58 protein-coding genes, 3 pseudogenes and 1 riboswitch (1 of these 62 cut by a window edge) are annotated in these 54382 nt (G+C 62.0%); of the genes and pseudogenes, 34 read left to right on the forward strand and 27 right to left on the reverse strand.

What is annotated here, in order from left to right:
• Positions 1–210: pseudogene (locus AC0L2R_RS14415) on the forward strand (chemotaxis protein CheB); the annotation flags it as partial.
• 456 nt (positions 211–666) lie between these two features.
• The gene (locus tag AC0L2R_RS14420) at positions 667–1191 is read left to right on the forward strand and encodes a YciE/YciF ferroxidase family protein (RefSeq protein WP_473509750.1); all 525 of its coding nucleotides are present in this window, start codon (positions 667–669) and stop codon (positions 1189–1191) included.
• Positions 1192–2163: 972 nt separating this feature from the next.
• Here the strand turns inward: AC0L2R_RS14420 and AC0L2R_RS14425 are convergent.
• Together AC0L2R_RS14425 and AC0L2R_RS14430 are read right to left on the reverse strand one after the other, a co-directional pair.
• Positions 2164–2578 (reverse strand): annotated as a pseudogene (locus AC0L2R_RS14425) (DUF983 domain-containing protein).
• A gap of 129 nt (positions 2579–2707) precedes the next feature.
• The gene (locus AC0L2R_RS14430) at positions 2708–2860 is read right to left on the reverse strand and encodes a hypothetical protein (protein WP_473509751.1); all 153 of its coding nucleotides are present in this window, start codon (positions 2858–2860) and stop codon (positions 2708–2710) included.
• Positions 2861–2972: 112 nt separating this feature from the next.
• Here AC0L2R_RS14430 and AC0L2R_RS14435 point away from each other — a divergent pair, with 112 nt between their 5' ends.
• From AC0L2R_RS14435 to AC0L2R_RS14455, 5 genes are all read left to right on the forward strand, one after another.
• Positions 2973–3152 (forward strand): DUF3606 domain-containing protein, encoded by a 180-nt coding sequence (locus tag AC0L2R_RS14435; protein ID WP_128247528.1) that lies wholly within the window; start codon positions 2973–2975, stop codon positions 3150–3152.
• A gap of 275 nt (positions 3153–3427) precedes the next feature.
• A complete protein-coding gene (locus AC0L2R_RS14440) occupies positions 3428–3931 on the forward strand; it encodes a DUF2243 domain-containing protein (protein ID WP_473509753.1) in 504 nt (167 codons plus the stop codon).
• 97 nt (positions 3932–4028) lie between these two features.
• Entirely contained in the window at positions 4029–5426 is a 1398-nt protein-coding gene (locus AC0L2R_RS14445; protein ID WP_473509755.1) for a cytochrome B6, read from the forward strand.
• 46 nt (positions 5427–5472) lie between these two features.
• On the forward strand, positions 5473–6078 hold the full coding sequence (locus AC0L2R_RS14450) for a DUF4142 domain-containing protein (protein ID WP_287216971.1): 606 nt from the start codon (positions 5473–5475) through the stop codon (positions 6076–6078).
• A gap of 158 nt (positions 6079–6236) precedes the next feature.
• Positions 6237–6731, forward strand: a complete 495-nt coding sequence (locus AC0L2R_RS14455; RefSeq protein ID WP_473509756.1) for a hypothetical protein — start codon at positions 6237–6239, stop codon at positions 6729–6731.
• A 69-nt stretch (positions 6732–6800) separates the two neighbouring features.
• Here the strand turns inward: AC0L2R_RS14455 and AC0L2R_RS14460 are convergent, their stop codons facing one another.
• Both AC0L2R_RS14460 and AC0L2R_RS14465 read right to left on the reverse strand, forming a co-directional pair.
• Entirely contained in the window at positions 6801–7493 is a 693-nt protein-coding gene (locus AC0L2R_RS14460; RefSeq protein ID WP_473509758.1) for a DUF899 domain-containing protein, read from the reverse strand.
• Positions 7494–7495: 2 nt separating this feature from the next.
• Positions 7496–7786 carry a hypothetical protein gene (locus AC0L2R_RS14465; protein WP_473509760.1) on the reverse strand — a complete coding sequence of 97 codons (291 nt, stop codon included), beginning with the start codon at positions 7784–7786 and terminating at the stop codon, positions 7496–7498.
• An 859-nt stretch (positions 7787–8645) separates the two neighbouring features.
• Here AC0L2R_RS14465 and AC0L2R_RS14470 point away from each other — a divergent pair.
• The 4 genes from AC0L2R_RS14470 to AC0L2R_RS14485 all read left to right on the forward strand — a co-directional run bounded on the left by AC0L2R_RS14470 (position 8646) and on the right by AC0L2R_RS14485 (position 11937).
• Positions 8646–8882, forward strand: a complete 237-nt coding sequence (locus AC0L2R_RS14470) for a hypothetical protein (RefSeq protein ID WP_473509761.1) — start codon at positions 8646–8648, stop codon at positions 8880–8882.
• A gap of 159 nt (positions 8883–9041) precedes the next feature.
• Positions 9042–10328: an SDR family oxidoreductase gene (locus AC0L2R_RS14475; RefSeq protein WP_473509763.1), complete on the forward strand. Its 1287-nt coding sequence runs from the start codon at positions 9042–9044 to the stop codon at positions 10326–10328.
• A complete protein-coding gene (locus tag AC0L2R_RS14480) occupies positions 10328–10801 on the forward strand; it encodes a DUF2269 family protein (protein ID WP_287216964.1) in 474 nt (157 codons plus the stop codon). Before AC0L2R_RS14475 ends, AC0L2R_RS14480 begins: the two co-directional genes overlap by 1 nt.
• A gap of 185 nt (positions 10802–10986) precedes the next feature.
• Complete coding sequence (locus AC0L2R_RS14485) at positions 10987–11937, forward strand: NAD(P)/FAD-dependent oxidoreductase (protein WP_287216961.1); 951 nt, start codon at positions 10987–10989, stop codon at positions 11935–11937.
• 73 nt (positions 11938–12010) lie between these two features.
• Here the strand turns inward: AC0L2R_RS14485 and AC0L2R_RS14490 are convergent, their stop codons facing one another.
• Complete coding sequence (locus tag AC0L2R_RS14490) at positions 12011–12622, reverse strand: TetR/AcrR family transcriptional regulator (RefSeq protein ID WP_473509766.1); 612 nt, start codon at positions 12620–12622, stop codon at positions 12011–12013.
• Positions 12623–12879: 257 nt separating this feature from the next.
• Between AC0L2R_RS14490 and AC0L2R_RS14495 the strand changes: the two genes are divergently transcribed.
• Together AC0L2R_RS14495 and AC0L2R_RS14500 are read left to right on the forward strand one after the other, a co-directional pair.
• Positions 12880–13341: a GFA family protein gene (locus AC0L2R_RS14495; RefSeq protein WP_473509767.1), complete on the forward strand. Its 462-nt coding sequence runs from the start codon at positions 12880–12882 to the stop codon at positions 13339–13341.
• 32 nt (positions 13342–13373) lie between these two features.
• The gene (locus tag AC0L2R_RS14500) at positions 13374–13496 is read left to right on the forward strand and encodes a hypothetical protein (RefSeq protein ID WP_473509769.1); all 123 of its coding nucleotides are present in this window, start codon (positions 13374–13376) and stop codon (positions 13494–13496) included.
• A gap of 103 nt (positions 13497–13599) precedes the next feature.
• On the opposite strand, the gene AC0L2R_RS14505 is transcribed toward AC0L2R_RS14500, so the two are convergent.
• Entirely contained in the window at positions 13600–13917 is a 318-nt protein-coding gene (locus AC0L2R_RS14505; protein WP_473509770.1) for a hypothetical protein, read from the reverse strand.
• Between the two features lie 167 nt (positions 13918–14084).
• On the opposite strand from AC0L2R_RS14505, the gene AC0L2R_RS14510 reads away from it, so the two are divergent.
• The 3 genes from AC0L2R_RS14510 (at position 14085) to AC0L2R_RS14520 (ending at position 15700) form a co-directional block, all read left to right on the forward strand.
• Positions 14085–14906: an SIR2 family NAD-dependent protein deacylase gene (locus tag AC0L2R_RS14510; RefSeq protein ID WP_473509772.1), complete on the forward strand. Its 822-nt coding sequence runs from the start codon at positions 14085–14087 to the stop codon at positions 14904–14906.
• Between the two features lie 85 nt (positions 14907–14991).
• Positions 14992–15240, forward strand: a complete 249-nt coding sequence (locus AC0L2R_RS14515) for a hypothetical protein (RefSeq protein WP_023801331.1) — start codon at positions 14992–14994, stop codon at positions 15238–15240.
• Between the two features lie 145 nt (positions 15241–15385).
• Positions 15386–15700, forward strand: coding sequence for a hypothetical protein (locus AC0L2R_RS14520; RefSeq protein ID WP_091590276.1), 315 nt, complete (start codon positions 15386–15388; stop codon positions 15698–15700).
• Between the two features lie 13 nt (positions 15701–15713).
• Here the strand turns inward: AC0L2R_RS14520 and AC0L2R_RS14525 are convergent.
• A pseudogene (locus tag AC0L2R_RS14525) lies at positions 15714–15996 on the reverse strand (thiamine pyrophosphate-dependent enzyme); the annotation flags it as partial.
• A 626-nt stretch (positions 15997–16622) separates the two neighbouring features.
• Positions 16623–17945 carry an NAD(P)/FAD-dependent oxidoreductase gene (locus AC0L2R_RS14530; RefSeq protein WP_473509773.1) on the reverse strand — a complete coding sequence of 441 codons (1323 nt, stop codon included), beginning with the start codon at positions 17943–17945 and terminating at the stop codon, positions 16623–16625.
• A 702-nt stretch (positions 17946–18647) separates the two neighbouring features.
• On the opposite strand from AC0L2R_RS14530, the gene AC0L2R_RS14535 reads away from it, so the two are divergent.
• Positions 18648–18893: a hypothetical protein gene (locus AC0L2R_RS14535; protein ID WP_473509775.1), complete on the forward strand. Its 246-nt coding sequence runs from the start codon at positions 18648–18650 to the stop codon at positions 18891–18893.
• Positions 18894–18909: 16 nt separating this feature from the next.
• The gene (locus AC0L2R_RS14540; RefSeq protein ID WP_027154083.1) at positions 18910–19125 is read left to right on the forward strand and encodes a hypothetical protein; all 216 of its coding nucleotides are present in this window, start codon (positions 18910–18912) and stop codon (positions 19123–19125) included.
• Positions 19126–19329: 204 nt separating this feature from the next.
• On the opposite strand, the gene AC0L2R_RS14545 is transcribed toward AC0L2R_RS14540, so the two are convergent.
• Positions 19330–20034 carry a phosphoribosyltransferase gene (locus AC0L2R_RS14545; protein WP_473509776.1) on the reverse strand — a complete coding sequence of 235 codons (705 nt, stop codon included), beginning with the start codon at positions 20032–20034 and terminating at the stop codon, positions 19330–19332.
• A 217-nt stretch (positions 20035–20251) separates the two neighbouring features.
• Between AC0L2R_RS14545 and ku (AC0L2R_RS14550) the strand changes: the two genes are divergently transcribed.
• Complete coding sequence (gene ku, locus AC0L2R_RS14550) at positions 20252–21055, forward strand: non-homologous end joining protein Ku (RefSeq protein ID WP_473509777.1); 804 nt, start codon at positions 20252–20254, stop codon at positions 21053–21055.
• 41 nt (positions 21056–21096) lie between these two features.
• Positions 21097–22137 (forward strand): ATP-dependent DNA ligase, encoded by a 1041-nt coding sequence (locus tag AC0L2R_RS14555; protein ID WP_473509779.1) that lies wholly within the window; start codon positions 21097–21099, stop codon positions 22135–22137.
• 32 nt (positions 22138–22169) lie between these two features.
• On the opposite strand, the gene ligD is transcribed toward AC0L2R_RS14555, so the two are convergent.
• Together ligD and ku (AC0L2R_RS14565) are read right to left on the reverse strand one after the other, a co-directional pair.
• The gene (gene ligD, locus AC0L2R_RS14560) at positions 22170–24719 is read right to left on the reverse strand and encodes a DNA ligase D (RefSeq protein WP_473509781.1); all 2550 of its coding nucleotides are present in this window, start codon (positions 24717–24719) and stop codon (positions 22170–22172) included.
• A 3-nt stretch (positions 24720–24722) separates the two neighbouring features.
• Positions 24723–25592 (reverse strand): non-homologous end joining protein Ku, encoded by an 870-nt coding sequence (gene ku / locus AC0L2R_RS14565; protein ID WP_473509783.1) that lies wholly within the window; start codon positions 25590–25592, stop codon positions 24723–24725.
• A 177-nt stretch (positions 25593–25769) separates the two neighbouring features.
• Here ku (AC0L2R_RS14565) and AC0L2R_RS14570 point away from each other — a divergent pair, with 177 nt between their 5' ends.
• Positions 25770–25997, forward strand: coding sequence for a lipoprotein (locus AC0L2R_RS14570; RefSeq protein ID WP_245268702.1), 228 nt, complete (start codon positions 25770–25772; stop codon positions 25995–25997).
• Positions 25998–26057: 60 nt separating this feature from the next.
• On the opposite strand, the gene AC0L2R_RS14575 is transcribed toward AC0L2R_RS14570, so the two are convergent.
• A complete protein-coding gene (locus tag AC0L2R_RS14575) occupies positions 26058–26411 on the reverse strand; it encodes a KTSC domain-containing protein (protein WP_306454976.1) in 354 nt (117 codons plus the stop codon).
• Between AC0L2R_RS14575 and AC0L2R_RS14580 the strand changes: the two genes are divergently transcribed.
• From AC0L2R_RS14580 to AC0L2R_RS14590, 3 genes are all read left to right on the forward strand, one after another.
• A complete protein-coding gene (locus AC0L2R_RS14580; RefSeq protein WP_473509785.1) occupies positions 26405–27052 on the forward strand; it encodes an alpha-ketoglutarate-dependent dioxygenase AlkB in 648 nt (215 codons plus the stop codon). The two genes, AC0L2R_RS14575 and AC0L2R_RS14580, sit on opposite strands and share 7 nt — an antisense overlap.
• The gene (locus tag AC0L2R_RS14585; RefSeq protein WP_473509787.1) at positions 27049–27486 is read left to right on the forward strand and encodes a GFA family protein; all 438 of its coding nucleotides are present in this window, start codon (positions 27049–27051) and stop codon (positions 27484–27486) included. The genes AC0L2R_RS14580 and AC0L2R_RS14585 overlap by 4 nt, the downstream gene beginning before the upstream one ends.
• A 149-nt stretch (positions 27487–27635) precedes the next feature.
• Positions 27636–28910 (forward strand): DUF763 domain-containing protein, encoded by a 1275-nt coding sequence (locus tag AC0L2R_RS14590; protein WP_473509789.1) that lies wholly within the window; start codon positions 27636–27638, stop codon positions 28908–28910.
• Between the two features lie 42 nt (positions 28911–28952).
• On the opposite strand, the gene AC0L2R_RS14595 is transcribed toward AC0L2R_RS14590, so the two are convergent.
• Positions 28953–29396, reverse strand: a complete 444-nt coding sequence (locus AC0L2R_RS14595; protein ID WP_473509791.1) for a PPC domain-containing DNA-binding protein — start codon at positions 29394–29396, stop codon at positions 28953–28955.
• 226 nt (positions 29397–29622) lie between these two features.
• On the opposite strand from AC0L2R_RS14595, the gene AC0L2R_RS14600 reads away from it, so the two are divergent.
• Together AC0L2R_RS14600 and AC0L2R_RS14605 are read left to right on the forward strand one after the other, a co-directional pair.
• On the forward strand, positions 29623–30411 hold the full coding sequence (locus AC0L2R_RS14600; protein ID WP_473510082.1) for a TIGR02587 family membrane protein: 789 nt from the start codon (positions 29623–29625) through the stop codon (positions 30409–30411).
• On the forward strand, positions 30408–30851 hold the full coding sequence (locus AC0L2R_RS14605) for a TIGR02588 family protein (protein ID WP_473509792.1): 444 nt from the start codon (positions 30408–30410) through the stop codon (positions 30849–30851). The genes AC0L2R_RS14600 and AC0L2R_RS14605 overlap by 4 nt, the downstream gene beginning before the upstream one ends.
• 162 nt (positions 30852–31013) lie before the next feature.
• Here the strand turns inward: AC0L2R_RS14605 and AC0L2R_RS14610 are convergent, their stop codons facing one another.
• Together AC0L2R_RS14610 and AC0L2R_RS14615 are read right to left on the reverse strand one after the other, a co-directional pair.
• Positions 31014–32726 carry an HAD family hydrolase gene (locus AC0L2R_RS14610; RefSeq protein WP_473509794.1) on the reverse strand — a complete coding sequence of 571 codons (1713 nt, stop codon included), beginning with the start codon at positions 32724–32726 and terminating at the stop codon, positions 31014–31016.
• 88 nt (positions 32727–32814) lie between these two features.
• The gene (locus AC0L2R_RS14615) at positions 32815–33786 is read right to left on the reverse strand and encodes an SDR family oxidoreductase (RefSeq protein ID WP_023801357.1); all 972 of its coding nucleotides are present in this window, start codon (positions 33784–33786) and stop codon (positions 32815–32817) included.
• Between the two features lie 279 nt (positions 33787–34065).
• Here AC0L2R_RS14615 and AC0L2R_RS14620 point away from each other — a divergent pair, with 279 nt between their 5' ends.
• Positions 34066–35598, forward strand: a complete 1533-nt coding sequence (locus tag AC0L2R_RS14620) for an FAD-dependent oxidoreductase (RefSeq protein ID WP_473509796.1) — start codon at positions 34066–34068, stop codon at positions 35596–35598.
• A 39-nt stretch (positions 35599–35637) separates the two neighbouring features.
• Here AC0L2R_RS14620 and AC0L2R_RS14625 read toward each other — a convergent pair whose 3' ends face one another.
• The 4 genes from AC0L2R_RS14625 to AC0L2R_RS14640 all read right to left on the reverse strand — a co-directional run bounded on the left by AC0L2R_RS14625 (position 35638) and on the right by AC0L2R_RS14640 (position 39404).
• A complete protein-coding gene (locus tag AC0L2R_RS14625; protein ID WP_473509798.1) occupies positions 35638–36408 on the reverse strand; it encodes a TIGR01458 family HAD-type hydrolase in 771 nt (256 codons plus the stop codon).
• 98 nt (positions 36409–36506) lie between these two features.
• A complete protein-coding gene (locus tag AC0L2R_RS14630) occupies positions 36507–37460 on the reverse strand; it encodes a dihydrodipicolinate synthase family protein (RefSeq protein WP_473509800.1) in 954 nt (317 codons plus the stop codon).
• Complete coding sequence (locus AC0L2R_RS14635) at positions 37450–38445, reverse strand: Gfo/Idh/MocA family protein (protein WP_473509802.1); 996 nt, start codon at positions 38443–38445, stop codon at positions 37450–37452. Before AC0L2R_RS14635 ends, AC0L2R_RS14630 begins: the two co-directional genes overlap by 11 nt.
• Complete coding sequence (locus AC0L2R_RS14640) at positions 38442–39404, reverse strand: Gfo/Idh/MocA family protein (protein WP_473509804.1); 963 nt, start codon at positions 39402–39404, stop codon at positions 38442–38444. The genes AC0L2R_RS14635 and AC0L2R_RS14640 overlap by 4 nt, the downstream gene beginning before the upstream one ends.
• A gap of 110 nt (positions 39405–39514) precedes the next feature.
• Here AC0L2R_RS14640 and AC0L2R_RS14645 point away from each other — a divergent pair, with 110 nt between their 5' ends.
• From AC0L2R_RS14645 to AC0L2R_RS14675, 7 genes are all read left to right on the forward strand, one after another.
• Positions 39515–40264 carry a FadR/GntR family transcriptional regulator gene (locus AC0L2R_RS14645; RefSeq protein WP_023801363.1) on the forward strand — a complete coding sequence of 250 codons (750 nt, stop codon included), beginning with the start codon at positions 39515–39517 and terminating at the stop codon, positions 40262–40264.
• 40 nt (positions 40265–40304) lie between these two features.
• Entirely contained in the window at positions 40305–41891 is a 1587-nt protein-coding gene (locus AC0L2R_RS14650; protein ID WP_473509806.1) for an ABC transporter substrate-binding protein, read from the forward strand.
• Positions 41892–41973: 82 nt separating this feature from the next.
• Complete coding sequence (locus tag AC0L2R_RS14655; protein ID WP_027154064.1) at positions 41974–42933, forward strand: ABC transporter permease; 960 nt, start codon at positions 41974–41976, stop codon at positions 42931–42933.
• Positions 42933–43835 (forward strand): ABC transporter permease, encoded by a 903-nt coding sequence (locus AC0L2R_RS14660; RefSeq protein ID WP_128247498.1) that lies wholly within the window; start codon positions 42933–42935, stop codon positions 43833–43835. Before AC0L2R_RS14655 ends, AC0L2R_RS14660 begins: the two co-directional genes overlap by 1 nt.
• 19 nt (positions 43836–43854) lie before the next feature.
• A complete protein-coding gene (locus AC0L2R_RS14665; protein WP_473509807.1) occupies positions 43855–44772 on the forward strand; it encodes a dihydrodipicolinate synthase family protein in 918 nt (305 codons plus the stop codon).
• A 2-nt stretch (positions 44773–44774) separates the two neighbouring features.
• Complete coding sequence (locus AC0L2R_RS14670; protein WP_473509809.1) at positions 44775–45782, forward strand: ABC transporter ATP-binding protein; 1008 nt, start codon at positions 44775–44777, stop codon at positions 45780–45782.
• 2 nt (positions 45783–45784) lie between these two features.
• Positions 45785–46753 carry an ABC transporter ATP-binding protein gene (locus tag AC0L2R_RS14675; RefSeq protein ID WP_473509810.1) on the forward strand — a complete coding sequence of 323 codons (969 nt, stop codon included), beginning with the start codon at positions 45785–45787 and terminating at the stop codon, positions 46751–46753.
• A 116-nt stretch (positions 46754–46869) separates the two neighbouring features.
• Here the strand turns inward: AC0L2R_RS14675 and AC0L2R_RS14680 are convergent, their stop codons facing one another.
• From AC0L2R_RS14680 to AC0L2R_RS14715, 8 genes are all read right to left on the reverse strand, one after another.
• Positions 46870–47634, reverse strand: a complete 765-nt coding sequence (locus AC0L2R_RS14680; RefSeq protein ID WP_473509812.1) for a hydroxymethylpyrimidine/phosphomethylpyrimidine kinase — start codon at positions 47632–47634, stop codon at positions 46870–46872.
• Positions 47625–48230, reverse strand: coding sequence for a thiamine phosphate synthase (locus tag AC0L2R_RS14685; RefSeq protein ID WP_473509814.1), 606 nt, complete (start codon positions 48228–48230; stop codon positions 47625–47627). The genes AC0L2R_RS14680 and AC0L2R_RS14685 overlap by 10 nt, the downstream gene beginning before the upstream one ends.
• A complete protein-coding gene (locus tag AC0L2R_RS14690; protein WP_473509816.1) occupies positions 48227–49000 on the reverse strand; it encodes a thiazole synthase in 774 nt (257 codons plus the stop codon). Before AC0L2R_RS14690 ends, AC0L2R_RS14685 begins: the two co-directional genes overlap by 4 nt.
• Positions 49001–49004: 4 nt before the next feature.
• Positions 49005–49202, reverse strand: coding sequence for a sulfur carrier protein ThiS (gene thiS / locus AC0L2R_RS14695; RefSeq protein ID WP_023801373.1), 198 nt, complete (start codon positions 49200–49202; stop codon positions 49005–49007).
• The gene (gene thiO, locus AC0L2R_RS14700; RefSeq protein ID WP_473509818.1) at positions 49171–50172 is read right to left on the reverse strand and encodes a glycine oxidase ThiO; all 1002 of its coding nucleotides are present in this window, start codon (positions 50170–50172) and stop codon (positions 49171–49173) included. The genes thiS and thiO overlap by 32 nt, the downstream gene beginning before the upstream one ends.
• A complete protein-coding gene (gene thiC / locus AC0L2R_RS14705; protein WP_473509820.1) occupies positions 50169–51998 on the reverse strand; it encodes a phosphomethylpyrimidine synthase ThiC in 1830 nt (609 codons plus the stop codon). The genes thiO and thiC overlap by 4 nt, the downstream gene beginning before the upstream one ends.
• 101 nt (positions 51999–52099) lie before the next feature.
• A riboswitch (TPP riboswitch) is annotated at positions 52100–52216 on the reverse strand.
• A 101-nt stretch (positions 52217–52317) separates the two neighbouring features.
• Positions 52318–53958 carry an ABC transporter ATP-binding protein gene (locus tag AC0L2R_RS14710; protein WP_473509822.1) on the reverse strand — a complete coding sequence of 547 codons (1641 nt, stop codon included), beginning with the start codon at positions 53956–53958 and terminating at the stop codon, positions 52318–52320.
• Positions 53955–54382, reverse strand: the 3' end of a protein-coding gene (locus AC0L2R_RS14715) for an ABC transporter permease (RefSeq protein WP_473509824.1). Its footprint extends 496 nt past the window's final position; only the last 428 of its 924 coding nucleotides appear in the window; the start codon falls outside the window, past its right edge; its stop codon occupies positions 53955–53957. Before AC0L2R_RS14715 ends, AC0L2R_RS14710 begins: the two co-directional genes overlap by 4 nt.

A 54382-nucleotide genomic window follows, 5' to 3' on the forward strand; every position in this document is an offset into this window, starting at 1 on the left:
TTGTGGAGCTTGCTGCGCGCGCATCAGCAGCGGGCGGCATTCACCCGGCGAATGGCCGACCGGGAAAGTGAGTTGGCCCGCGTTGACATGGCGGCAAAGCTGCAGGAACGGTCGAGAGAATACGAAGCGGACGCCGAAGTGATCGAACGAATTCTCGAAAGCAGGCGTGGCATAGTGGCAGAGAATGGCGCGACGACGAAGCAAAACTGATCCGGCCTCGCCAACACTTCGGGCGGCGCTGCAGGGAAGGATGCTCCGTCTCCCGTTTGTCGGATAGGCGCATCGGCCGGCGGCATAGCCGCACTTCCGAAATTCATTCCCGACGCGCACTCGACAGCGGACTCGTTTATGTTGTCAGCATTCCGATGCCGAGCACAAGAGCGAACCGGCGAGCATCATTCAGGGTTGCGCACAGTTGGAATCGGAGGTCGTGACGGCGATCAAACGGAACCGGATCTATGTGATCCCCGGTCAGCTCGCTCAATCGCCCGGGCGATTGTACCCTCCACCCGCTCGAAGACGGTTACTGCCGTGGTCTAAGAAAGTTTCGTGTTCGGCACTATGAGGACCGTGGATTGCCGATCGGCCCGAAGGAACAAACAGCACCCACTTTGGTTAAAGCTGCGCGTGCCACCAGACACGCGTTTCTCACACTCGGAGACGATGATGGCTACGAAAAAGGAATCGCAAAGCAAGGCCAAGGGCCTCGAAGATCTTTTCCACGACGGACTGAAGGACGTCTACTACGCAGAGCGCAAAATCCTGACTGCGCTGAAGAAGATGGCGAAGGGTGCCGAATCCGACCAACTGACCGCCGCATTCGAAAAGCACCGCGACGAGACGGAGGCGCAGATCGAACGGCTGCAGCAGGTCTTCGAGATTTTCGGCAAGCGGGCACAAGGAAAGACATGTCCCGCGATCGACGGCATCATTGAGGAAGGACAGGAGATACTGGAGGAATTCAAGGAAGCTCCAGCTCTGGACGCTGGTCTTGTGGCGGCGGCGCAAGAGGTTGAACACTATGAGATCGCCCGCTATAGCACCCTGATCACCTGGGCCGGACTGCTCGGCCTAAAGGATGCCGTGCCGCTGCTCGAGGAGACGCTCGAAGAGGAAAAGGCGACTGACGAAGCCCTGACGCAGCTTGGAGAGACCAGCGTCAACGAGAGAGCGATGCAGGAAGCTGCCTAGTTAAGAGAGAACGCGCCTCCGGACAACGGCGGCGCGCCTTTGTCGCCGGTGCTGGCCGGCCGGGCGCCAAGCCCGCGGCAGCTCCTGTTCGAGCCTAACATCTCTGTCACGTGAAAATCGATTGAACGAAAGCACGATCGCGTTCGTGCGCTTTGGGAATGGATGTAGCCCGTGTGGGAGGAGGCGGCTGTTTTTTTGCTTCCGGGTGGAACCCGATCTGGCGACAATAGTTCGGTGCGGCAACAAAGCGCTGTGCTGTCGGATCGGGGAGATCAATGCGGGAAAGACAAGCATTCACCGACAAAGAAAAACAAGACAGAAAAGAGCGCACATCGGATGCTGCGCGAGAATTGATCGAGGTCGAGCGCGCGGCACGAGACGCAAAGACGGCTCGGCTTCGGGAACAACGACTGAGGACTGAAACCGCTCTTCCTCCGGCACCGAAACCGAAGAGGAATTGGAAGATCAAGAAGTCGTAATAGCCACGCTGCACCTGGCGCTCTTCAATCGTCGGCGGCTGTCTCAAGGCGCAGTTTAATTACAGGCTGCAGCGGCTGGTGCTCGGTCCACGACCACCCTGATCCGACCCTTCGTTGTAGTCGTAGGCAGCGTCAGATAATTCGCTACGTTTGGTCCTCGCGAGCCCTGCCAATTGCTCTGGACTTCTCTAAGCGGCGGGTGGCGGATTTGTTCCGAACGTGCCTACCCTGGTCTTCAGGAAAACCGATGCAGATTGGGCGCGCAAATACACTGCTCATCGAAACCGCCAGTGAACTCGAGATCGAGAATGCGACTATCGACGGTAAGGCTTCAGGACAACGCCGGTTTACCCAAAGAGTTGAAGAACGGCAAGGCGAAGCAGTGGGCCGGAGGCGGTGAAGCTGCATATCAAGCACCTCCGCGGCGAGCATGACCATATCCGACATGACATGATTCTGCGCTGTGTATCAGCTAGCTCCTGGCCAATACACTTCACGTGTTCGGCGGCTGCTGCCGTTGGCGCTCAGCTTCGGCTGCATGCCATTCTCGGTCGATGGAGCCTTCCTCAGCCTTGTGGAAGTACTGCGAGCAAACTAGCCAGCCTTTGAGCGGCCTTAGCAATGCAACACACGCTCCAACGGTGAGGGGTAAGGTTGTGAGCGCATGCATCCAGTAGGACGGCTCATACGTGAGCTGAAACCATAGTGCGAAAGCCAGCGCCGGGAATGCCACAATCGACATGGAAAAGAAGGCCGGGCCGTCAGCCGGATCGGCGAACGAGAAATTCAAGCCGCATACAACTCCGCGCCAGCTTGGGATAGGTGCTGAACAGATGCCCCTGTTGGCAGCGCGGGCAACGCCCCCTGATACCAGTTAGGACGGGGTTGGTCGTTTCGTTGTAGGTCATCCTCAAAACCACATCACCGCGGCATTGTTCCGAGGCAGGATGCGTCCTCGTTAAATTTCGGCGACGAGGAGTAACTGGTTTTGCTCGCGCCAATGTCGCGTAGATAGCGCAACCTTTAGGGGCTACCACTTAGGTCCGCTCGCCGAACTCTTTCCCGTTTCCAGGCGCCGGACGACGGTCGTCGGGTGGAATCTGGATGACCTGCGCTTCGGTGCGGCCGAACTCACGGCCAATTTGAAATGCCGCGTACAGCGCGCCAAGACTGATTAAAAGTCGAAGCATTGAGATCTCCTTCGGCGGTAGAACTACACGGCTGGCAGTTAGTTCCACAGGGGCGGAACCACAACGTTCAACATTCGTTGCCACTTACCTTGGGCCAAGGAGGACGCAACAGATGGCGGTCAAGAGTACGAGCGACGCGAGCCGAGTTAAGAAGGGTGCAGAACTGGAAGTTGAGCACCTCGCGGAGGTGACAGGCGTGACGCCCAAACAAGCGCGGGCATTGCTTCGCAAGCACGGCGCAGACTGGCAGCGGCTGAAGGACGAAGCTGAAGATTTGAAGAAGGAGGACTAGTCGGGTCGATCTTCGGCGCCACGCCCGCCCCCAAGCATGCAGTCGACAATCCGCCGCCCGATGTCTTTCAGTGATCTCCCAAGGCCTGAGTCTCGTGCCGGCGATGCAGCCTGTCGCGAGGAAAGGTGCGTTGCAAACGCTGAAGTTTAGGCGGTGAGCCCGCCGCTAATGATTGTTGCGCCGTGCTTGCGACGTGAGGCACGCATATCCAAGGCGCAGGCAGGGCAGGGAACACATGGCCTGGCCCGAAGTTGGGGGTGCCAAAGGAGAGAGGGATGGCGACCACGGCTTCGCAGCATCGCCGTTTTCCGACGTCCGCAGGTATTCTGCTGGGCCTTGGCCTGGGCGGGTTCTTTGATGGAATCGTGCTGCACCAGTTGCTCCAGTGGCATCATATGGCGACCAGCGCCGGCTATCCCGCCGACAGTGTTGAGAACCTTAGGTTCAACACGCTTCTCGATGGCCTATTCCACGCCGGCACATACATCTTCGTCGTGCTTGGTTTGGTCGTGCTGTGGCGCACCGCTCACAAATCTCATCTCTGGTGGTCGGGAAAGATGTTGCTTGGGACGATGCTGATGGGCTTCGGGTTATTCAACCTAGTCGAAGGGGTGATCAATCACCAGCTTCTCGGCATCCACCATGTCAACGAAACCGTCCCGCCGGACCAGTGGATCTACTGGGACATCGGGTTCCTGGTTTGGGGTGCACTGATGCTGATCGGCGGCCTAGCGCTGGCAAGGCGGGGCAAACGGGAGTCGCCAGGCGAGCCGCGCTAGTTTCCGGCACTGCACGCATGCACCGTACTGGTCAATCCCGGCTGTGGAACAAATCACGCGCAGCGCGGTTCGGGGCACTTCAGCCAGGGAGGGAAAAATGCGCAGAGTGTTGAATGCAGGCATTCCGTGCGCTCTTGTCGTTGTTGCCGTCAGTCTCAGCGCACTGTCGGATCCACTGCCGCCCGATACAACCTACCGACCGTTGCCCGCCCGTCCATTCTCCGCCGTCAAGGCTGACGACGAAGCGCAGAAGCCGCGCGTCATGGCACGCCAGAGGGCTTTGCTGGAGGAGCGATACGACCTGTCCGATCGCCCCATGCCAGGCACAATGATGTCGGGCGGGACAAAACCTGTCCAGGACGGCGTCCGGGTCAAGCTGGCGAACGACCAGACCTGGCAGGGCCTGGCGGAGATGAGCCCTGGCGAGATACGTGACCGCAAGCTGCTGCCCAATGGTCTTTTGCCGCTGCCCCACGTCAAACAGGCGACCGGAGGACAGGTTTTTCCGGAACAGGAAATTCGTGAGATCGGCCGGCAGGAGGGGCGCGATCTCCGACGCTTCGACGTCGATTTCGATCTTCCCGATCATCTTACGCCAGAGTTCCCGTCACCGATATTCCTGACCACCCATCCGGAGCTGGGCGACGTCTCCCGCGGCGAGTTGCTGACGATCCGCAACTATTATGAAATCATGAACGGCATCATCACGCCGGTTCAGATGGAAGGGCTGCGGCTACTCCTGACGCCATTCCCGCAAGAGGAATTCAACCAGACCGAGGACCGCAAGGTGGCGGCGCAAAGCCTGGGCGTAACCTGCCTCGATTGCCATGCCAACTTCAACACCAACGCTGCCTTTCATCTGACGCCCGATGTCAGGCCGCAGGCCGCGCGCTTCCGTCTCGACACGACCAGCCTGCGCGGTCTGTTCAACCAGCAGATCCATGGGTCGAAACGGTCGCTGCGCTCAGTCGAGGATTTTACCGAATTCGAGCAGCGCACCGCATACTTCAACGGCGATCATGTCAGCGCCACCAGGAAGGGCGTCAACCTGCCCGATCGCCCAAACCAGGTGGCGATGATGGCGCAGATGCAGAACATCATCGATTTTCCGCCCGCGCCGAAGCTTGACCCGTTCGGCCGGCTCGATCCCGCCTTGGCCAGCGAGCAGGAACTGGCGGGCGAGCGCGTGTTCATGGGCAAGGGCCGCTGCGCGCAATGTCATGTGCCGCAAACGTCGTTCATGGACAACAACATGCACGATCTGAAGCTGGAGCGCTTCTACAAGCCGGGGCAGACCTTCAACGACATGGTGGAATTGCCGGACGGGCCGATCAAGACGTTTACGCTGCGCGGCATAAAGGACACGCCGCCCTATCTGCATGACGGCCGCCTGATGACGCTCGCCGATACGGTAGAGTTTTTCAACCTGGTGCTCGGCACCAAGCTCACCCAAGACGAAAAGAATGACCTCGTTGCCTATATGCTCGCGCTTTGACCGAGGCAGGCCGACCGATCCCGGCACATCTTCGAAGGAGGTTCTCATGCGTCTTCTTGCAACTGCTTTGGGGTTGGTGCTGTTTTCCGCATCGCCCCTTATGGCCCAGATCGGAAACCCGGCCGGCATGGCCCCGGATACCAGGATGGAGGCGCCGGGCCAGCCGGCGCCTCACCAGACCAACTACCAGGACCGGCTGTTCGCGCAACTGGCCGCCGCCGGCGGCGCAGCCGAGGTCGAATTCGGCAAGCTCGCGAAAAAGTCCGGCAACTCCGCCGTCACGGCATTTGCCGGCCGCATGGTCGACGACCACTCGGCGGCGAACGCGAGACTGAAATCTCTCGCTGAGACCAACAAGATCCCGCTGCCGGAAGGGCTCGATGAGGAGCACAAGCGGCAGCGGGCCGAGCTTGAAAAGCTCGACGGGCTGAAGTTTGATATTGCCTATATCAGCGGGCAGATCACCGATCACCAGAAGACGGTGCAGCTGCTCATATGGGAGATAGGGTCGGGACAGGACGCCGACCTTCAGCATTTCGCCTCCGAGACTTTGCCGACCGTGCTCGAGCACCTGCAACTGGCGCGCGACATCAAGGCGGAACTGGCAAGCCAAGCGATCGCCGACGCCACCACGGCGCCGACCAGGCAGTAGCCCGCCCGCGGCAACATCAAGCTGTCTCCTGCATTGTTGCTCGGCCAGTCTCGTCGCGCTTTTCTTGCGGTGAGTGGCCGCCTACGACCCCGTGCGCAGCGGTAGTCGGGAACATCAGCGCCAAACTGCCGTTTGGCATATTATCGCGGGAGAAGGTGTTGCAGCGGATCGTATCAGGAGCTCTGGCAGGACTTGCGGCCACGCTGGCGATGACCATCGCCATGCGGCACCTTCATCCGTTGCTCGACGACCGGGACCGTTATCCTTTGCCACCGCGCGAGATCGTCGAGCGTGTCGCCACCGCCGGTGACGAGCAGGACGCGCGAACAAGCACGCTGCTTGCCCATTTCGGCTTTGGAGCGCTGACCGGCTCGATTTTTGCGCTTCTGCCCATGCGCCGTGGCAACGGCATCCTTTACGGCCTCGGCGTGTGGGCGCTCAGCTATCTCGGATGGATCCCCGCCGCCCATATCCTCGCGCCAGCCTGGCGGCACCCCGCCTACCGAAATCTTCTGATGCTGGCTGTCCATGTCGTCTGGGGCGCGACCCTCTCCAGATCTCTGAGCGAGCTCGAAGCCGCAAGCAGCGAAGTGTTTGGTCTGCCCGCCGGCCCAAGGGCGGCGATATCGGAAATTCGTGAGGAGCCAGGCTGATGGCTCCAGGGCAGCGGGCTTGTAGATGCCACGGTAATTTCTCGTTTTCCGTCCGGGTCATTCGCCGGCCTACGCGTAGCGGTCGTGGCGGCGCACCCAGTCCATTCCCTCAGCTTCGTTGCGCCCCATTGGCATGAGGTCGAGTATGGCGTAGGTGCCCATCATCACCTCCACACCGCGGCCGTAGGTGGAGTAGGTGTGAAAGACGGTGCCAGCCTTATCCTTGTAGAAGGCGCTCAGGCCAGGCCATTCCTCGCCGGTTTCCCGCCATTCGCCGAAGTTGTAGTCGATGTGCCCGGTGGCGACCTCTTCGGGCGTAAAACTGACCCGGAAATCGTAGTTGAACGGACTGCCGTTCGAGGACACCCATCGGAACTGCCAGCCCATACGTCTGCGATAGCGCTCGATATCGGCAAGCGGCGCGCGCGAGACGGCGATCATGGTTACATCGTGATGCGCCAGATGCTTGTTCATGCCGTCAGTGTGGTCAGCCATAAATGAGCAACTCGGGCACCCTTCCTTCCACCCCGGCGCGAACATGAAATGTTGCACGAGAAGTTGCGAACGGCCGTCGAAGAGATCGGCGAGCGCACGGGGACCATCCGGCGTGGCAAACAAGTATTCCTTCTCGATGCGCACCCATGGCAGGGCGAGCCGCTCGCGTGCGACCTTGTCGCGAAGATGCGTGAGTTCCTTCTCCGCTCGCAGGAGGTCCCGGCGGGCGGTCAGCCAGTTGTCGCGTGAAACAACAGCGTGTTGCATTGTCAGTCTCCTCTGGTTTGCTGGACGGAAGTGTTGCGGTGCCGCGAACGGGCGGAAAACAGCTTCAGCCACGGCGATACTTGAAAGAGGCTCATCAGCAGGTACATCAGGGCCATTTCGTTGATCGGCATGAAAGGCGAGGCGGCAGAGCACATTGTCATGCCTGGCGAGCCGACAGCAGAAATCCAGGACATCAGTGCAAAGGTCGGTGCGGCTGCGAGCCCGAGCCAGCGGCCAAGATGGACCTGCCCAAGCAACGAAGTGGCTTTCTCTTTTGCTGCAAACATCGTCATTTCCGGTCCTGCGGTCGAATTCGCCGTTTCCACGGTTTCGATAAAAAGACGCTATCTCGGGCAGCCGGAGAGGTGAGAGTTACAAGTGTGACGGGATTTCAATGTGGGGCTGCAAACGGACCTGCAGCAATCGCCTACCGCAATAATCGGGAGCGCGCATTAGCCCTAATCCAACGCAATCTCACCGCGATCGGCCGACACGGAAACGAATGAGACGACTCCCGGTTGTTGGCAGGGTTGACCCAATGCGGTCATTCAGCGCGAGCGTCGCTTGCTGGAACTGCGTTGGTCGGTCGGGAAGCCAATGGTGTTTCTAATGGAACGCTAATATACAATGGACGCTCGAACGAGCAGCGCCTGCCAAATACCTGGGGGAACGCCATGCGAAGCCTCGTGTTCACGATGTGTATCGCCACCGCAACTGCCGCCAGCGCCCATGATTGGTACGAGGACAGGATTGACCCACTGACGAAATTCAAGTGTTGCGGTGGCTCTGATTGCCGCGCCATACCTCGGTCGTCGGTACGGTCCAGGATAGACGGTGGTTACACTTACTTGCCGCATAATTTCAACATCCCACGGGACCGTGTGCAGGAATCGCCGGACGGCCAATACCACATCTGCGAGAGTACCTACGTCGTCACTAATCAGCTGTATTGGCGTTGCTTTTTCGCACCTCGCGCAAATGTCTCTCTAATTCTCCCACATTAAGATACTGTCTGAATTCCTTGCCGCCCGTACAAGTGGAGCTGGACCAGTCCCAGCGCTTCGGCCGGAGAAGCAGCTGTTGTGATCGATCATCCGGGGAACATTTTCGTCAGTCTTCTATTAAGCAGAGAAGCTGGTTTGGAGCAGATCAATGGGCATTTTTTCCGACCTTGATAAGAAATTGACGGAAAATCTCTACGCACACGGCAACGACCTCGTCGATCCTGCTGCGGATCTTCCCGGGAGCGTCGAGGAACGGGTCGAACTCTTGATGCCGTTCGTTCAGCCCGAGGTTCCGCCCCATCGCGTTAGAGACCGTGGTCATGCGGCGCCGGGAGGACAATCGTGTGGGAGCAACGCTGCAAGCGCGCACCATAAACAGCAGTAAACGTCGCCACCTTCGACTTGAATGCCTATGGTCATCAACCCTGAGCAGCTGGCCGAAAGACGTGTGCTTTCGCAGCGCCGGAAAAACACCGACGATGTGGAGGAGATACGCGCCGAATAGAACGGCGACGATCTCGTGGCTGCCGGAGATCGGGGTCCGATGAGAATTCTCGTTGTTGGAGCCACCGGCTTGATCGGCGCTTCGATCTGCGCCCGCCTCGTTTCCCAAGGACATGAGGTGGTCGGCATCGCCCGTAGCCCGCGGGCAAATGCCGCCCGTGATTACCAGACATTGGTGCTGGATATGGCAGCCGCACTACGCCCTGAAGATTGGCTGCCGCATCTGACTGGCGTCGATGCCGTGGTGAACTGTGCCGGCGTTCTGCAGGACAGCCCGCGCGAAAAGACCGGGCAAGTCCATCGCGATGCGGCGGCGGCTCTTTTTCTCGCCTGCGCGCGGGCAGGCGTTGCCAAGGTGATCCACTTCTCGGCAATGGGTGTGGATCGGGCACAGCCTTCGTCGTTCTCGGCGACGAAATATGCCGGCGATCAGGCGCTGATGGCGCTTGACCTGGACTGGATAATCCTTCGCCCTTCGGTGGTGCTCGGCCGGCCCGTGTTTGGGGCCAGCGCATTGTTTCGCGGTCTGGCCTCGCTGCCGATCCTGCCGTCAATGCCAGATACCGGCCGGCTGCAGGTCGTGCAACTCGAGGATGTGGTCTCGACGGTGCTCTTCTTTCTCAATCCCGGCAGTCCGTCTCGTCTGGCGCTGGAACTCGCCGGTCCCGAACAGCTGACCATGGATGAGATCGTCGGTACGTTCCGCCGCTGGCTCGGCTGGGCTCCTGCAGCCAGGCTGGTCTTGCCGGGCTGGGGCGCGCGGCTTCTCTATCGCCTCGGCGATTTTGCCGCGATGCTCGGCTGGCGGCCCCCAATGCGCACCAACGCCGCCAGGGAGATCGCACGGGGGGCGCTCGGAGATCCCTCGGACTGGATTTCCCTGACCGGCATGCGGCCACAAAGCCTGGCGCAGTTCCTCGCGCTCAATCCTGCGACGGTGCAGGAAAAATGGTTTGCCGGGCTTTATGTTACCAAGCCGGCAATCTACGTCGTGCTGCCGTTGTTCTGGATCATGACAGGGATTGTGTCGCTGACCACTGGCTACGGCAACGGCATCGGCCTCATGCAAAGCACGGGGGCTGGCATCTTGTCGGCGCCTGCCGTGATCGCCGGCGCTCTTGCCGACATCGTCGTCGGCGCACTCATAGCCTGGCGGCCAACGGCGCGAAAAGGCCTCTACGCCGGCATCGCGCTGTCGCTGTTCTATCTGGTCGTGGGCACTTTCCTGCGCCCGGACCTGTGGAACGAACCACTTGGGCCATTCCTGAAGGTCTTGCCGATCATCGTCCTTCACTTTGTTGCCTTGGCGATCCTGGAGGAGCGCTGATGCTCTATTTCGTGCTGAAGTTCCTGCACGTCATCGGTGCCAGCGTGCTGCTTGGCACCGGCGCCGGCATCGCGTTCTTCATGCTTCTCGCCCACAGGACCGGCAATGCGGCAACAATTGCGGCAGTGGCGCGCATCGTCGTGGTCGCCGACTTTCTCTTCACGGCAACTGCCGTCGTGGCGCAGCCGATAACCGGCGTCGCGCTCGCCTGGCTGGCGGGCTACTCGTTTTCCGAAGGCTGGATCGTGCTGTCCATTGCGCTCTATATCGTCACCGGCGTGTTCTGGCTGCCGGTGGTGTGGATGCAGATGGAAATGCGCAATCTGGCGTCCGAAGCCGCCAAAACGGGGGGGCCGCTGCCGGCCCGGTATACCAGGCTCTTCCGGCTGTGGTTCGCCTTCGGCTTTCCCGCCTTTGCTGCCGTCCTCGGGATTTTCTGGCTGATGATCGCGCGGCCGACGATCGAGTGGTGACGCCTTACCGCGATAATGCATGTCGCGAAAGCATGCCCTCGGGCTTGAACCGAGGGTGCGCAGCGGTTTTGCGACAACGACATGCATAAACAACAACTTATAGCGCGTCACATGAATCCGTTCAAATTGCGACGCGCTTTGGATGCCATGGCTTCGATTTCGGCGCTGGAACATCTTTCCCATGAATGCGTTCGGCGCGGATGGATCAACCCGCGCGCAAACGCCGACATTCAGCCTCGTCCGCGACTGAAGCGGATGTTCTCATCGTTGGCGGTGGACCTGCAGGGCTGGCGGCGGCTATCTATCTCGCCAGGTTCCGTCATCGGGTCGTCGTGGTCGACGCGGGTGAACCGCGCGCGAGGCTGATTGCGGAAAGCCGCAACTGTCCGGGATTTCCGGAAGGGATCAGCGGCCCCGATCTTCTGCAGCGGCTTCGTTCCCAGGCCGCCAAGTTCGGAGCGACACTGATCCAGGATCACGCGTCATCGGTCGAGCCGACCGTAGGCGGGTTCGGCGCCGAAACCAACGGCGGGCGGATCGTCGCCCGCAAGGTATTCCTGGCGACAGGTATGGTCGATGTCGTGCCTGCAATTCCGCGTCTGCGCGAGGCCATCGCCAAAGGCAGCGTACGCCTTTGCCCGGTTTGTGACGGCTACGAAGTCATAGATCGTCAGGTCGCGGTCATCGGTCACGAGGCGCAGGTGCTGCGAGAGGCCTTGTTCCTCAAGCAGTATACGCAGCACGTCACAATGATCGCACGCTATCTTCCAGATTTTTCCGCCAGCACACGACGCGTGGCCACGGAAGAGAACATTGCTATTTGCGACGCATTCAAAAAGTTTGTTCCCACCGACAGCGGCTACCAGGCCATCCTCAAGGACGGCGAGGTGCGCCATTTCGACGTCATCTATCCGGCGATGGGATGCCAGGTGCGTTCCGACCTTGCGCTGGCAATGGGCGTCAAATGCTGCGACGAGGGCTATGTCATCGTCGACAAGCATCAGCGGACTTCGGTCGAGGGGGTGTATGCCATCGGCGACCTGGTCAAGGCTCTGAACCAGATCGCAGTCGCCTTCGGCCACGCTGCGATCGCTGCGACCGATGTTCACAATGACCTGGCCCTCGGCTACGAATAAGGCCCCTGAACATTAAAGGGCACAGATATACAGTAGGCGGAGTATAGGGCGAGCGGCATGGCGCCAGTTAATGTCATGTTGCTGGGCTCGCCAGCCCTTCCAATAGTGTGTTCAAGGCCGCATCCAAGGGCGCCGATCCCACCTTCTCGGGCACCAGGAGCCCATCGATCGCAAGCATGGTCATGCCGTGGATGAGCCCCCAGCCGGCTGCCGCCTGACCTTCTATAGGCCGCTTGCGAATGCTTCCCGCGGCCTGGCCGCGCCGGAGGATTTCGAGGAGAACATCGAATACCGCCAGCGCCCTTTCATTGAGATGCATTCCCACCGCTTTCCCTTCCTCCGCACTAAACATCAGGCGGTAGAGAGCCGGGTTGGCCGTTCCGAAGGCGACGTAGGCACGAGCTATCGGAGTAATTTGGTCGCGCAGAGTTTTAGGCGCTTCAGATTTCGCTGCCGATAGGGACTCGCGCAGCCGGTCGAACCCAATCATGGCGATCTCCGCAAGCAGCGCGGCCTTATCGGGGAAGTGCTTGTAGGGTGCCGCGTGGCTTACGGCAGCCCGGCGGGCGACTTCCCGCAGCGTGAACTGCCAGCCCTTCTCCTCCCGAAGCATATCCAACGCCGTCTCGATAACCGCACGACGGAGATCACCGTGGTGATAAGGGCGGTTGGATGCGTCCTGCATGGTACCTCAAAGTTTCTTGTGAATACATTGTTGACACTGGCTACTTAAGGGGCTACATCAGGGGCGTAAGTTTCTTCTGTCTACATCGGAGTGGACCATGAGCGCAATCGCAAAAATCAAAGGGATCTATGAGCGGGGCCGTTGGAACCTCTCCAACCTTCTGCGCGCGCCCTTCAGACAGCCAATCGATACCATCTTCAACATGATGCTCCGGTGACCAGCATGCCGTCTCAAATCGAGCTCAGGAGCATCAGCACATGACGACCGACCCATTGTTGCCACTGCACGGCTCCTGCGAATGTGGCGCTTGCTCGTTCGAGGTGCGTACTGCCCCGAAGGGTAGATTCCGGTGCCACTGCCTGATTTGCCAGGCGTTCAACGGCAAACCGTTTGCGGACGTGGCTGCCGTTCGCGCCAAGGGTGTCGTGCTGAAAAACGCCGGCAATGTTTCATTCAAGAAATACCGTCCGCCGCCGAACTTCAATCGCGGGGCCTGCCGGACCTGCGGCAAGCCGGTTGTGGAGGTTGCGGGCTTTGGGCCGTTCAAGACGATGTTCATCCCGGCCAGCAATTTCGAGCCCGGGGCCCGGCTGCCGCCGGTTCGGATGGATATATTCTATCACCGTCGTGTGCTGGACATGCCCGGCAGCCTGCCCAAGTACAGCGGCTATTACCCGAGCCTTTTGGCAGTCGGGAAAATGATCATGAGTGGCTTGTGAATTGGTGAGTCGATTTACTGGGTGCCATCGACGTGATGGTCTCGGCGCTGTCCGGCATCTACCTGTCGTCATGCGGCATCATCGGCTCGATCTTCGGCAAGATCGGCCAGGTTCATCACGGCGCTCACCGAACTGAACTATGCTTTTGGGCGTGACATGGCGGCGCGGCCAGATCCTTACGGCGTTACGGGGGATGGCTCACGTATATCTGTGCCCGTTTCATGCCCGGGGGCCGATAAGCTCTCGAAACCTACCTCGCTAGCGCAGCATGGCTGCTAGCACGAAGGCCGCGGCCGCTACGAGAACGACTGCGGCAATCACCAGCACCGGCCAGTTCTTGCCAGGCTGAAGAACAGGCTCGCTTCCTGCCGGCCGCATCGCATCGCCGAAGCTTGCTTCATTCGTGAACTCTGGCTGTCGCCGTGGACGAGCCTCAGCGACAGGATTTTGCACATCTGCCGCTTCCGCGTCGGTCTCTTCAGGTGCGGCGGCAGGGTCGAACCCCGGGGTCTTATCCCTTGTCGCCCCGGCCTGAATATAGCCTCTCGCTTTGGTCTGATCTCGTCGTGCAGCCATCATGGTCTCTCCCTGGCAACCAAACTTCGATCTGCCTCAGCGGTTCCAGTGTGCGCAGCATTTGCCGAACAGACCCGATTTCTGAACAGATTTGGCGGTGATCCGGCTTCTCCGGAACAGAGGGCGCCGTTCGCAGTTGTGTTGGATCATCGCCTGGTGAGTTGGCCATGCCGTCTGCACTTGAGCAACTGGCTCAATCCGTGAAAGAGCGACGAGCGATCTTGTTCGTTGGGGCGGGGGTGTCGATGAGCGTCGGCCTGCCATCCTGGGAGAAGCTCATCGAGCATATGGTGGATGAACTCGGCCTCGATCGAGACGTGGTCGACAGGCCTGAGTCCAGTTACCAGGCTCTTGCCGAATATTACCGGCTGAAGCATGGCAGTCTCGGCCCCTTGCGCAGCTGGATGGATCGCGAGTGGAGCGTCTCGCGGCAAAAAGTCAAGGGATCGGCGATCCACAAGCTGATCGTGTCACTCGATTTTCCGATCATCTACACCACCAACTATGATCGAAACCTTGAGGTTGCGTTCGAAGTCCACGACCGCGCGTTCGTGAAAGTGGCCAATGCCAAGGATATCCCCAAGGTGAACGGCGAGGTTACCCAGATCATCAAATACCACGGCGATTTCGACGACGACGCGTCTCTCGTCCTGGCGGAGTCCGACTATTTCGAGCGGCTGTCGTTCGAGTCGCCGTTGGATGTGAAGTTTCGCGCCGACGCACTGGGGCGCACTGTCCTGTTCATCGGCTACAGCATGTCCGACATGAACATCCGTCTGTTGCTGTATCGGCTTTGGGAAACCTGGCGCCGGTCCGGTTATGAAAAGAATCGTCCGAAATCATTCGTCTTCATGCCGCAACCGAGCGTCGTCCAGGAAGCGGTTCTCGGACGCTGGGGCATCGACATGCTGACCGAGGAGGCCGATCGGCCGGCGGATGCTCTGGTGGCATTCCTGAGCAAGCTCAGAGACGCGATAGACCAGGTTTAGTGCGTATGCGTTCGGCCGGCCGGGAACATTGTAGATCGTTGCGACGTTCATAGCTGCGAAGGGATGCTGTTTGCGGAGGCCTATGATGGGCCAGTTCCAAATGATCGATCTCGTTTCCGTCATCGACGCCTGCACCACCGACCGCGCCGCAGGGCGATTGGTGTCGATGGCCAAAGCCGTCGAAGAGTTGCGGGTGCTGACCGGTGATTTCATCTCGCCGGACGAAATCGTGGCCAACGCACTGTCGCCGGTGGCGTGGGCGCGCGGCTGCGCGGTTCTGTTCGACGAGCAGCCGGGCGCCGACATCCTGCACGCGCCATGGCAGGACGCCTGACCGGCGCAGGACGCCTGAGCGTCGCCGAAAATCGGCAGCCGCGCCGGCCGGGCGCTGCACGCATCGCATATGCGCCGCCGGGAGCGCTGGCGGCGGTACCGCAACAGGAGTGTTTAGCCACAATCCGTGAAACCGGAGAAATGCTATGAACAAAAACGAGACCCGTTACGAACATGGCGCGACAAAGTACCCGGCAAAGAAAGATGCCGACGCGTCGGATCAATTCTCGCAGGAGGCAGCCGGCAACAAGAAGCCTGCCGGCGGCATGGGCCTGACCCGGTCAAGGGACGAGGTGGAGGACAAAACCCATCAATCCGAAGGGCAGGACCCGCCCAGGCGGTCTACGCCCAGCGCAGCGACCGAAAAGACATCCGGCGCCGGTCCGTCGATCGCCGAGCGTTCCAAGGACGCCAAGGCTCCGAAGAGCGGCCGCCAGCCAGGCGCCTACACCAAGGACTGACCGGCCAGGGAGCTCAGCCCATCATCGTCTTCAGCGGCTCCCTAGCGAGGTTTGCTTCGATCTCCTTGCGGCCCGGCGTTTCCCGCAGGGCTGTGCGCATGTTCTTGTGAAATTCGTTCGGCATGCGCGGCGGCAGCATAGGTTCATATGCGTCGACGACCGCCTCTATGATCACCGGGCCTTCCGCGGCAAACGCAGGTTGCCAAGGACATCATTTGCTCCCAGGCGATCTGGTTGAGCATGTTGTTCTTGATCACCAGAAGCTTGAGCGGAATCCTGTAACGCACGGCCGTCGAAATGTGTCGACAAGGATCTCGGCGGTGTTGGGCATGGTTGCCTCCAGTGTGTTGTCCCGGGCCAATGACCGCCCCAGGCCAAGGACAACCGGGAGAAGCAGGGCGAGGGCGCTTGTAAGAAGCGGCGCCGAGATTGACCCCTCCGGCGTGGACGAGGTGCGTGGCCGCTCCGCCTGTGGAAGAGCTGGGTGAGATAAAGCCGTGAGTGCCCCGCGCAGGGGGCGAGCACCCACAGGTTGGTTAAGACGTTGTCGACGACACCCCAGCGCCGTAGAAACCGGTCTCCCGCATGATGCCGTAGTGCAGGGCCACGGCGTTCAGTTTGCGCTGCCACGTGTGTAGGTTGCGGCAAACATCCCGGCCGCTGGCGCGGCGTATGGGCCGAGCAATTCGCCTTACCGGCAGAAGCAGAAAACGCTAGAATGAACTCCGCGACGGTTCCAACTGCGCCAACGACGAGCGCGATGAGCGCGGCGCTCTCCCGAGCGGATTCTGGTGCAACTCCTACCACGTGGCGCTCATGCACCCGGAGACTTGAGTGCGAGGGAACGTGGGGATTCCGCTCACCCGTCTGCTGACACTTTGACTTCGCTTGGTGCGCGTCAGGCCTGACTTCCGGCTGATCTTCAGATAGCGGCGATGTCCAGCTTCGAGCCGTCGACCAGACGCGACAGGCGGAACGGTGTAGGATCGACGCAAGGCGTGTCGTTTACGACAAGCTCTGCGGCCAGATAGCCAAGCCCCGGGCCCAAACCGAAGCCGTGGCCCGAGCAGCCCGCCGCGAGGACGAGGCCTTTCACCCCGTCCACCTGCGACACCACAGGCACTGCGTCCGGCGTGCAATCGACGAAGCCGCCCCAGGCACTATCGATCTCTATATCGCCGAGTTGGGGGAAGGTCTTCCGGACACTCTCCACCACTTGGCTTACCAGCCATTTTAAGGGTGGAGGATCCAGCACCCGATTCTGTTCGAAGATCCGATCGTCGCTGGTCAGCAGCGCCGGCATTGAATCCGGCCCCGAAAGGAACGATTGGCCGATGCCGAGCCTGACGTTCTTCAGGCGACGCAAGAATTGCGGCATGAATTCCCGGCTATACCGGATAGCCTGGGGCGTGATTTCGAGGTTCGCCTTGCCGCTGATCGCAAGCGTATAGCTGCCGTCCAGTCGGCGCGTGATCGTGCAGTAGGGTGTGGAGACCGCCTCGCCTATGTTGATTGTCGGGGTGGAACGCAGCGCGGTCTGCCGGATGCTCGCTTGGGGGAAACTGATCCCGAGCGGCCTAAGGAAGCGCGAGGACCAGGCGCCAGCGGCGCACAGCACCGCGCTGGTTCTGATGTAGCCCTTCTCCGTGTGCACGCCCGCAATCTTGCCATTGGCCAAGTCGAGCGCCCGCGCGGCGCATTCCTGGTGGATGGTGGCGCCCAGAGCTCTGGCCCCATCGGCGATAGCCGGCGCGGCGAGCGCAGGTTCGGCCTTACCATCCCGGTCCGAATAGGTCCCGCCGACCCATTTGTCGCGCGCTTCGGGGACGCGCTCGGCCACCTCCGCCCGGCTCAGCATGCGGGTGTCGACCTCGTACTCCCTGGCGACCTCACGCCACCTTTCCCAGCTGGCGAGCACAGCCTCGTCGTGAGTGGCATAGACGAGACCGCAGCGTCGAAATCCAAGGTCCCGATTGATATCGCGCGTCAGCTCGTCCCACAGTCGCATGGAGATCACCGAGAGCGGCAGTTCGCGCCGATCGCGGTTCTGCTGGCGGCACCAACCCCAGTTTCGGCTCGATTGTTCACAGGCGACGTGGCCCTTCTCGAGCAGAGCCACAGAGAGGCCACGCTTCGCCAGGAAATAGGCGGCCGTAGAGCCGAGGATGCCGCCGCCGACGATGACGACGTCGACCTCGGCCGGGAGACGCTCATCGCTGTGAATGCGTTCGACTCGGGGCGACATGTTCCGACCAACCTCGGCTGCCAAGAATGCGGAAGCAAAGTTCCGATCAGCCCTTCATCGCATCGTGCGCTCGAAAGAATGTGCCGAAATCATCCAGGACTTCGCCAGATGTGCGGGTTTTTGATCCCTTGATCGATACGAGCTGCTCAAGCCCGACCGAGTTCCAGTTCGGCGCAGGGCGGCGTAACCTGCTCGCGAGTCCGTTGGATCGCGCTTGAGGTTCTGAGCCTGCGAGCGAAGTTGTAGGCGGCAACGAAGTCGGCGAGGTGTTACCTGAGCTGATCGTGGCTCTCGTAATAGAAGCGTTTGACCGTGGCGTCCTTGATCGTGCGGTCCATCCTGTTGCAGCTTTACGCGCTCGCTGCGGCGGGGCGTCAGACGTGGACATAGGCGATCAGTCGCCGAACAACGGAGATGCTCTGATGTTCCATCGGAACACCGCGGGGAGAAAGACTGACGGATCATGGCAAATGCGGATAGCAGCCCGGAGCAGATGAGCGAATAGACGGTTTATTCGGCCGCCATCTCGGAACGATCCCGCCGCCCTGCCATTATCGCCATAAGGACAGGCTCAGATCGGGGTGGCGCACGATTGGTCCGCTTCGGCAAGGACCGTGGCCAACTGCAATCACCGGAAGTGGACGGTTCCGCCAGCGATCTGGGCCTCAAAAAATCGAACGCAAGGCACCTTGGAGGAAACCAATGGCTGGACGCAGAACCCATGAGCAGCAAGTGCGCATCATTGAAAAGCGGGAGAACACGAAGGGCGCCGGCAAGGATTTCGACGCAGAGGCTGACCTGAAGCGATCAGCAGCGGAACGTGAAGCGCTGCGCAAGGGGTCGGAAATCAGGTCCAAGACACCCGACCTCGTTGACCCTGACGATCGCAACATCCTTCGCGGAGAAAACCAGCAGAGCGTTCATCACAAGAACCGTCCCGACGACTAAGAATTGGAGCAAGCCTATGGCAAAAGGTAGCAAGAAGCACATCGGAGCGGGTGCACGGGGAAAGGGTTCCGGTGCAGGCGCCATGACCACCACCCCAAAGGACAAGCTCGAGGAAAACAAAGTCCTGTCCAACCGCGACAAGGCCCAGCACACGAAGCAACGCGGTCTGGATTCCAGGCAGATCGCGACTGAGCAGCGCCAGGATCACGCTGCCAATCGTTTGCGCGATTGACGGCTCAACCGCCGCTGGCGCGCGGTGGCGCGGCCCTGACCGGGGCCGCGCTTCAGGTTGGCTGCGAGCGCAAGGGGAGGGGCCGTATGGCTCAGGCCCATTCGCCACTGAAGAGCGGTTCTATCGGATGGCACGATTTGGTCATTTTGAGTTCGCGCAGAAATATCGCCGCGCTCGACGATCTCCATCGGTTGTCGGTCCTTGCTAGCCGTGGCGTGCTCCTTCGGCAGATCGCGTCGACGATTTGCTCTCAAACTGCTCCGCCTCACGCAGCAGCCGGATCACCTCCGCGTCGGTGGTCTGCTCGAAATCCTCATAATACCGGCTCACCGCAACAAACGGCTCAGGCGTGGCGAGACAGACCACTTGGTCCACATCGGCTTTGATGAGGTCCAGCGTGTCCCGGGGTGCGACCGGGACGGCCAGGACGACATGCGCGGCGCGATCCTTTCTTAGCGCCTTGAGCACCACTCTGACCGTGCCTCCGGTCGCAATGCCGTCATCGACGACGATGACGGTCCGGCCCAGGACCGAAGCCGCAGGCCGGCTTCCGAGATAGAGGGTTCTGCGACGTTCGATTTCCAGCAGTTGCCGCCGCTTCTCTGCTTCGACGTACTCGTCTGACGGCCGGACCAAAGCCATCGCCTCCTCGTTGAGGACGAGCTGCGGATTTTCCCCGTCGACGACCGCGCCGATGCCATATTCGGAATGGCCCGGCGCGCCGATCTTGCGCACAAGCAGCACGTCGAGCCGGGCACCGAGTGCCTTCGCCACTTCGAAGCCAACCGGCACGCCGCCGCGCGGCAGCGCCAGCACCAGTAGATCGGTTGCCGCGAACCTGGCCAAATCGGCGGCAAGCTGGCGCCCCGCATCCGTTCGATCTTTGAACCTCAAGGCGTCAAAGCCCATGGTCTTCACCTCCAAGGTCGAAACCCTGGCGTGGTGCTGCTCAGGCCTCGCCCAAATTCAGCTTGCTGGGGAAACGGCGATTGCGGGCAAATTGTTTCATCAACCCTTGGCAAAAATTGCCGAACCATGCGATTGGCCCCCGGTTCGCAAAAAAAGCTGCTGGAACAATCGATCGCCCTGCTGCGTTCGACTGTTTTACTCCTGCCGGGGGTGCTCGATGGCGCCACGTCCTTTCTGGAAAGGCTATCTGAAGCTTTCGCTGGTGACCTGTCCGGTGGCGATGACGCCCGCAACCACCGAGAGCGAGAAGGTCCGGTTCCATACGCTCAATCGCAAGAGCGGGCATCGGGTGGTCAGCCAATATGTCGATGCCGTCAGCGGCAAGCCCGTTGCTGAAAACGACGAGGTGAAGGGCTACCAGCGCGGCGAGGACGAGTACGTCCTGCTCGAGGACGACGAGATCGAAGCGGTTGCGCTCGAGAGCACGCGCACCATCGATATCGACATGTTTGTCGATGCCGACAGCATCGGCTGGATCTGGTACGACAAGCCGCACTATCTCACCCCTGACGACCCGGTTGGGGAGGAGGCATTCTCGGTCATTCGCGACGCGATGCAATCGACGGGGACGGTCGGAATATCGCGATTGGTCATGTACCGCCGCGAACGCGCCGTCATGCTTGAACCACGAGGCAAGGGCATCGTGCTGTGGACACTGCGCTATGGCGACGAGGTTCGCGACCCCGAGGTTTATTTCGGCAAGATCGACGACGTCAAACCCGACCCGAAACTGATGGATATGGTTTCGACCCTTATCGATGAGCGAACCAGGCAGTGGGATCCCGCCATGACTGGAGATCCCGTCCAGGCGCGGCTGCTGGAGATCATTGCCTCGAAGAAGAAGGGCAAGAAGGGTCCGGCCAAGGCGAAGGCCAAGGCCGAGCAACCGGCCAGCAACGTGATCAACATCATGGATGCGCTGCGCAAGAGCATCGGCTCGGAGGCCGGAAAGCGGAAATAAGCGCCTGGGAGCAGGCTGGGCTGGGGGACAAAGGCAGCACAATGAAGGTCATACCCCGCGATCCTGCTTTCGACAGCACCCGCCGATCCAGCGATTTCCTCCTGCCGCTCGATACGCCTCCGATGGAGGCAAAGGCGGCCGATGCGATTCCCGAAGGAGACGGATGGCAATACGAACGCAAATGGGATGGTTTTCGCTGCCTGGCATTCCGGCAGGATGATGCGGTGGAGTTGCGCGCAAAGTCAGGCAAGCCGCTCGGACGGTATTTTCCCGAACTCGTCGCGACATTGAAGGAACTGCCGTCGCGCCGTTTTGTCGTCGACGGTGAAATAGTCATCTCGGTCGACGGCAAGTTTTCGTTCGACGCACTCCAGATGCGGCTTCATCCCGCCGAGAGCAGGATCCGCAAGCTGTCCGCCGAAACCCCGGCTCGCATCGTCCTGTTCGACATGCTCTGCGATGAGCACGGAACCGTCTGGTTGGCGCGGACCCTGAAAAAACGGCGAGCGATCCTTGAGGCTTTCGTCGCTTCGGCAAATCGCAGGAACATCGTGCTTTCGCACTGCACGCGCGATGTGAAGGAAGCCCGCTCCTGGTTAGGGGATGCCGGACATGGGGCGACAGACGGCGTGGTCGCCAAGCGGCTGGACGGTCCGTACCAACCGGGGGTACGCGCGATGGTCAAGGTAAAGCGATTGCGGTCGGCCGATTGCGTGGTCGGCGGCTTTCGCTATCTCAGCAACAGCCCGCAGGTCGGCTCTCTGTTGCTGGGTCTGTACAACCAGGCCGGCAAGCTCGATCACGTCGGGTTCACCTCGACCATTGCCAAGGATGACAGGGCCGAGCTTACCCGCAGGCTCCAAGCCATGCGCGAGCCACCCGGCTTCACCGGAAAGGCGCCGGGCGGGCCGAGCCGCTGGAGCACCGAGCGCAGCGGCGAATGGGAGCCGGTCCGGCCCGAACTGGTGGTCGAAGTACGCTTCGATCACGTCACCGGCGACCGTTTCCGCCACGGCACCAAGTTCCTGCGCTGGCGGCCGGACAAGGCTCCGGAGCAATGCACGTTCGAGCAAATCGCCTGACTATTCCGATGCATGCGCTTCGCAGTGCCGTCTCAAGCCGCTTTCTTGCGCCGCTTTGCGCGGTCTTCGATTGGCGCTGCGGCCGCGTGGAAATCCTGCCAGGGATCCGACGACAGCGAGGCAAGCCGCGTTGGCGTGTTCTCGACGGTAAAATAGGCCGGTCCGATGCTGGGGCCGAGTTCGTCCCAGGCAAGCGGCATCGACACCGCTGCACCCGGTCGTGCTCTTGTCGAATAGGCTGCGACCGCGGTCGCACCACGCTGGTTGCGCAGATAATCGACAAGGATTTTCCCGCGTCGTTTCGATTTGGTGATGGTCGAGACGTAGCGGTTGGGACTGTCGGCGGCCATCGAGTCGGCAATCGCCTTGGTAAAGGCTTTTACTTCTGGCCATTCGGCTTTCGGCTTCAACGGCGCCACGACGTGCAGACCCTTGCCGCCGGAGGTCTTGATGAAGGGGACAAGCCCTGCATCCTTCAGCCGGTCGCGGGTCTCGACGGCGCCTTCGAGCACTGCCTCCCAGCTCACGCCCTCGCCGGGGTCGAGATCCATGATGATCGTATCCGGACGCTCCCAATCGCTCACCGTCGAGCCCCAGGGGTGGATCTCCAGCGCCGCCGACTGGACCAGGCCGACGAGCCCGTCGAGATCATTGATGCTGATCAGCCGCTCGTCGGGCGGATCCTTGGGGTCGTGGACCAGTACGATGTTCGTGTTGAGCCCCTTCCAGGCATGCTTCTGGAAGAATTGCTCGCCCGAAATCCCGTTGGGACATCGCACCAGCGCCAGCGCTCGGCCGACGATGTAGGGCGACGCATAGCGCCAGACCTCGGCATAATAGTCGGCGAGACCTTCCTTGGTCACGCCCTCGTCCGGCCAGTAAAGGCGGTCGGGATGAGTAAGCTTGACGGTCCGGCGCTGAGGTTGGGGCGCTGCCTTGCTCGTCTTCGGCGTCTCGCGCACGATCTCCTTCGCCGGCTTGTCTTCGCGCAATCCGCGGAACGAGGCGTGGCGCAGATTGCCGTCGGCGGTCCACGCCCGGAACTCGACTTCGGCGACGAGATCCGGCCTGACATAGCGGACTTGCCGAGCCTCCTCGGCGCTCAGACGCTCGTCGAACGGGCTCGACGGAACGCGCATCCGCTCGAGCTTCTTGAACAGGCTCTCGGCGACCGCCGCTGTGTAGCCGGTGCCGACGCGCCCGACATGATGAAGCTTGCCGTGGTCATAGACACCCAGGACAAGCGAACCGATCGCCTTGCGCGAGGTTGTCGAGGGGATAAAGCCGGCCACGACAAATTCCTGCCGCGCCGAACATTTCGACTTCACCCAGTTCTTGCTGCGGCCGGCGCGGTAGGGCGCATCGCGAAGCTTGGAGACGATGCCTTCCAGGCTCAGCCGACAGGCATGTCGCAGCACCAGGGCGCCGTCCTCCTCAAAATGGCCGCTGTAGCTGATGATGCCGCTGTTACTGCCGATGATTTTTTCCAGCAATTCCTTGCGCTTGATTAAGGCAACGTCGCGCAGATCGTAGCCGTCGAGATGAAGCAGGTCGAAGACGTAGAAGTGAAAGCGATCACTGCGGCCCTCGCTGAGATCGGCTTGCAGCGCGGAAAAATCCGATGCGCCGGCTGACGTCTCGACCACGAGTTCACCGTCGATCAGTGCCGTCCCGACAGGGATATCGGCCAGCGCCGAAACGACCGCCTTGCCGAATTTCTTCGTCCAGTCGAGACCGCTCCGCGTCAACAGTTTGACGCGGCCGGCTTCGATCCTGGCCTGTAGCCGGTAGCCGTCGAATTTGATCTCGTGCAGCCAGCGCTCGCCCGACGGCGCTGACGAGACCAGGGTCGCTAGCGTCGGCTCGACGAAATCGGGAAGCGCCGCCTTCTTGGCGCCCTTTATCTTTGACGGTTCGGGAACGCTGACAGTGGCGGGGGCCACTTCCGCTGGAGCTGGCCTGGTGCTGCCGCCGCGGCGCCTGCGAATGCGGCCTGTCTTGGACGACCAGCCGGGCTCTTCGCCGGCGACGTCGTCGATCTTGCGGCCGGTCGCGACGGATTCCGGCCGCTCGTCCAGAATGTCGGGATCACGTTCGGTGCGCGCGTCGTCGTCGTCGCCTTTGATCAGCAGCCAGTTCTCGCGCTTCTCCCGGGGCTTTCCGGCCATCCGCACAAGATGCCAGCGGCCGCCAAGCTTCTCGCCGTGAAGTTCGAAATCGAGATGGCCTTTCGCATAGCCGCGATGCGCGTCGCCGATCGGCGTCCAGGTGCCTCTGTCCCAAAGGAGGACGGTGCCGCCGCCATACTCGCCCTTCGGGATTGTGCCTTCGAAGTTGCCATATTCCAGAGGATGGTCCTCGACGTGGACGGCAAGACGCTTCTCGCCGGGGATCAGGCTCGGCCCTTTTGTGACGGCCCAGCTCTTCAGGACGCCGTCCATTTCGAGACGAAAATCATAATGGAGCCGGGTGGCATCGTGCTTCTGTATGACGAAGCTGTTGCCGGTCCTCGGCGCCCTGCGGCCCTGCGGCTCCGGGGTAACGGAAAAATTGCGCTTCTTGCGGTAGGTCTCGAGCGCCATCGGTCAGCCGGCCTTCCGACGCGGCGCTGTCTGCTTCGCCTTGGCATGGCGCGCTGGCTTTGACTTTGCCGCGGGCTTTCTTGTCGAGGGCTGCTTCCCGCCAACGCCGGCACTCTGGCGCAGCGCATCCATAAGGTCGACGACCCTCTCCCGCTTGGCCGGCTTCGGAACGGCGATCTTCTTGCCCTCGAGCTTTGCCTTCACAAGCTCGGCCAGCGCCGCCTCATAACGGTCGTCGAATTTGGTCGGATCGAATTTGCCTTTCTTGGTCTTGATGATGTGTTCGGCCAGTTCGAGCATCTCGCCCTCGATCTTCAAGTCGGGGATGTTGTCGAAAGCCTCCTCCGCCGAGCGCACCTCGTAATCGAAATTCAGCGTCGTTGCGACCAGGCCTTCGTCATAGGCGCGGACGAGCAGGGTCCGGACGCGCCGAAACAGGACGGTCTGGGCGATGGCGGCGACTTTCTTCCTGCGCATGCCTTCGCGGATCAGCCCAAACGCTTCCTCCGCGTGTTTGTCCGACGGGGCCAGGTAATAAGGCTTGTCAAAATACACGTCGTCGACATCGGAACAGCCGATGAAGGCCGAGACCGACAGCGTCTTGTCGCTCTCGGGAACAGCGGCTGCGACCTCATCGGGTTCGAGCGCGACGTACTCACTCGAGCCGATCTCATAGCCTTTGACCTGGTCGTCCTTCTCGACCGGCTTGCCGCTATCGCTGTCGACGAAGGCGCGATGCACCCTATGACCGGTGGCGCGGTTTATCGTGTGGAAGGCGATCCGCTCGGAGGTTGAGGCAGCCGTATAGAGCGCCACCGGGCAGCTGAGTTCTCCGATTTTCAGAAAACCCTTCCAATTTGCTCTCGGCGCCAAGACGATAGCCTCACTGTCACAAGCGTTACACAGGAAATGCAACGTGGCGGCGCCGAGATTTGTTCCTTTGGCGCCTGCTCTGCGATGATCAGAAGGGTCCTGGGCCAGCAGACAAGCCATTCCGCTGCAACCAAATTCACCACCCGTCGTTGTCGAGCAGCAAGGGAGCGGTTGGCCATGACGGGATTATCCATGAGGAGACTGTCGTTTTTGTCGGCGCTGGTGGCGACTCTGGCTCTGGCGGGTTGCAGCAACGAGGCCGAGCCGACACAGGGCAGCACCAGCAGCACTGAGCCGACCCAGAGCAACACCAACACCGTCGATCAAAATCCCGAAGTCGACAAGGACCCGACGCCGAAGACGACCACGGGCGGCGATCAACCCGGAACGCCGCCCGCGCAATGAGGGATCGGCCGACCGACCGGATTCTCCCGGATGCATTACGCGCGACAAGGGCAAAAGATCTCATCCCGACGGGCTCTGTTCGACCAGATGGTAGCTATACCGGTCGCGAATGAAGGCGTTGAAAAACCGGCCTTTTGACCAGGCCTTGCGGAATGCCGCATAAGTTTGCGGCGGCACGTCGTTGAAATCGTAGCGATTTCCGCTTGGGACAAACCATACGGAGAGGGTCCTCGTCGCCGGGTCGTAATTGATGCTTTGGATAACAGTTGAAGGCATTTCCCAACACTCGACGCGCCTGGGCAATAACCCGCCCCGGCAATCCGGGTTCCATCTCGCGCATGTGGAGGCAATGATCCGGCGGGCCCCAAGGCCTTGCCGCCACGGGCCGGCTTCACCAATTAGGGTTGATGCCATCGCTCAAAACCAGGCAGCCGCAATTCGCCGGACAAGGCGACCTGTTTCTCGCGCCCGACTTTCAGGCACGTGACGACCTGCCGGAAGGATTTTGTTACCAGCCGGAGCTGATCACGGCGGAGGAAGAGGCTGAACTGGTGCGCCAGCTCGAAAGTCTCTCCTTCCAGCCTTTCGACTTTCATGGCCATCTCGCAAACCGTCGCGTCGTTGGTTTTGGCCAGCGCTACGATTTTGACCAACGCAAGGTCGTCGAGGCGCAGCCGATCCCTGCTTTTCTGATGCCGCTCAGAGACAAGGTGGCAGCATTTGCGCGGCTGCCCGCCGATGCTTTCGTGCAGGTCTTGATCAACGAGTACCGGCCCGGCGCGGGTATCGGCTGGCATCGCGACAAGCCGCAGTTCGATGCCGTGGCCGGCGTTTCTCTTCTTGCGCCATGCAGCTTTAGGCTCCGCCGGAAGAACGGCACGAGATGGGCTCGCGAGACCATCACCCTCGAGCCAAGGTCGGCTTACCTGATGACGGGTCCGGCGCGCACCGAATGGGAGCACAGCATCCCGCCGGTTGCCGCGCACCGCTATTCGATCACCCTGCGGACCCTGCGGCCGCAACGGTCGCCTCGATCAGAAGCGATAGTTCGATGACCAGAATCGAGACCGGCTCCTGTTTTTGCGGTTCGATAAGTGCTGACATGCATGGTGACCCGTTCTGGATCTGCTCCGATCACGATGACGATTGTCGCAAGGCGATAGGCAGCCCGCTGACCGTCTGGGTCGGCTATCGGCCGGCCCAATTCAGATTGCTCACCGGCACGCCAAAAAAATTCTCAAGGACCCGAGGCGTGCTCCGCACCTTCTGCGCCGATTGCGGGACATCCATAGCCTACTTCGACCAGGGGCTTCCCGAGGAACTTTATCTAACGATCGGCTTCTTCGACCACCCCGAGCGCTTTGCGCCGCAGGCTCATGCCTATTGGGACATGAAGCTGCCGTGGGTGGAATTCGGCGACGATCTGCCGCGTGTGGGAAGATATTCAAGGCGTCGCGATCCGGCGGTCGGAAATCCGGCCGACCGGTAACCGGCAAAGCCGCCGATGCTACCCGAATGGCCAGCTGAATTGAATTGCGATCAGTTTGTAATCCAAACGAACCGGCATCATCGCTTCTTCACGCCGCTTTCGATACTATCTGTTGAGCGCAAGGCATAGATCGGCACAGGCAGCAAGATTTGGCACAACGATCGGGAAGCGCAGACCTTCCACTTCATGGCGGACGCGTGCCGAAATGGCTTGGTGACCGTATGACGCGCCTTGGCGCGGTCATGTGCGGGGCGATCATTCACCATTACGGACGCGAAGAGCTGCTGCGCCGGCTGGCGCACCCCTTCTGGTTCCAGTCGTTTGGCGCCGTCATGGGAATGGACTGGCATTCCTCCGGCATCACGACCAGCGTCATCGGTGCCCTCAAACGTGGTTTGGCTCCGCTCTCCGGCGAGCTCGGTGTTCACGTGTGCGGCGGCCGCGGCGCGCATTCGCGCAAAACCCCGCATGAGCTTGCCGTCATCGGCGAGCGCGTCGGCTTCGATGGAGCAGGCCTGGCAATGGCCAGCCGGCTCGTCGCCAAGGTTGACAGCGCCGCCGTCCAGGACGGCTTCGACCTTTATCTGCATGGCTTTATCGTCACCGATGACGGCGACTGGGTCGTGGTGCAGCAGGGCATGAACGGCGACAGCAAGGTGGCGCGCCGCTATCACTGGCTGTCCGAAGGCCTGAAGAGTTTCGTCGACCAGCCGCATGCCGCCATCGAAGGCGCCAACCAGGGCGAGATCGTCAACCTGACCGACCGCCGCGCCGACGCCTCGCGCAAGGGACAGTTGGATCTGCTGCAGGATCTCGGACCGGATCGCATTCTGAGGGAGTTCGCGGCGCTCGAACGTGACGTGGCTGCCGCACCGGAGCCCGACCAGCCAATGCTGCCGCACCTGGTCATGCCGGCGCACCACGACGTTCGCGAAAGCGATGTCGTCATGCGTCGTCTTCATGGCAACATGGCGGCGGCTGCCGAGCGTGGCCCCGCCGATTTCTCCGAACTTCTCCTGGTCCCCGGCGTCGGTGCGCGCACGGTGCGGGCGCTGGCGCTGGTCGCCGAGGTTTTGCATGGCGCGCCATGCCGGTTTTCCGATCCCGGGCGCTTCTCGCTGGCACATGGCGGCAAGGACAGGCATCCATTCCCCGTGCCGCTGAAGGTCTATGACGAGACGATCGGCGTGCTGAAGTCGGCCGTCCACAAGGCCAGGCTCGGTCGCGACGAAGAAATCGGTGCCTTGAAGCGGCTCGACGACCAGTCACGACAGGTCGAACGCTATGTCACCGGCCCCAGTCTGAAGGAAATCGTTGCCGGAGAGTTCGATCAGTCGCATCTGCTCGGCGGCCGCAGCGTGTGCGGCTGGGAGACCGCACCCGAGGCGCCCGCGGATGCTAAACAAATCAAACAAAAGGGATGATCGGACCGGAACGCAGTTCAGCGGACCTGGCCTGATCCGTGTTCAGGCATCCAGATCAATCAAGGCGATGCCGAGTTCCGGACGTTTTCTGCGGCGCAGATGACCAGGCGTTTCCACCAAAGTGACTTCGAGTGTAGGCCGAACAATGCCATCGAGCAGATGTCCGCCCTTCGTGCTGCCGTCGCGCAATCCGAGCACCGCATGGACGTGAAGGCTGGGCTTGCCGTCGTCGCCGATCGCAATGTCGCCGATCGCGCTGAGCACCTCGCACTGCTCCAGCACCGGGATTTTCCGATAAGTTTTTTCCTCGATGTCGAACCAGCCGACAGTCGCCTTTTCGAAGGCGCCGAGCGCGGTCAGCGAGGCGCCGCCAATATCGTTATCGACAGCGAAAGATGTGAGCGCCGCGAACGCTTCCTCGCCGGGATCAAGCACCACAACGAACGTCCTTTGTCCGGCGCTTTCGGCGACGAGCTGCGATTTCATGATTTCACTCCAGACGCTGTGTCGGCTTTGGGTTGTCATTCGATCGAGATGTTGAACGGAAAGCTGGCTGGCGAGTTCCCATAGCGCCGTTCGAAGGTGGCGAAGATGCAGTGGCCGGAACAAGATTGCCCAGGAAGCATTGTTCCTCGCAGGCTATCTCAGAGGAGCGGACGTGGCGCCAACCGATATCATCGTCAGGCATGCGCCAACGCCGCGTGAGTTCTGGATTGGTCTTGGGCGTGCCTTTGCCGGAGCGTTGATCTTCGCCGTCCCGGTGCTGATGACCATGGAAGCCTGGGCGCTGGGCTTTCACCTTCACCCACTGCGGCTCGCCCTGTTCCTCGCTGTCACTCTGCCAATGCTGGTGCTGCTGCACAAGTACGGAGGCTTTCGCCAGACGGTGGCGCTCCGCGACCGCATCGCCGATGCTTTTGTGGCCATACTTGTGGCCGCTGTGGCGGCTACGGCGGTGTTTTTCATTTTCGGCATCGTGACCGTCGAAATGCCGCTACGGGAGGTGATTGGCAAAATTGCGGTGCAAATTGTCCCAGGCAGTCTCGGAGCATCCTTGGCACGCGCGCAACTCGGCCCGAGCTTGTTGGAGGAGGAGGACATTCCCGAGCCCGGCTACACCGGAGAGCTGTTCCTGATGGTGGTCGGAGCGCTGTTTCTTTCGGTGAACATCGCACCGACGGAAGAGGTCGTCCTCATCGCCTACAAGATGGAGCCCTGGCAGGAAATCGCCCTGGTGGTGGTCACCCTCGCTCTCATGCACGCCTTCGTCTATGAGTTCGAATTCCGCGGCTCGCACAGTCCCGAGCCAGGCGCTGGATTCGTCAGCATCTTCTTTCGCTATGCGATCGTCGGCTATGTCCTGGTGATGCTTGTGAACCTCTACATCTTGTGGACCTTCGGCAGGACCGATGGCGCCGGCTTTTCGGAGACACTCAGTGCAGTCGTGGTTCTGTCGTTTCCTGGCGCGCTCGGGGCGGCGGTTGCGAGGCTCATTCTGTGACAAGGAACCCCGTAAAAGGCGACAAGCAACAGAAGCAGTCCGACAACAAAGCAAAGACACGCAAACCCGGGACTTCCGTCACGGAGTGGGTCGTGGCGGGGATAAGCTCGGCAGTTCTGCTTGCGGTGCTCAGTTATCTTGTCGTCGATGGCGTGAGCACGCGCGATGGGACCGCCCGGATCATTGTGCAGCCGCTTGGCGTCGCGGTCACCGAGGGGGGCTACGTGGTCGAGTTCGCCGCTGCAAACAGGGCGGGGAAATCAGTTGCTGCTGTCGAGATCAAAGGTGAGCTCCGCAACGGCGATGAGGTCGTCGAGGATAGCAGCGCTACGCTCGACTATGTCCCACAGAATTCCCAACGCAAGGGCGCGTTGATCTTTCGTCGCGATCCCGAGGCCTATGACCTGCGCCTCTTTGCCATTGGATACAGTGAACCCTGACCAGTCAAAACGCCATGGATGAAAGGGAACTCGGCGTGGATGACGCGGTCAACCGGCCACTGCTTCGCCCTGCTGTAAAAGCGACATGGCTGCAGAGAACCAACACGGCCGGTGCCTCCGAGAATGATGTGCGTGGGCGATCCTTTCGCACCCTATTCCTCTCTATTCCTCCGGGGCGGTGGCAGGAGCCGTATAACGGCGACGCACCGCATCCAGAACGTGCTTGCGGCTTTCCTGCGCCGAGAGCATTTCGTCCTTTTCCGCCTCGGCGGTCTCGCGCGCCAGATCCTTGTCCCTGATCTGTCGGCGAAACCATTCGGAATAGTCGCCGGCGCGCAGGTGATGCTCCCAGGTTCTGTCGTCGATGCCCTCGGCAATCTGAGCGAAGATCATCAGGTTGTGGGCCCGGAGGTTCATCGAGTTGTCGGGACCTCTGAAATAGAAGCTGCCGGCCTCGTCGAGTTGACCTTCTGCATATTTGCGGCTGTGACGCTTGAGCGACTGGCGCGGCTCGATCGCTTTGACCATGGCAATTTTCTTGCGGGCTTGCGGCCGCCAGAACAGCACACGCTCGCCTTTTGGCGAGGGAATATCCTTTGGCGGCTTGGTGTCCGTCTCCTGACAAAAGGCCTTGATGACATTCTTGGCCTTGGGACCGAGCGCAATGACGGCAGTGACCAGACGCAGGGCGTCGGTCGAGATCGCTTCCGGATGAACGGTGATCAGGACAGTGCCCGGCAATTCCAACGACAGAATGGCGCGCGTGTCGTCGCGCTTCCTGGGCAGAAGATGATGCGCCTCGTCGATGACCAGCCAATGCGGCCTCGCCGTACGGTAGCGGAAATTGCCAAGACCGGGGAGCAGGTCGGCAAAGAAGCCTGGTCGCTCGTTGACCCGCAACGCCAGCCCGTTGACGACCACGTTGGTGTCGGGCTTTTCGATCAGGTCGAGCACTTGTGCCTTTGTCGGTTCGCTTGAGGCATCGCCTACCCGGACGGCGCCTTCGAGGCCATCATAGTCGCCTTCCGGATCGAAAACGCAGAATTGAAATCCGTTCTCGACGAAGCGTTCCGTCAGCGCGGTGGCCAAGGTGGATTTGCCGATGCCGGAGCTTCCGGCGATCAGAACCGTGTCGGTCGGCGTCAGATAGACTTCGTCGCCGCCGACCGAACCGAGAAGGATGCCGTCACGGGCTTTTCGGACAAATTCCCGATCACGCTTTACCAGCTTTTCGATCAGTTCCTCGACGCCCTTTCCACGTGCGCCGCGCGTTACAAGATCCGCTGTATCCTTGACCGCCGCAAGGGCGTTCTCGACAGCGACGCTGCAGCCGCAGGCCCGCAGGAACGCATGATCGTTTTCAGCATCGCCAATACCGACCACATTGTGTGGCGACAGCTTGAGGTCCTCAAGTGCGGCTGCCAGCCCGGCTGCCTTGTTGATGCCGGTGGGCAGCACCATCACCGCGCCCTTGTTGAAGATGATTTCCAGCTCCAGCCCGAGTTCCTTGATGACCTCAAGAACTGTTGCCTGGTGTGGTTCCCAGGTCGCGACGATCGACCGTCCGACTGAAAGCGGCTTGACGCCGCGTTTCTTCAAACTGGCAACAAATTTCGGCGCCGGCGCCGGTGAGATCGCACGTTCTTCCTCGCTGGCAGGCGTGTAGATCAACGCCCCATTTTCGGCGACGACCTTGTCGAACACGCCGAGTTCGGGAAAAACCCGCTTGAGGTCGGGCAGTTCGCGGCCAGTGACGAGGATGAGCTTGCGGCCACTTTTCTTGAACCGTTCGAGGGCTGCAAGCGTCTTTTCGACTACGATCCCATCGTGCGCCAGCGTGCCGTCATAGTCCGTCGCCAAGGCAATGAAATACATCTGTCGACCATTTCATATCTGAGATCGCCGCTACCTCCGCCACAGGCGAGAGGTCCACGATGATCGAGGCAGTGCGGGCGACACGTTCTCAGTAGCCGCCGATGATCGGCAATATCTCGCCGGTGATGTAGCTTGAACAATGCGGCGAGGCGAGGAACACATAGGCCGGCGCGATTTCCTCCGGTTGCGCCGGCCGTTTCATCGGCGTGTCTGCGCCAAATTTCGAGACGTCGCCGGCTTGCTTGTCCGACGGGTTGAGCGGGGTCCACACCGGGCCTGGCGCCACGCAGTTCACCCGAATTCCCTTTTCGATGAGGTTGCCGGACAGCGCGCGCGTGAAGGCATGAATGCCGCCCTTGGTCATCGAATAGTCGACCAGCTGCTTCGAGCCCTCGATGCCGGTTATGGAGCCGCTGTTGATGATCGCCGAACCAGGCTTCATATGCGGAACGGCCTCCTGCGCCATGTGGAAATAGCCGTAGAGGTTGGTCTTCAGCGTCGTGTCGAAATGCTCCTCGGTCAGCTCACTGAAGTCGCTGGAATGGACCTGGAAAGCGGCGTTGTTGACCAGCACGTCGATCCGGCCAAATTCCTTCACCACCTTAGTCACAGCCTTGTGGCAGTGGTCGCGTTCGCTGACGTCGGCCTTGACCAGCGTGCAGCGCCGGCCCTCGGCTTCGACGGCCCTCTTCGTTTCTTCAGCATCCTTGTCCTCGCACAGATAGACGATCGCCACATCGGCGCCTTCGCGCGCATAGAGCACGGCCACGGCTCGGCCGATGCCGGAATCGCCGCCGGTGATGACGGCCACTTTGCCGTCCAGCTTTTTTGATCCGATATAGAATGGCGCGTCGTAAAGCGGCGCCGGCTCTATCGCCCATTCATGCCCTGGCTTCGGCTGGTGCTGCTCGGGAAAGGGCGGCTCGGGATATTTGCGTGCTCCGGCCTGCATGGCGCCTTGTTGCTTGCCGTTGCCCTTCGTTTTGTCCTTGGCGTCGATGCCGCGCTGGATGTGGCGTTGCTTGGCGGCCTCGCCGGCGATTTCCGATTTCCTCTGCATGGCTGTCTCCTTGGCTTGGAGAACGAACAACGCATGTCCGGCGAAAAAGTTTACGCGACGGCGTCATTCCTTCGGCAACGAATCCAAACGCCAGGAAATCGACGGCGTGTACTGCGCAACTGGCAACGAATGACGCGGCCGGACGTTTGGGCACAAGCGGTGTCCGAGAACCTGAAGGCGCGCTGGCCAAGCAGAAGGTATTCCGAGGCTGGTGACCTGACGATTTCCCGCTTGTCGGCCGTACAGGCGATCTTCTGGATCGCGCCAACGGAGAGGAAAATGGCTGAAGATCATGCCAAACCAACCGGGCCGGATCTGGTCGAGGGTATCGCGTTATCCGACCTTGCCGACGGCGGAAAGCTCCTCGGCCATTGCGGCGATGAGCCGGTGCTGCTGGTGCGCCGCGGGGCCGAGATCTTCGCCATCGGCGCGACATGCACACATTATGGCGGGCCGCTCGTCGACGGTCTTGTGGCGGAAGACACCGTCCGGTGTCCCTGGCATCACGCGTGTTTTGATTTGCGTACAGGCGAGGCCTTGCGCGCCCCTGCTTTCAGTCCACTCGCGTGCTGGTCGGTGGAACAACGCGATGATCGGATAGTCGTGGGCGAGAAACGCAATCGGACGGTGTCCAAGCCGCGCCCTGGCGGCTCCAGCCAGGCTCCCGAAAAAATCGTCATTGTCGGTGGCGGCGCCGCCGGTTTCGCGGCGGCAGAAACACTGCGGCGCGAACATTATCAAGGCAGCATTGTCATGCTCAGCAACGACGAAGCGCCGCCGGTTGATCGGCCCAATCTTTCCAAGGACTACCTCGCCGGCAAAGCACCGGAGGATTGGATTCCGCTGCGCCGAGAAAGCTTCTATTCGAAGAACGGCATCGACCTGCGCCTCAATGCGGATGTCGCCAGCATCGATGCACGTTCTGGCGAGGTTGTGCTCGCGGACGGGGCCCGGACTGCCTACGACCGGCTACTCCTGGCGACCGGAGCCGAACCGGTTCGCCTGACCATACAAGGCGCCGACCAGCCACATGTTCACACGCTGCGCTCGTTCGCAGACTGCAAGGCGATCATCGAGCGAGCCACGACTGCGCGCCGCGCCGTCGTGCTTGGCGCCAGTTTCATTGGCCTGGAGGTTGCCGCGGCGCTGCGGTCGCGCGCGATCGAAGTTCATGTCGTGGCGCCGGAAAAACGGCCCATGGAACGGATCATGGGTCCGCAAATGGCCGACTTCATCCGCGCCCTGCATGAGGAGAATGGTGTCGTATTCCATCTCGAGGACACTGCGAGCAGCATCGACGCCAGCGAGGTGAAACTCAGCGGTGGCGACACGCTGGCGGCGGATCTCGTCGTCGCCGGCATCGGCGTGCGGCCGCGGACAGGGCTTGCCGAAACGGCGGGGCTCACCCTTGACCGCGGTGTCGTGGTAAACGCCTTTTTGGAGACGAGCGCACCAGGCATCTTCGCGGCCGGCGACATTGCGCGGTGGCCGGATCCTCACAGTGGCCAGAACATTCGGGTCGAGCATTGGGTGGTTGCCGAGCGGCAGGGGCAAACCGCGGCCCTCAACATGCTCGGCCATCGCCAGAAGTTCGTCGCCGTGCCGTTCTTCTGGAGCCAGCACTACGATGTTCCCATCAACTATGTCGGCCATGCCGTGCAATGGGACGAGATCGCGATCGATGGCGACATCGTTGCCAGGGATTGCCTGCTCCGCTTCAAGCGCGAAGGGCGCACGCTGGCTGTCGCTTCGATCTTCCGCGACATCGAAAGTCTGGGGGCCGAGGTGGAAATGGAGCGCCAGACGACCTAGCCCGGAGATCTCGAGCGAAGCGCACGCTGTGCGGCCGGTTCAGTCCCGGCGCGCAAGGATCCAGTCGGTCGCCGCCGCGAGATCGGCGACGGTTGCGGTCGGGGGCGGATCGAACCGTTTCTCGTCGCCGTGCCGGTATTTGCCGGTCCGCACCAGCAATGCGCCCGACAGTCCGGCGCGCAGCGCGCCAGCTATGTCGGCCTCGGCGTCGTCGCCGACCATGATCGCCTGGTCTGGCGGACAGTCCATGCTTGCCAGCGCCGACAGAAAGAATGCCGGCGAGGGCTTGCCGAGAACGGTTGCGCGTTTCAGCGAGGCAAATTCCAATGCCGCGACGAATGGCCCGGCATCGAGGCTGAGCTCGCCGTCGGCATCCCGAAACGTCCGGTTGGTGGCAAGGGCCAGCAATTCGGCCCCGGCGCTCAGCTCGCGGAACGCGTCATTCAATGCCGCATAGGTGAAGGCGTCTCCGGCATCGCCGACGATGACGGCGCGCTTGTCGCGATCCGGCAGTTCGCAAAAGTCCGGCGCAAGGCCGGGGTGAATCAGCAAATATGGCGCACGGCCATTGCGAAGCAGCCATTCGCGTGCAGCGTGCGCCGGGGTGAAAACATCTGCCTTGGTAACGACGAGCCCCATCGCCTGCAGACGTTCGAGAACGCTCTGTTTCGACGAGCGCGTGGTATTGCTTATGAAGCGTATGGCCAAGCCGGCCTGGCGCAAACGCGCGACGGCGTCGATCCCGCCTGGTATGGCGGTCTCGCCATCATAGATGACGCCTGCGAGGTCCAGCAGTACACCTCTTGTCATCGGTCCAGCATGACCACGAGTCCGTCAGGCGTCAAATCCGGAACAGGCCATGGTTGTTCCCCTTGGATCAGGGGGCAGGCACAGGCGATTAGCCGAGATCACTGCCACCATCCGGGGAGGGCCGTTCGTGCGGCTTGGGCCAGCGTCGCGATGACCTCGTCGGGAACCGAGCTGTAGGGCCAGAGCAGTCGCGGGCCAAGCGGCGCCCAACCGCCGGCCGCCGCCATCGCTTTGTCGAGCGCCGCATCGCTGACGTCATAGCGAGCGCGAAAGGGCAGTATGTGGGTGGCGAGAAAGGCCTGGATGCGCGTCTCGACCTCGGCAGCGGCCGCCACGTCGGTGCGGATCGTCTGCCACCACAGTACCGCGCCCTTGGGGTTGAGGCAGGCGACGTTCGAGTAGCTGCCATGCGCTCCCTGGGCAAATCCGGTCGCCAGCGTATGGCCGGGCACGAAGACCGAAAATCCCGGCAGTTCGCGGCGCATGTCGGCGTACCAGCCGGGGTCGCCGCCCGGCAGCTTGGCGCCGACCAGCGACGGCACCGCTGCACGCAGCCTGGCGATGGCTTCGAGCGTCAGGCGGCGCTTGGCATGCGGTGGGTTGTAGAGCACCAGCGGCATGTCGGGCGCGGCCTCGCACAGGCCGCCGACGAAGCGCATGACCTCGCCGTCGCTGGGCGGCCACCAGTCGGGCAAGGTGAATTGCACCGCCGCCGGGCGAAGCGCCGACACCCGCATCAGCCGCTCGCGCGCGACGCGCGGATTGGACTGGCTGATGCCGATCTGGAAGGGCAGGCGCGCGCGGCCGGCAATCGCGGCCACCAGGGCGCAAAGCCGGTCGAACTCGGGCTCGGTCTGGCAGTGGAATTCGCAGGCCGTGCCGTTGGAATAGATGCCGTCGACGCCTGATGCGCAGAGCCGCGCGATCGTTTCCTCCGTCGCTTCCCAGTCGATTGCCCCGCGATCGTCGATGGCCAGCATCACCGCCCCCCAGACGCCGCGCGGCACGTGTGCGGGCAAGTGGCTCAGGTGGTCGTCGAGCTCAGCGCGCACCGGCGATCTCGTGCTCGCGGCGGGTTTCGTTCGACGCAAAGGCGGCCTCGATGATGGCGATGATCTTGCGGCCATAGGCGCCGTCGACCGGCACCGGCTTGTCGTCGGCAATGGCATCGCGCATCGCGCTCCATTCGCGCACCAGCGCGGCATGCATCCAGTTCGGCTCGAACGAGCCGGGCAGGTCGGTCCAGGCCTTGTCGCGGCCAAGCATCGTGCCGCGGTCCATGTCGATGCGCAGCGTTGCCTGCTCGCAGACCAGGTCCATGGCGTAGCCGGCCGCCCCATTGCGATAGCCGACGCTCTGCACCTGGCCGAGCCCGCCGCCGGCGAAGCGCAGTCCGAGCAGGGCAGTGTCGTCGGCTTCCTGGTCATGAGACATGGCGCCAAGCATGGCGCTCACCGACACGACGTCGTCATCCATAAGCCAGACCAGGCGGTCGAGCGCATGGATGCCGGCCGTCAACAGCATGCCGCCGCCGGTGGCCTTGCGCAGATGCCAGTCGCGGCGATTGTGCTCCATCCACAGCTTGATGATCCAGCTCGATCCGACGAGCGGCCGGCCGAGCATTCCTTGCTCAAGCATTTGCCTGGCCGCCATGCAAGGCAGCGCGAAATGCATGAGATGGGCGACCATCAGCTTGACGCCAGCGGCGGCCACGGCGGCGTTGATCGCATCGCAGGCCGCCGCCGTCGGCGCCATCGGTTTTTCCAGCATGATATGCTTGCCGGCGTTCAACGCCCCGATGGCCATTTCGGCATGGAGATGGTGAGGGCTGGCGATGAGAACAGCGTCGACATCCTTGTCGTCGAGCAGCTTGCGCCAGTCGGTGTAGCCGCGACCACCATGTTCGCTGGTGAAGGCGGCCAGGGCATCGTTATTCCCGCGGCACGATGCAACGAGATGCAGGCCCTGCACCTGCCTGACTGCCCTTGCATGGGCGGCACCGAAATCGCCCGCTCCGATAATGCCTATTCCAATCATCGTCCTGCCTTTTCATACGCGGCGTCGATCAGCGACATCGCCGCAACATAGTCATCGATCGAAGTCGCCGGCGGCGCTTTTCGAGCCAGCCGGTCGAGCGTGTCGCTCATGCACAGGCGGTAGCGCGTCGCCGGCAATTCGATCGGCAATTCGATGATAGCGCCATCGTCGAGCGTCGCACAGAAGGCGCGCTCGCCATAGTCGATGAGGGTCGCATTCTCACTGACGATACGCCATTCGAAATCGCCGCCGGGGCGCATCGAAGCGAAAGTGTATCCCGCCTCGACGACGAACAACGCTCCGGCAGCGTCTTGCAGCACAAGCAGCGCATGGTCCTCGACCGGGGCGTGGTGAATGCGGTTCTCGATCGAAACGGTTTTTAGCCTGAGCGCGCCGGTTGCCAGGCCGAGCGCGGCATTGACGCCGTGTATGCCGAGGTTCCTCAGCGCGCCGCCGCCGCCGATCGCCACCCAGGCGACGCCGTCGGCCGCATAGCGCTGCGGCGGGCCATTGACCAGCCGGAACTGGCAATGCGCGACCGCACCGGCGCGGCCTTGGCTGCGCAGCCGTTCAAAGGCAGTGGCGGCCGGCCCAAAGCGGTTGGGCAGGGGAACGCTGACAAAGGCCTGCTGCTGCCTCGCCAACTCGCTGAGCGCGGCCAACGCTGCGGTGCTGCTGGCCGCCGGCTTTTCCAGGATCAGCGGTATGCCGGCTTCGATCACGGCACGGGCCCGCGCCGGCACCGTCGAAGGGTGTCCCATCAGCAGGATCGCGTCCGGCGGGCCGGAGAGGATTTTCGCAAAATCGGCGATGAACGGCAAATGATGGCGCGTCGCGAAGGCGCGCGCATGCTGCGCGTCCTCATCCCAGATGCCGGCAATCTCGGCGCCGCAAAAACGTGCAGCGTCGAGATGCATTTCGGCGTGCCAATGGCTTGAGCCGGCCAGGACGATCTTCATTCAGCGTGTAATCCTCTTGCTTGCAGGATATCCTACAAGTCGCTATGCTACAATCATCGACCGCTTTGCGACGCGCCATCGGCCGCAATTGCAGCGGCGCTGGGAGAAAAATGCCGGAACCCAAGTTGAGCTCGGAACCCAAGTTGAACCCGGACCAAAAATCGATCGAACCGCTGGCCCGACCGCCGCTGCTTCACGTCAGCGTGCAGGAAAGCCTCAGGAAATATATCCAGAGCAACCAGCTCAAGGCGGGCGACCCCTTGCCTCCGGAGACCTTCCTGGCGCAGCGGCTCGGCGTCGGCCGCAACTCGGTGCGCGAAGCGATCAAGGCGCTGGAGTCGATCGGCATTCTGGAGACGCGTCGCGGCATCGGCGTGTTCGTCAAGGAATTCTCGTTCAAGCCGTTGCTGGATAATCTGGCATACGGCCTGCAGGATTCGCTGCGCGACGTCGAGGAACTGCGCGAGATCCGCCGCGTCCTTGAGACCGGCCTGATCGCAAAAACCATCGAGATGATCAGCGCCGAAGACATCGCCGCGCTGCGCCAGCTGACCGAAAGCATGCGGCGGCGCGCCGAGCGCCAGGAGAGCTTTGCCGAAGAGGACCAGCAATTCCATCAGTTGCTGTTCCGCTGCCAAAACAATCACATGTTGAGCGCGCTGATCGACATCTTCTGGGTGGCGTTCAACAAGGCCTCGAATTTCACCAGCCTCGACAATCCGACGCCGCTGGCGACCTGGCGTGACCATCACGAGATCGTCGAGGCGGTCGCCGCCAAGGACGTCGACCGGGCGCGCGAGCGCCTCGACGACCACTACAGGGGTATTCAGCAAGTGATCGCCAAAAACCGGATTACCTGACCCAACGCCGAACTACCTGACAATGCCAAGGGAGGAAACCATGCGCATCAGAACTATAGCTCGTCATCTGGCCATCACCGGGCTGCTGCTCGGCGGCATCAGCCTTGCCACCAGCGTCCAGGCACAGGGCGCCAAGACCATCACCGGAGGCTTCGATGTCGGCCCCGGCGGCTTTCCCAAGAACTTCAATCCGTTGGCTGCGACCGGCGGCTTTACCTGGCTCAGCACCTATTTTGAACCGCTGGTCATCTACAACGCCGAACTGACCGAACTCGAAGGCGATCTGGCCAAGGACTACAAGGTCAGCGAGGACAAGCTGACCTACACGTTCAACCTTGCCCAGGAGAGCTGGCACGACGGCAAGCCGTTCACATCCAAGGACGTCAAGTTCACGCTTGAGCTCGCCAGGAACAAGGCCTCCGGCAGCCTGTTTGCCGCGCGCCTCGGCGACATCGCGTCGGTCGACGCGCCGGACGATCGCACCGTGGTCGTCAAATTGTCGAAGCCCAACGGCTCCTTCCTGTCGATTCTCTCGCAGGTGATGATCCTGCCGGAGCATGCCCTGGCCGCGATGCCGCCGGAAACGCTGGCCACGAGCACCTGGTGGTCCACGACGCCGGTCGGCACCGGCCCCTTCAAGTTCAAGCGCTATGTCAGCGATCAATATGTCGAACTGGCCGCGGATGACGACTATCGCGGCGGCAAGCCGAAGGTCGACGTGCTCATCAACAGGTATTTCGAGAGCCCGGCGGCGGCCGTTGCGGCGCTGCGCGCCGGCGAAATCCAGTTCACCTATGTCGAGCCCGACGACGCGGTAACCTTCAAGAGCGACAGCAATTTCAAGGTGATCGAGGGCGCCTCCTATGTGGTCAACTACATCGGCCTCAACCAGAAGGTCGAGCTCTTTAAGGATCTTCGCGTGCGCCAGGCGATCATGTACGCGATCGATCGCAATGCCATCATCGAGAGCCTCTATGGCGGCGCGGCCAAACCGGCCAATTGCGGCTACGTCGCGCCGCACCTGCTTCCCGAAGGTCTCGAACCCTATGCCTATGATCCGGCCAAGGCCAAGGCTCTGCTTGCCGAGGCGGGCTGGGACAAGATCAACGGCGACAAGCCGATCACCTTGCTGACCTATTACGGCTCGCCGCAAGCTGCCAACGTGATGGCTGCCATCCAGTCGATGCTGGCCGAGGTCGGGATCAATGTGGTGCCGCGCGTCGTCGATACGCCGACTTATAACGGCATCGTCTACAAGGAAGGCACGCCGGACTGGAACGCGTTTGCGATGGTCTATGCGGGCCTGCAGAACGGTCCCAATCCGGCCGGCATCAGCCCGGGTCTCAACAAGTCCCAGATTCCGCCGGCAGGCTTCAACACCATGCGCATCGAGTTCGATGATCTCAGCGCCGCGTTGGACGCTGCGCTCGCCCAGACCGATCCGGCCAAGATCGATCAATCCTGGCAGCAAGTCTGCAAGGTGATGAACAAGGATCTGCCCTGGGCGACGTTATGGGTGGCCAACCGCTATGGCGTAGCCTCCAACAAGCTACGTGACTTTGTCTGGACGCCGGCGCCGGGCGGCGGTCCTTATGCGGCTCACCCGGAACGCTGGGACATCCAGTAAAACGGCTGGCGGGCCATTCCGGCCCGCCAATGATACGGGCCGGCACGATGCCGGCTCCGCTCACCATCGCCACGGACAGCCAATGCTGAGTTTCATTGCCCGCCGCAGCGCTACAGGACTGTTGATGCTGGTCGCCCTGAGCGTCCTCATCTTCATCCTTCTGCGGCTGGCGCCCGGCGATCCGATCGATGCTTATATCAATCCGTCCAGCCCGATGTCGGCTTCCGACCTCGAAGTCCTGCGCGACCGGCTTGGGCTCGACCAGCCGCTTCCCGTGCAATACCTCGCCTGGCTTCGCGCTGCGCTCGGCGGCGACTTCGGCTATTCGATCCAGCGCAGCGGCGTTGGCGTGCTGCCGCTGGTCATGGAGCGCATCGGCCCGACCGCGCTGTTGATGGGCACCGGCCTGGCCATCGCCATCGTGCTCGGCATTTCCGCCGGCATCTTCAGCGCCGTCCGCCGTAACACGCTGCCCGACATCGCGCTGTCGGTGGTTTCCTTCGTCGGCATCTCCAGCCCGGCGTTTCTGACGGCACTTCTGGGACTGTACTTTTTCTCGGTGCTGCTGCGCTGGGCGCCATCAGGCGGCATGCAGACCGCCGGCGCGCCTTTTTCTGTAGCGGACGTGCTCGCGCACCTGGTCCTGCCCGCCTGCCTGCTGTCCATCGGACACGCCGCGCTGATCATGCGCTACATGCGCGCGTCGCTGCTGGAAGTGCTCAACCAGGACTATGTGCGGACCGCACGTGCCAAGGGCGTGCGCGAATTCTGGGTGATCATCAAGCATGCAACCCGCAATGCGCTTTTACCGGTCATCACCCTGATCGGGTCGACGGTCGGCATAGCGATCGGCGGCGCCATCTTCCTCGAAAGCGTGTTCAACTGGCCGGGCATGGGCCTGCTGCTAGTCAACGCCGTCGGCACAAGGGACTACCCGGTGATCATGGGCGCCACTCTGGTAATCGGCATCTGCGTCATTCTGGTCAATCTCCTGACCGATATCGTCTATGCCGTCGTCGACCCGCGCATCCAGGTGTCGTGATGACGATCACCGCACCAGCTCCGACAATCGACCCGACAGCCGGGCCGCAAACCAAGGGACCGCTTCGCCGCGCGCTCGGCCGGTTCTTTGAAAATCGTGCCGCGCGCGCCGGTCTGCTTATCGTCGTCCCCATTCTGCTGGCGGTCTCGACCTATTCCCTGTGGTGGCCGTTCAGCCCCAACGCCATCGATCTCAGGGCGATCAACAAGGGGCCGTCCGCCATTCATTGGCTCGGCAGCGACGGCGTCGGCCGCGACGTCATGGCCCGGCTGCTGCAAGGCGGACGGATCTCGCTGCTGGTCGCCGTCTGCTCGGTCGCCATCTCGATCGTCATCGGCTTCCTGGTCGGCGCTGTCGCCAGCTTCGGCGGGCGCCTTGTCGACGGCACGGTGATGCGCTTCGTCGACCTCGCAATGACGCTGCCGCCGGTGATCTTCCTGCTCGTACTCGCTTCGATCGCCGGCACCGGCATCGCGCCGACCATCTTGGTGATCTCGCTGCTCTCCTGGCCGGTGCTGTCGCGCATGGTGCGCGCCCGGCTGCTCGAGCTGCGCGAGCGCGACTTCGTCGTCGCCGCCCGTGGCATGGGGGCGGGGCTGCCGCATCTCCTGTTCCGCCACGGCCTGCCGAACTGCATCGACATTCTTGTCGTCTACGCCACGCTGCAGATCGCCAATGCAATTCTGCTCGAAGCCGGCCTTTCCTTCCTCGGCCTCGGCATCGCACCGCCCGAAGCCAGTTGGGGCAACATGCTCAATCTCGCCCGCTCCACCGTGGTGCTCGAGCAATACCCCTGGCAATGGATGTTTCCCGGCGCCGTACTCGTGCTCACCGTGCTGGCCATCAACTTCATCGGCGATGGCCTGCGCGATGCATTCGACCCTCGTTCCGATCTCAACTGACCTGAAGGTTTTTGAAAAAATGCCCCTGTTTACCGGTGTCGTGCCACCCGTCGTCACCCCACTCCATTCCGATCTCAGTGTCGATTTTGCGTCGTTCACGCGGACCATCGAAAACCTGCTCGACGGCGGCGTTCACGGCCTGTTCGTGCTCGGCTCGACCAGCGAGGTGGTCTTCCATGACGAGGCCGGCCGCCGGGCCATCATCGAGCACGCGGTCAAGGTCAACAATGGCCGCGTTCCGATCTTCGCCGGGGTCATCGACCCGACAACCGATCGCGTCATCAACCACGTCCTGACAGCCAGATCGGCCGGCGCTGACGCCGTCGTGGTCACCGCGCCGTTCTATGCCCGCACCAGCCAGCCCGAGATCGGCGATCACTTCCGCTACATCAAGGACGCAGTCGACATCCCGATCATCGCCTACGACATCCCGGTCTGCGTCCATGTTAAGCTGGAGCGCCAGACCACCGTCGGCCTTGCCAGCGAGGGCGTTATCGCCGGCATCAAGGATTCCAGCGGTGACGACGGCAATCTGCGTTATGTGCTCAAGGACATGGCCAACGACCCGAATTTTTTCGGCATGACCGGGTCCGAGATCCTGGTCGACAGCGTGCTTGCCATGGGCGCGCATGGGGTCGTGCCGGGCCTCGCCAATGTCGACCCGCACGGCTACGTCAGGCTGTGGAACCTGATGCAGGCGGGTCAGCACGCCGAGGCCCGCCTGGAGCAGGAGCGGCTGTTGAAGCTGTTCGAGATCGTCTGGATCTCGCTCGGCAGGACGAGCGCCGGCTCGGCCGGCGTCGGTGCCTTCAAGACCGCGATGAGGAGCCTCGGCATCATCGCCTCCAACACCATGGCGCGGCCGCAACGCAGCCTGAACGACGAGGAAGCCGCAAAGGTCGACATCATCCTTCGCGACGTCGGCTTGCTGCGCTGACCGTGGACGCTCCGATCCTCTCGATTTCCGGTCTGCGAGCGGTGTTCCGTATCGCCGGACGCGACATCGCCGCCGTGCAGGACGTCGACCTGGTGATAGGTTCGGGCGAGACGGTTGCGCTGGTCGGCGAGTCGGGATCGGGCAAGTCGGTCACCAGCCTGTCGATCATCGGCCTGCTGCCAAAGAAGGTCGGACGCATTGCCGAGGGCTCGATCGCGCTGCGGCGCAGGGACGGCACGGTCACCGAACTGATCGGCCTCGATCCCGAGTCGCTGCGCAAGGTGCGCGGCAACGACATCGGCATGGTGTTCCAGGAGCCGATGACCAGCCTCAATCCGGTCTACAGCATCGGCGAACAGATCGCCGAGCCGATCCGCATCCATCTCGGCAGATCGCACCGTGATGCGGCCACTGATGCCGTGCGGCTGCTGGCTCAGGTCGGCATTCCCGACCCTGATCGGCGGGCGCGGCAATACCCGCATGAGCTGTCGGGAGGGATGCGCCAGCGCGCCACCATCGCCATGGCCTTGTCGTGCGATCCGACCTTGTTGATCGCCGACGAGCCGACGACCGCCCTCGACGTCACCATCCAGGCCCAGATTCTCGACCTGCTGGCCGCGCTGCAGGCGCAACGCGGCATGGGCATTCTGTTCGTCACGCACAATCTCGGCGTCGTTGCCGAAATCGCCGACCGGGTCGCGGTGATGTATGCCGGGCGCATCGTGGAATCGGGTCCGGTGAGCGAGGTGTTCAACCGTCCGCGTCATCCCTACACCGCCGGGCTGATGCGTTCGGTGCCGCGGCTTGGCCAGGCCACTACGCTGAAGGCAGCAGGAACGCCGCTGCCGACCATCGCCGGCAATGTTCCATCGCTTGCCTTGCTGCCCAAGGGTTGCTCGTTCGCGCCGCGTTGCGCCCTGGCTGTCGATGCCTGCCGCACTGCTGTACCGCCATTGTTCGCGGCGACGTCGACCCAGCAAAGCCGCTGTTTGCGCTGGGAGGATCTCTGACAGTGGACGCTCCCTTCCTTTCAGTCAGGAACCTGACGAAGCATTTTGCGCCGACGGCGTTCTCGCGCGGTCCTGTCGTCAGGGCGCTGGACGATATTTCCTTCGACATCGCGCGCGGCCAAGTGGTCGGCCTCGTCGGCGAATCTGGGTCGGGCAAGACCACGATCGGCCGCTCGGTGCTGCGTCTCATCGAGCCGACATCCGGCGAAATAAGGTTTGACGGCGTCGATATCACCAAGCTGAGCGCCGGGCCTCTGGCTCGCCAGCGCCGCAAGATGCAGTATATTTTCCAGGATCCGTTCGCCAGCCTGTCGCCGCGCATGACCATCGGTCAGATCCTGACCGAAGGCCTCGATATTCAGGGCATCGGCAGCAGGCGCGAGCGGCGGGAGAAGGCTGAGAAGGCGCTTGCTGCGGTCGAACTGCCGGCCGATGCCTATGATCGCTACGCCCACGAATTTTCGGGCGGGCAGCGCCAGCGCATCGGCATCGCCCGGGCGCTTACGCTCGAACCCGAATTCATCGTCGCCGACGAGCCGGTCTCTGCCCTCGATGTCTCCATTCAGGCGCAGATCATCAATCTTTTGCGCGACCTGCAGGTCCGGCTCGGCCTGACCATGCTGTTCATTTCGCATGACCTGGCCGTCGTCGAATATATCTGCGACACGGTGATCGTTCTCTACCTCGGCCGCATCATGGAAGTCGCGCCCGCTGCCGCGCTCTATGCCCGGCCGCAGCATCCCTATACGCGCGCGCTGCTCTCGGCCATTCCGTCGCTCGACCCGCTGGCCAGGCAAGGCCGGCAGGTGCTGAAGGGCGACATTCCAAGCCCGGCAAATCCGCCGACCGGGTGTGTTTTCCGAACCCGCTGCCCGGTTGCCCTCGACGCTTGCGCCGGCATCGTCCCGCCATTACGGGCAACAACGTCCGATGGCCATTTGAAGGCCTGCATTCGCGACGACATCGCTTGAGACAAGACCCGACAAGGCGATTTACTTCGCGTGCTGTCTGAGAGACTCTCCGAAGGAAGGCGAAGAACCGGCCGCCAGCTTGCTGCCCAGAAAAGCCCCCGCCAAGCTCAACCGCCTCAATCCCGAGAGATCGATTTCCGAAACTTCTCGAAAACCAACAGCTTGCTTTTGCGCACGCCGTCTTCAAGCAGGCTTCCGTTTGCCAGGTGCGCGGCGATGGCGCTGGCCAGCGCGCAGCCCGTCCCGCGCATCGATCCGCCAAGACGCGGCGCATCGAAGCGGATGGGCTCTTGATCGGCGCGCAGCAGGATGTCCGTCGATCGACACCCCGCGGCGTGGCCGCCCTTGATCAGCAGGGCTTGCAATCCGGCGGTGAGCAATTTCTGACCTTGTTGCAATGCGCCGTCCTCGTCGATGGCCAGGTCTGAGCCGGCAAGGACAGCCAGTTCGATGAGGTTGGGTGTGACGAGACGGCAAAGCGGGATGAGTTCATGCTTCAGGACGCCGATAGCGCCTGTGTCCAGAAGGGGCCAACCCGAAGAAGAGACCAGCACCGGGTCGATGACTGCCGGTATCTGTGGGTTTTGGCGCAGCACATCCGCGACGGCGACGATGGTTTGCTCCGTCGCGAGCATGCCGATTTTGATCGCCCCGACCGCATTGGCTTGCAGCGCGGCACGCATCTGATCGGCCACCAGACCGGGTTGCAAATTGTGGATTTGCGTGACGGCTTCATGCGTCTGCACCGTCACGGTGGTAACGGCAAGGCAGGTGCGCAAGTCGAGGGCGGAGATCGTCTCAATGTCGCGGGCTATGCCGGCGCCGCCGCTGGAGTCCGAGCCGCCGACGACAAGCACATGCGGTTCGCGCCTCAACGCCATCGGCTCGTCTTTTCGATCCACTGGCGCGTTCGCGCATCCGGATCGGCATCCAATGTGATGTCGGTCACTACCGCGGCGCTGTCCGCACCGGCACCGAAGACGCCCTCGATCCGGTCGGGATTGAGGCCGCCAATCGCGACCAGAGGTGTCGGCGCGATCCGGCGCTTCCATTCGCCAAGCCGTTCGAGCCCCTGCGGCGCCCATTTCATCTGTTTCAGGATGGTCGGATAGACAGGGCCGAGCGCGATATAGTCCGGTCTGGCGGCAAGGGCTGTTTCGAGTTCGAGATGGTCGTGCGTGCTGAGGCCGAGACGGAGACCTGCAGCCCTGATCCGGGTAAGGTCCGCCGCTTGCAGATCTTCCTGTCCGAGATGAATGAAATCGCAGTCCTCCTCGATCGCCAGCCGCCAGAAGTCATTGATGATGAGCTGGCATTTGTATCGGGCGCACAAAGCCTTCGCCTTGCGGATCTCGGCGCGCAACGCAGCCTCGTCGAGGTTCTTGACGCGAAGCTGCATCAGCCTGACGCCGAGCGGCGCCAGCCTTTCAATCCAGGCGGCGCTATCGACGATCAGATAAAAAGGATCGAGTTTCATTGAAAGATTGCCCGGCCGATTGTCGGCGTCGATGGGACGGCGAGGTCGCGCGGCTCGAGCAGGCCGGAGCGATAGGCCTCACGGCCGGCATCGACCGCCTTGCCGAACGCGCGCGCCATGCCGATCGGATCGGCGGCCTTGGCCACTGCCGTGTTGAGGAGCACCGCGTCGAAGCCGAGTTCCATCACGAGAGCCGCGTGAGATGGGCGGCCGAGGCCCGCATCCACGATCAGCGGGACATCCGGGAAATGGCCGCGCATCGAGCGGAGCGCGGTGATATTTACCGGTCCAAGCGCAGAACCGATCGGCGCGCACCAGGGCATGAGCACCCTGCATCCGGCTTCCAGCAATCGCTCGGCGACGACGAGATCGTCCGTCGTATAAGGAAATACTGCAAAACCGTCTTCGCACAGGATCCGCGCGGCCTCGACCAAGCCGAAGACATCCGGCTGCAGCGTATCATGATTGCCGGTCACCTCGAGCTTGATCCAGTTCGTGCCGAAGACCTCGCGCGCCATCTTTGCGGTCGTGACGGCTTCCTTGACGGAGTGACAACCAGCCGTGTTGGGCAGGACATGCAGCCGCAGCGATTGGATAAGCGACCAGAATTTCTCGCCACCCTTGCCCCCGGCCATTTCGCGGCGCAATGAGACGGTCACCGCGGACGCGCAGGATGCCTTGACCGCATCGGCAAGAATGGAGGGCGAGGGGTACTGTGCGGTGCCGAGAAGCAGGCGCGACGGAAGCTTGGTTCCGTAAAGCTCGATCACGTTACTAACCTCCTTGCATGGGTGAGAGGATTTCGATCCGGTCGCCGTCCTTCAGCTGGAACAGCGCCCGCTCAGTCGCGTGCACAAGGTCGCTGTTTACGGCCGTTGCAAGCCAGTTGCCCTCGTAGTCAAGTGCTGCGAGAAGCTCCGCCAGGGTGGCGGCGGTGATCTCATGCGCTTCGCCGTTGACCGTCAGTTTCATCAGCAAGTTCCACCGGTTTGTCAGAATCGAAAACAAGGTCGGCCGCCCGACGCGCCATGGCGGGGGCCAGAAGGAAACCATGGCGGTAGAGCCCGTTGATCGCGACGGTCCTGCCATGCGCTTCGACGCGCGGCAGGTTGTCGGAAAACGCCGGGCGAATGCCGACGCCCGTCTCAACGATCGCGGCCTCGCCGAAGGCGGGATGAACCGAATAGGCGGCGTTCAGGAGTTCCATCATCGCCCGTACCGTGACCGGCTCCGTGGACAGGCTCTCGACCATCGTTGCACCCGCCATGAAATGGTGGTCGGCGCGCGGCGCCAGATAGAGCGGCAAACGCGGGTGCAGCAGCCTGACCGGGCGCGACAGCGAGATGTCCGGTGTACGCAGGATCAGCATCTCGCCGCGAACGCCGCGAAGCCTTTCATCGCTGGACGCCATTCCCATGCAGTCGATCTCGCGGTCGAATCCCGTCATGTGCAGGGCGTCCATTCCGAAGCGGAACTCGACGCTGCTTGCGGCGAGTTTTTCATGCAGCGCCGCCATTGCTCGGCGTGGGTCGAGATGGGCTTCGCCCGGGAAGAACAGCCCGCGACGGAAGCGGCCGGCGAGATCGGGTTCCAGGAGCGCGATTTCGTCTTCGTCGACCCGCCGATGTCCCGACGTGCGGCTTGCAAACCGGTCGAGTTCGCCCGCATCCCGCGGCATTGCCAGAACGAGCGTTCCGGCCCGCGTGACATGACCCGGCAGGACCGCATCCCACCACTCGGCGGCATCGCGTCCGAGATCCAGCACCGGCTGCTCGGCGCTTTCGCGTTCGCACCAGGGCGCCAGCATGCCGCCGGCCATCCATGATGCGTTGCCGCCAAGGCCATGCCGGGTCTCGGCAATGGTTACCGCAGCACCGCGGGCGGCGAGTTCGAAGGCGGCGGTGAGGCCGGCGACGCCGGCCCCTTTGACCAGCAGCCTCATGACGGCTCCGGCATCTTCGGCATGGGCGGTTCGCCGTCCACTTGCATGTAAAGATTGCCGCCCTCGCGGTACTTCGCGGCCATCGCCGCCATGCCCTCTTTCTGTGCCTCGGCCCGAATATCGTGGGAGATGCGCATCGAGCAGAATTTCGGCCCGCACATCGAGCAGAAATGCGCCAGCTTGTGCGCCTCCTTCGGCAAAGTCTCGTCGTGGAAGGAGCGCGCGGTTTCGGGGTCGAGCGACAGGTTGAACTGGTCTTCCCAACGAAACTCGAAGCGTGCGCGGGAAAGGGCGTCATCCCTGACCTTCGCCGTCGGATGACCCTTGGCGAGGTCGGCGGCGTGCGCGGCTATCTTGTAGGTGATGACGCCCGTTTTGACGTCGTTGCGGTCGGGGAGACCGAGATGCTCCTTGGGCGTGACATAGCAGAGCATCGCCGTGCCGTACCAGCCGATCATCGCCGCGCCGATGCCTGAGGTGATGTGGTCGTAGCCGGGTGCGATGTCGATGGTCAGCGGCCCAAGCGTGTAGAAGGGCGCCTCGCCGCAGACTTCGAGCTGCCTGTCGATGTTCTCCTTGATCTTGTGCATCGGAACATGGCCCGGCCCCTCGATCATGACCTGGCAATCCTTGGCCCAGGCGATGTTTGTCAACTCGCCGAGCGTTTCCAGTTCGGCGAACTGCGCCGCGTCGTTGGCGTCGGCGATCGAGCCGGGACGAAGGCCGTCGCCGAGCGAGAACGACACGTCGTAAGCGCGGCAGATGTCGCAGATTTCCCCGAAATGCTCGTAGAGGAAGCTTTCGCGGTGATGATGCAGGCACCACTTGGCCATGATGGAGCCGCCGCGCGACACGATGCCGGTGACCCGGTCGACCGTCAGCGGGATGTAGTGCAGCCGCACACCGGCATGGATGGTGAAATAGTCGACGCCCTGTTCGGCCTGTTCGATCAGCGTATCGCGGTAGATTTCCCAGGTCAGGTCCTCGGCGATCCCTCCGACCTTCTCAAGCGCCTGGTAGAGCGGCACGGTTCCGATCGGCACCGGCGAATTGCGGACGATCCATTCGCGGATGTTGTGGATGTTGCGACCGGTCGACAGGTCCATGACGGTGTCGGCTCCCCAGCGGATCGCCCAGACCATTTTTTCGACCTCTTCGGCCATCGACGAGGTGACGGCTGAATTGCCGATATTGGCATTGATCTTGACCAGGAAATTGCGGCCGATGATCATCGGCTCGCTCTCCGGGTGGTTGATGTTGGCTGGAATGATAGCCCGTCCGCGCGCTATCTCGTCGCGCACGAATTCCGGCGTGACGAAGTCCGGGATCGCCGCGCTGAAAGAGTTGCCGTCGCGCTGCATCCCGCCGCGTAAGCTCTCGCGGCCGAGATTTTCGCGAATGGCGACGAACTCCATTTCGGGGGTGATGATCCCGGCGCGCGCATAGGCAAGCTGCGTCACCGCTTGGCCCGTTTTTGCCTTTAGCGGCCGGTGGCGCACGGGAAATTCCGGCGTCAGGCGCTCACCTGACGCAAAGCCGTTGTCCTCCGGCCTGACACTGCGGGCATTGTGGAATTCGACGTCGCCGCGTGCCGTAACCCATTCATGGCGAAACCTGGCGAGGCCCTTTTCGATGCTGGTTTCGACAGTCGGGTCCGTATAGGGGCCGGACGGATCGTAAACGGTGACAGGCGGTTCGCCCGCCGTCGGATGGACGGCGATTTCCCGCATCGGCACCTTAATGTGAGGATAGAGGACGCCGGACTTGTGGATTTTCCGTGAGGCAGGCAGCGGTCCCGTTGAGACGGCTGGGGTCAGGGCATTCATATTGAGGCTCCTTTGCTCATGCATTGGAGACCCAGTTCTGTGCCGGAAGGATGAAAAGACGCTCTGGTTGGCCTGCTTACAGGTTTTCGGGCATGGACTCCCGCAAAGCGCTTGCACCGTCCCTACGCCAGTATGAACTGGATCAGGTTCAACGGGTCACTGCGCCGCGAAAGCCAGCAGTATCTCAGCCCCTTGCCGGGACCCCCCTGGTGAATGGGTCAAATTGAGCGGGCGATCGCCATTTTGTCAAGCGCATTCGGCCCATCAGTCGGCAACGCTAGCTGGGCGCGCGCGGACAATCGAGGCCGATATCCAGGAACTATTGAGCCTGCGTAAGCCATTTGGGCCTGGGCACAGCCTGCAGCAGGCTTTGCGTATAGTCGTGGCGAGGCGCCCCGAACAGCGCCGCGGTTTGGGCTTCCTCGACAATCCTTCCGTCTTTCATGACCATGATCCGGTCGGCGAAATGGCGCACGATCGGCAGGTCGTGGGTGATGAAAATATAGGAGAGGCTGAGCCTGGTCCTAAGGTCGGCCAGAAGATCGATCACCTGCGCCTGGATAGAGACGTCGAGCGCCGAAACCGCCTCGTCGCAGACGATCAGTTCCGGCTCGCTGGCAAGCGCGCGCGCAATGGCGATGCGCTGCCGCTGGCCGCCGGAAAACTGGTGCGGGTAGCGCTCGGCGTGCTCCGGCAACAGCCCCACCAATTCCAGGAGCTCTGCCACTCGAGCCTTCCACCTGTCCTTCGGCAGGATATCGCGGTGGATCACCCAGGGTTCGGAAATGATCGAATAAACGCGCATGCGCGGATTCATCGATCCGTACGGATCCTGGAAGACCATTTGCACCTTGCGCCGAAACGCCATGAGGCCCTTGCCGTTCATGTCGAAGATGTTCTCACCGGCAAAGACCGCCTTGCCGGCGCTTGGCGCGTTCAGCCCCAACAGCATACGCGCGACGCTCGATTTGCCCGACCCGGACTCGCCGACGATGCCGAGCGTTTCTCCTCTCCTGACCTCGAAGCTTATGTCGTCCACCGCCTTGAACGTCCGCTTGCTGCTAAAAGCTCCGGAAGCAAGCTCATAGTGCTTGGTGAGATGCTCCACCTTGAGCAGCGTTTCGCCGGCGATCGCCGTCGAACGCCTGTTGGGCGCCTCCGCTGCGTTGCCGTGGGGCAGGGCGGCGATGAGGCGGCGCGTATAGGCGTGCTGCGGATTGCTGAACACCGCCTTGGCGATGCCCGTCTCGACGACCTTGCCGCCGTTCATGACGATAATCCGGTCCGCCATGGACGCAGCGACTTCGAGGTCGTGGGTGATCATGATCAACGCCATGCCGGTTTCGCGCTGGAGATCGCGCAGCAGATCGAGGATCTGCGCTTGCACGCTGACGTCCAGAGCGGTCGTCGGCTCATCGGCAATCAGGATGTCCGGTTTCAGCGCGATCGCCATGGCAATCATCACGCGCTGGCGTTGTCCGCCCGAGAACTGATGCGGATAGAAGTCGACGCGGTTTTCCGACTCCGGAATGCCGACGCGCCGAAGCAGCTCTATCGTCTTGGCGCGTGCGCCCTTGCCGGCTGCCGCACCGTGGCTCTCAAAGACCTCCTCGATTTGGCGCCCCACCGTGTAGACCGGGTTCAAATAGGCGAGCGGATCCTGAAAGATCATCGCAATCCTGCGGCCGTTGATGCTTCGGCGCGCCTCGGCGCCGAGGCCCGACAGTTCGACGCCGTCGAAGAAGCAGGAGCCGGCCACGATATCGCCTGGCGGGCAGTCGACGAGATCCATCACCGTGCTGGTGCTGACGCTCTTTCCTGAACCGCTTTCGCCGAGGATCACCAGCGTCTCGCCACGGCTGACGTGGAAAGAGACATCGTCGACGGCGCGTACCGGCCGATCATCCGAAAGAAAATCGACGGTCAGGCCCTCGACCTTGAGAATGGTCGCGTTGCTCATCGGGCAGCTTTTCGCAATGTCTGAAGGCGCCAGCGTTGCTGCGGATCGGCAACGGTGCGTGCCCAGTTCGAGAGGATGTTGAGCGACAGCGTCGTCAGCATGATTGCAAGGCCCGGCCAGAATGCGATCCACCAGGCGGTGGCAAGATAGCCGCGGCCGTTTGCCACCATCGCGCCCCAGGTGAAGTCGGGTGGCTGAATGCCGAGGCCAAGAAAACTCAACGCCGATTCCGACAAAATGACTGTCGCGAAATCAATGGCTGAAATCGTCACCAATGTCGGCAGGACCAGGGGCGCGATGTGCCGGATGATGATCCGGGCCGGCTTCGCGCCCATGGCTCGCGCGGCGCTGACGAACATGCGCTCGCGCAGCTCCAGCACTTCCGCGCGCGCCGTTCTGAGGTAGATCGGCATGCGCGTGACGG

The sequence above is a fragment of the Mesorhizobium sp. WSM4820 genome (assembly GCF_055811075.1).

Coding starts and splice junctions, on each gene's coding strand:
- AC0L2R_RS14620 (WP_473509796.1), top strand. CDS start 34,066: ATGGCTGAAGATCATGCCAAACCAACCGGGCCGGATCTGGTCGAGGGT.
- AC0L2R_RS14650 (WP_473509806.1), top strand. CDS start 40,305: ATGCGCATCAGAACTATAGCTCGTCATCTGGCCATCACCGGGCTGCTG.
- AC0L2R_RS14460 (WP_473509758.1), bottom strand. CDS start 7,493: ATGCAACACGCTGTTGTTTCACGCGACAACTGGCTGACCGCCCGCCGG.
- AC0L2R_RS14680 (WP_473509812.1), bottom strand. CDS start 47,634: ATGGCGTTGAGGCGCGAACCGCATGTGCTTGTCGTCGGCGGCTCGGAC.
- AC0L2R_RS14505 (WP_473509770.1), bottom strand. CDS start 13,917: ATGGCTGCACGACGAGATCAGACCAAAGCGAGAGGCTATATTCAGGCC.
- AC0L2R_RS14610 (WP_473509794.1), bottom strand. CDS start 32,726: ATGTATTTCATTGCCTTGGCGACGGACTATGACGGCACGCTGGCGCAC.
- AC0L2R_RS14450 (WP_287216971.1), top strand. CDS start 5,473: ATGCGTCTTCTTGCAACTGCTTTGGGGTTGGTGCTGTTTTCCGCATCG.
- ligD (WP_473509781.1), bottom strand. CDS start 24,719: ATGGCGCTCGAGACCTACCGCAAGAAGCGCAATTTTTCCGTTACCCCG.
- AC0L2R_RS14655 (WP_027154064.1), top strand. CDS start 41,974: ATGCTGAGTTTCATTGCCCGCCGCAGCGCTACAGGACTGTTGATGCTG.
- AC0L2R_RS14615 (WP_023801357.1), bottom strand. CDS start 33,786: ATGCAGAGGAAATCGGAAATCGCCGGCGAGGCCGCCAAGCAACGCCAC.
- AC0L2R_RS14625 (WP_473509798.1), bottom strand. CDS start 36,408: ATGACAAGAGGTGTACTGCTGGACCTCGCAGGCGTCATCTATGATGGC.
- AC0L2R_RS14470 (WP_473509761.1), top strand. CDS start 8,646: ATGGGCATTTTTTCCGACCTTGATAAGAAATTGACGGAAAATCTCTAC.
- AC0L2R_RS14640 (WP_473509804.1), bottom strand. CDS start 39,404: ATGAAGATCGTCCTGGCCGGCTCAAGCCATTGGCACGCCGAAATGCAT.
- AC0L2R_RS14570 (WP_245268702.1), top strand. CDS start 25,770: ATGACGGGATTATCCATGAGGAGACTGTCGTTTTTGTCGGCGCTGGTG.
- AC0L2R_RS14555 (WP_473509779.1), top strand. CDS start 21,097: ATGAAGGTCATACCCCGCGATCCTGCTTTCGACAGCACCCGCCGATCC.
- AC0L2R_RS14515 (WP_023801331.1), top strand. CDS start 14,992: ATGGGCCAGTTCCAAATGATCGATCTCGTTTCCGTCATCGACGCCTGC.
- AC0L2R_RS14520 (WP_091590276.1), top strand. CDS start 15,386: ATGAACAAAAACGAGACCCGTTACGAACATGGCGCGACAAAGTACCCG.
- AC0L2R_RS14435 (WP_128247528.1), top strand. CDS start 2,973: ATGGCGGTCAAGAGTACGAGCGACGCGAGCCGAGTTAAGAAGGGTGCA.
- AC0L2R_RS14510 (WP_473509772.1), top strand. CDS start 14,085: ATGCCGTCTGCACTTGAGCAACTGGCTCAATCCGTGAAAGAGCGACGA.
- AC0L2R_RS14595 (WP_473509791.1), bottom strand. CDS start 29,396: ATGAAATCGCAGCTCGTCGCCGAAAGCGCCGGACAAAGGACGTTCGTT.
- AC0L2R_RS14495 (WP_473509767.1), top strand. CDS start 12,880: ATGACGACCGACCCATTGTTGCCACTGCACGGCTCCTGCGAATGTGGC.
- AC0L2R_RS14430 (WP_473509751.1), bottom strand. CDS start 2,860: ATGCTTCGACTTTTAATCAGTCTTGGCGCGCTGTACGCGGCATTTCAA.
- AC0L2R_RS14645 (WP_023801363.1), top strand. CDS start 39,515: ATGCCGGAACCCAAGTTGAGCTCGGAACCCAAGTTGAACCCGGACCAA.
- AC0L2R_RS14685 (WP_473509814.1), bottom strand. CDS start 48,230: ATGAAACTCGATCCTTTTTATCTGATCGTCGATAGCGCCGCCTGGATT.
- AC0L2R_RS14490 (WP_473509766.1), bottom strand. CDS start 12,622: ATGCAGGACGCATCCAACCGCCCTTATCACCACGGTGATCTCCGTCGT.
- AC0L2R_RS14535 (WP_473509775.1), top strand. CDS start 18,648: ATGGCTGGACGCAGAACCCATGAGCAGCAAGTGCGCATCATTGAAAAG.
- AC0L2R_RS14710 (WP_473509822.1), bottom strand. CDS start 53,958: ATGAGCAACGCGACCATTCTCAAGGTCGAGGGCCTGACCGTCGATTTT.
- AC0L2R_RS14545 (WP_473509776.1), bottom strand. CDS start 20,034: ATGGGCTTTGACGCCTTGAGGTTCAAAGATCGAACGGATGCGGGGCGC.
- AC0L2R_RS14665 (WP_473509807.1), top strand. CDS start 43,855: ATGCCCCTGTTTACCGGTGTCGTGCCACCCGTCGTCACCCCACTCCAT.
- AC0L2R_RS14585 (WP_473509787.1), top strand. CDS start 27,049: ATGACCAGAATCGAGACCGGCTCCTGTTTTTGCGGTTCGATAAGTGCT.
- AC0L2R_RS14420 (WP_473509750.1), top strand. CDS start 667: ATGGCTACGAAAAAGGAATCGCAAAGCAAGGCCAAGGGCCTCGAAGAT.
- AC0L2R_RS14465 (WP_473509760.1), bottom strand. CDS start 7,786: ATGACGATGTTTGCAGCAAAAGAGAAAGCCACTTCGTTGCTTGGGCAG.
- AC0L2R_RS14485 (WP_287216961.1), top strand. CDS start 10,987: ATGCGTTCGGCGCGGATGGATCAACCCGCGCGCAAACGCCGACATTCA.
- AC0L2R_RS14660 (WP_128247498.1), top strand. CDS start 42,933: ATGACGATCACCGCACCAGCTCCGACAATCGACCCGACAGCCGGGCCG.
- thiS (WP_023801373.1), bottom strand. CDS start 49,202: ATGAAACTGACGGTCAACGGCGAAGCGCATGAGATCACCGCCGCCACC.
- thiC (WP_473509820.1), bottom strand. CDS start 51,998: ATGAATGCCCTGACCCCAGCCGTCTCAACGGGACCGCTGCCTGCCTCA.
- AC0L2R_RS14475 (WP_473509763.1), top strand. CDS start 9,042: ATGAGAATTCTCGTTGTTGGAGCCACCGGCTTGATCGGCGCTTCGATC.
- AC0L2R_RS14635 (WP_473509802.1), bottom strand. CDS start 38,445: ATGATTGGAATAGGCATTATCGGAGCGGGCGATTTCGGTGCCGCCCAT.
- AC0L2R_RS14530 (WP_473509773.1), bottom strand. CDS start 17,945: ATGTCGCCCCGAGTCGAACGCATTCACAGCGATGAGCGTCTCCCGGCC.
- thiO (WP_473509818.1), bottom strand. CDS start 50,172: ATGAGGCTGCTGGTCAAAGGGGCCGGCGTCGCCGGCCTCACCGCCGCC.
- AC0L2R_RS14445 (WP_473509755.1), top strand. CDS start 4,029: ATGCGCAGAGTGTTGAATGCAGGCATTCCGTGCGCTCTTGTCGTTGTT.
- AC0L2R_RS14580 (WP_473509785.1), top strand. CDS start 26,405: ATGCCATCGCTCAAAACCAGGCAGCCGCAATTCGCCGGACAAGGCGAC.
- AC0L2R_RS14540 (WP_027154083.1), top strand. CDS start 18,910: ATGGCAAAAGGTAGCAAGAAGCACATCGGAGCGGGTGCACGGGGAAAG.
- AC0L2R_RS14440 (WP_473509753.1), top strand. CDS start 3,428: ATGGCGACCACGGCTTCGCAGCATCGCCGTTTTCCGACGTCCGCAGGT.
- AC0L2R_RS14575 (WP_306454976.1), bottom strand. CDS start 26,411: ATGGCATCAACCCTAATTGGTGAAGCCGGCCCGTGGCGGCAAGGCCTT.
- AC0L2R_RS14480 (WP_287216964.1), top strand. CDS start 10,328: ATGCTCTATTTCGTGCTGAAGTTCCTGCACGTCATCGGTGCCAGCGTG.
- ku (WP_473509777.1), top strand. CDS start 20,252: ATGGCGCCACGTCCTTTCTGGAAAGGCTATCTGAAGCTTTCGCTGGTG.